This window comes from Parafrigoribacterium soli (genome assembly GCF_040227235.1).
In the GTDB taxonomy this organism is placed as follows: Bacteria; Actinomycetota; Actinomycetes; order Actinomycetales; family Microbacteriaceae; genus Parafrigoribacterium_A; species Parafrigoribacterium_A soli.
In genome coordinates, this window is sequence record NZ_JBELNZ010000001.1 from 337345 (window position 1) to 394417 (window position 57073).

The window sequence follows — 57073 nt, forward strand, 5'->3', positions numbered from 1 at the left end:
ACGCTGCTGCTCCGCGAGCCACGGCGACTCGAACACGAGCTCGCTCCAGCGCCCCTCGATGGCGCTCCAGATCGCGTCGACTGTGGGATCGGTCGCGGTCTCCATGGCCCAGTGCACGATCGTGCCGAGGCCCATGGCGACGCTCGACTGGGTGCCCGAGACCGACTCGATGAACCAGTCGAGCGCGGACTGCTCGAATGCCTCAAGCTTCGACGGCGAGACCCGAACGCGTTCGTCTTCCCCGTATAGCGGCTCGGTCGTCGACGGATCGAGCAGGCCGTGCCACTGTGCCGGGTGCGCACCGGGCACGCTCTGGGCGGCGAGCAGGGCGAGGGCGGATGCTGCGGCCTCGCGATCGGACACCGTCGCGCGCGGCCGCACGAGTTCCCGCCGCAGCTCGCCCGTGAGCCCCCGCAGCGAGAGCGAGGGCAGGGCGGAGACCTTCACGGGAACCGCCTTCGGTGCGAGCGCGAACAGCACACTCGCGGCCTCGTCTTCGTTCACGACGGCGGCGAGGATGACCTGCCTGCGTGCTCGAGAGACCGCGAGTGCGAACATGCGAAGTTCGTCATCCCGAACCTGCCGGCGCTCGTCGAGCGCGACGTCGCCGAGTTCGCTCATGACCCGCACGAGCTGTTGCGGGTAGAGGAGGGAGCCGCGCAGTCGCAGGTTGGGCCACACGCCCTCCTGCAGGGCCGCGACCACGACGACGTCGAATTCGAGCCCGACGGTTCCGGATGGCGTGGTCACGAGCACCGTCTCGGCCTGCGACTGCGGCGACAGCGTGTCTTCCGGCACCTCCGCATCGAGCACCTGCTCCAGGAACACGGTGGCGGCCGTGCCCGGTTGGCGCTCGACGAATCGCTTCGCGGCGGTGAACAGCGCGAGCACGCCGTCGAGGTTGCGGTTCGCCTCGGCCGCGGTGATGCCGGCGCTGAGCGCCTGCTCGCGCCAGGGCTTCGCGAGCCCGCTGCGCTCCCAGACAAGCCACAGCAGTTCCTCGATCGTGTCGCCCTCGGCAAACGCGGTGGCGACGGCGGCGAGAGTGGTGGCCATCCGTTCGGCATGGCGACCGACCCTGGCGTCGATCGTGGCGAAGCGACCGGGTGCCGAGAGCGCCTCGACGAGCAGCTCGTCGCTCGAGCGGGTTCCGCCGCCGGCGATCTCTTCCGCCCGAAGCGCGAGTCGCACCCTGCGAAGGGCGAGTCGGTCGAGGCCGCCGAACGGACCCAGCAGCAAGTCGTTCGCCGTCGCCGCCGTGAGCGGTGCCCGCCCGATGCCCACGTCGACCACGGCGAGCAGGCCTCGCGCCGCGTGGTCGTCACGCAGCGCCTTGCCGCCGACCGCCGTGCGCGTCGGCACCTCGGCGAGCGCGAGCGCCCTGGCGATCACCGGAAGCTGCGCGCCACTGCGCGCGACCACGACCATGCTGCTCCAGGGCACACCCCGCAGCAGGTGCCACTCCCTCAGTTGCGCCGCGATGGCGGACCACTGGCGCGCCGGCGTCGGGGCCTGAATAGAGAGGATGGCCGGGACATCGGGCGCGCTCGCGGGCTCGGCCGCCGTCACGTCGCGATGTCCCACCGCTCCCGCCGTTCCGATGCGCTCCGTGACGCGACTCGTGAAGGCAGTGAGTCCCTCGCCCGCACGATGGTTGTGGTGCAGGGTGAGGTGAACCAGGTCGGGGAGGTCGAGCACGGTGCCGAGGCGCGCGAGCGCCTCCGGTTCGCCGCCGCGGAACGCGTTGGCCGCGACATCCGGATTGCCGAAGGCAACCACACGGATGCCGCGAGCCGCAAGCGCACGTAAGAGCTGCAGGGTCGACCGCGGCGCCTCCTGCAGGTCATCGATGACGACGAGCTTCAGCCTGTCGACGGTGGCGCCGGGGTCGTCGCCAGCAACGGCGGCGATGGCGAATTGCACGAGCTCGGACGAGTCGAGCTGGTGTGGACGGGAGCTGCTGATCACCGCGAGGTACTCGGCAATAAACTCGGCCGCGGCGACCCACTCGGGGCGATCCCGCTGCTCACCGAGCTGCCGAAGCCGCTGCGGCGTGACGTCGAATTCTGTCGACCTGGCCATGAGTTCGCGCAATTCGGTGCGGAAGCCGCGCAACCGTCGCACCTGGGGCCCGAGGTGTTCGGGCCAGGCCGGCCCGGTGCCGTCTTCGAGCTGGCCAGCGAGCAGCTGGCTCAGGTCGCTGTCTTGCTCGCCGCCCGTCACGAGCTGGGGTGGCTCGGTGCCGGCGCTGCGCGCCGCATGCCCGACAATGTCGAAGGCCAGCGAATTGACCGTGCGGGCGAGCGGCCCGTTGGTGGGCACCCCGAGGCGCAGGGCGAGCCGATCGCGCAGCCTCGTCGCGGTGCCGCGCGAGGAGGTGAGCACGAGCACCTGCTCCGGCGCGAATCCGAGGCGGTGAACCCGGTCGGCCACCAGCTCGATCAGAGCCGTGGTCTTTCCGGTGCCCGGCGCTCCAAGAACGACCGCGGATGCGGCATCCGGCAGCCGCAGGACGGCCTGCTGCGCGTCGTCGAGCACCACCGGTGTGCCGGATGCGACGCCGCGCGGCGTGCGCAGGAACCCGGATGCCGACATGCTTCAAAACTACCGGCAACCACCGACAGCGCCGGGGCCACGTACCGCCCAGAGCGAACGCGCCCGAACGGCACCGCCCCGTGTCGTAATCTGGGCTCGTGGACATTCGCATTGGCATCATCAACAGCCCCCGTGAGATCAGCTTCGAGTCGGCGCAGCCCGCCAGCGAGATCGAGAAGGTCGTCTCAGACGCCCTCGAGTCGTCGGCGAAGTTCTTCAAGCTGAACGACGACAAGGGCAGCGTTTATCTCGTTCCGCTCGAATCGTTCGGCTACATCGAGATCGGTTCGGAGTCCACCAGGCGCGTCGGCTTCGTGGCGTGACCATGGAACTCCTGTTCGCGGTGCTGGGAGGCATCGCGATTGCGGGCGGCCTGCGCTACCTGCTGCCGCATCGGCACAGCTACGGAGTGCTCCTGCTGCCCGCCATGGGAGGCGCAGTTTCCGCGGCGGTGTGGGCAGCACTCACCTGGCTCGGCTGGCCATTCGATGGCGGCTGGATCTGGGTCATGAGCCTGCTGTCGGCGGGCGTCGCCGGCATCCTCGTGGCCCTGCTGCTTTCACGACACCGCGTCGCGACCGACGAACGGATGCTGCAGACACTGAGCAGAGCGTAAGCACTGAATAAGACTTCTCTCATTCGATTCTCGTTGTGTCCTCATTTTTCTCGCGCAGGGTAGTCGCATAAGGTCCAGCGGGGTCACAACGGGGGAACAACAGTGAAACACGGCGTAAAGGTGTTGGTCGCGGGGGCGGCCGGCCTGTTCGGCGCCGTGATCGTCGCAGGCGGCGCCTTCGCCACGACAGGTTCACGCCTCGTGGCGGATGCCCCTGGACAAGTCCTACAGATGCAGGGCGTCGGCTCGGGTGCCGACGCCGTGCAGGACAGCGCCGAAGCCCGCCTGAAGCTGCTTGAAGCAGGCCAGGCCGGGGGCGTCCACCTCGTCGCGCAGGCCGCGGCCGTCTCGCTGTTCGGGTCAGCAGACGGCGCGGCCAGCGCGCGAGCGGGTCTTGACGATCAACTAAACGCGGACGACAGCCACTCTCCCAGGGTGACAGACGCTCCCAACCCGGGCTTCAATGCGGCCGAGGGCAATGACGGGAACGCCGGAACGGGCAACCAGGGCGAGGGTGGCGGCAACACCGAGCTCCACGGCAACGGGAACGGCGTGATCGGGAGCAACGGAAACTCCGGGAACAATGACTCCGGCACCAGCAACTCCGGCACCAGCAACTCCGGCACCAGCAACTCCGGCAACGCCAACTCCGGCAACTCCGGCAACTCCGGTAACGCCAACTCCGGCCACGCCAACTCGGGCAACAGCAACAGCAACTCCGGCAACAGCAACTCCGGCCACGCCAACTCGGGCAACAGCAACTCCGGCCACGCCAACTCGGGCAACGGCAGCAGCAACTCCGTTAACTCCGGCAACGGGAAGCCCGCCAACCCTGCGAACGGCGAGGCGACCGACGCCGGCAGTGGCAAGTCCGGCAACGGGTCGAAGAAATAACTCCATAGACTCTGTCGGCACACAGCGCCGACAGCCGGTCCGGGATTCCTCTTCGGGTGAGGTGTCCCAGACCATGATCCGGCTGGTAACCGGTGGCAGGTCGTGGGGCGCCTATTCGGGTTAGGCGCCCCCGGACCCCTGCCTCAGGCGGTATCCCATCCCTCGCACATTCTCGATCCGATCCGATCCGATCTTGCCGCGCAGGTAACGCACGTATACCTCGACCACGTTGGATGCCGGGTCGAAATCGAATCCCCACACGCGGCTGAGCAACTGCTCGCGACTGAGTACCTGTTCGGGATGGCGCAGAAACTCCTCGGCGAGCGCGAATTCGCGCGAGGAGAGGTCGTGCTGTCGCCCGCCCGCAGTGATCCTTCTGGTCCGCAAATCGAGTTGCAGACCGAGCGCCTCGATCGTGTCGACGGGTCCCGCCTGAGCGCCCTTCAGCCGCAGTCGGATGCGAGCGAGCAGTTCGTCGAATCCGAACGGCTTGGCCAGGTAGTCGCTCGCACCGCTCTCCAGTCCGCGCACGGTGTCTGCAACCGAGTCGCGCGCGGTCAGCATGATGACGACGGTGGAATCACCGGCCGCCTGGAGCGCTTCGAGCACCTCGAACCCGTCCATGGTGGGCAATCCGGCGTCGAGGATCATGAGGTCAAACGCGCCCGACCGGGCCTCCGCCAACGCCTCCGCGCCGTCAGAGACCGCGTGCACGGCGAAGCCTGCGGCCTTGAGACCGCGCTCGACGAAGGCCGAAATTCGTGCTTCGTCCTCGGCGATCAGTATCCGGGTCATGGTCTATCTTTACGCCAGTCCGGCGGTGTCCGCCTGCCCATTCAGCGGCACCCTGATCGTGAACGTCGACCCCTGGCCCAGTTCGCTGGACAGCGTGACCGTTCCACCGTGTGCCTCTGCGATCGCCAGCACGATGGTGAGCCCGAGTCCCGAGCCGGCCGTGCCGCGGTTCGACTCCAGGCGACCGAACCGTTCGAAGATGCGCGCGTGAGAGTGTGCCGGGATGCCGGGCCCGCTGTCGCGCACCCAGAGGTAAAGCCACTCGACACCGCCATCCAGGCCGATGTCACTCCCGATCGAAATGGGCGTGTTCTTCGTCGCATACTTCGCGGCGTTGTCTGCCAGTTGCAACCACGCCTGGGTGAGACGCTGCGCATCCACCATCGCGGTTCCACTGGATCCGACAAAGACCGGCCACGTCCTGAGCGGGTCGAGGGCGCGCACCTTGATGGCCACCGCGGCGGTGAAATCGTTCACATCCATCGGCGCGAGCTCGACGAAGTCGGGGCGACGGGCCTCGGCGAGGAGCGACAGCTCCGAGACGAGCGAGCTCATCCGGCCGAGTTCATCCAGCGCGACAGCGCGAACCGCGTCGACATCCGCCTGGTCTGAGGAGTCGAGCAATTCGAGGTTTCCCCGCACGATCGTGATCGGTGTCTTCAGCTCGTGTCTCACGTCGTCGATGAGCCGCCGCTGGCTCGCGAACGAGTCTTCGAGCCGGTCGAACATCCCGTTGATCGTGACGGCGAGTTCGGAGATGTCGTCGTTGCCGGTGACCGGGATGCGCGCGGAGAGGTCCGCGGCCGAGTGCGCTGCCGCGGCATCCCGCAGCAGCCGGATCGGTCGCAACAGTCGCCCGGCAACGAACCACGCGACGAGGCCGATGAGCACCAGCGCGAAAAGCGCGACCACCAAGAAGCCCTGGAACGACTGCGCGACGTCCGCGAGGACGGCATCCAGGTTCACGGCGGCCACGTAGAGACCGAGCCGCTTGTCACCGCTCACATTCACGGGCACGATCACGTAGCGAACGGTGCCGATCGAGCTCTTCGCCGTGCCGCGCACGACGCTCGAGGAACTCGCCTCGACGACAACTCGCTTCAGCAGCTCTGGATCATCCTGAATCTGAAACGCCCGCTTGGTCGACGGAGCGTAGGCCGGCGCGAAATTGACGAGCCCGATCACGGCCTGGTTCTCCGGTGGCACGAGGCGTTGCATCGCCGCGCGCAGCACCGCATCCACCGAAGTGTGAGAAGTATCCGCGCCCACCTGCTGAGCAACCGCTTTCAGCGCAACGACAGAGCGGGACAGTTGTGCGTCGACAGCGGTGAGTGCACGCTGCCGTTGCACGAGATACGAGGCCGCACCGGTGACGGCGAGACCGACCGCGGAGACGAGTAGGATCGCGACGAGGATGCGGAATCTGACCGAGACAGATCGACGCTCTGACCGGGCGGGACGCCCGGCTGGAAGTGCCTCGTGCGATCCGGTCATCATTGATTATTACCCGAAAACAACGGATTACGGGCACCCAAGCGTGCCCCCAAAACGGGTTCGCCTACCGCGAAGCGGCGGGCCGGGGGCGCCATCGCGGCCTCCAGATGCCCGCGGGAACGCCGCGAGAGTGCAAGCGCTTACGCGGTGAGACCGATCGCGTCCATGCGGCGGGTGTGGGCGGCGATCACCTCGGTGACGACTGGCTCGAGCTTCTCCTCGTCCTTCGCACTGGCCGGGGGCATAGCGAGTGCCGACCGCGCGACGAGCAGCGTGTCTCCGACGAGACGGCGACCCCACATCGCGAGCCTCGAAGCGAGGCGCGGGTCGGCGTTGATCGCCGACTGAAGCTCGTGCGCGAGGATGTCGCCCCCCGCATCCGAGGTCAGCACACGTTCGATGCGCTCGGCCGCCGCTCGCGGAAGACCGGACGCGAGGCTGAGGAAGAAGTCGTCGAGGATGCCCGCGGTGAGGTAACAGGCCGTGACGAGTTCGTACCAGTCGTCTCCGCGCGTGATGCGGCGATAGTGGTCGATGCGCTCCGTATACGGCGCCATTGCCTCCCCGGCGTTCGTGCCCTGTCGTTCGAGCTCGGCAACGAGGCCGTGATGCTTGGTCAGGGACGTCGCCGCGACCCGGCTGACCGCGAGCTTGGCGCTGGCCGTGGGCGCCGACGTGATCGCGTGCGTCAGCGCCTCGAAGATCGAGAGCTGGATGTATGCGGCCTGCCCGAGGAATGGGACGAGTTCGGGCGTGAGCTCGCCGAGCGCGACGCGGTTGACGTTCACCGGAGCGTCGGAACGCGAGCGCAATCGCGGCACTTCGACACGCTTTCTGCGCCGTCCGAACCAGGTAACCACGTGCTTAGCCTAGCCGTGGGGCTCCCGCTGGCACGCCGCATCCACCCGGGAAACCGGGCTCCACAGCCGAAGACCGCTAAACTGGCGCAATCGCCTCCCACTCTGACGGGGGCCCTACGCCCCAGGACAAAGCGGGCGTATCCGCTTGACGCAAACAAGGGCATTGAACTTTTGACTTTTTCTGAACTCAATATCGACCAGGACATCGTGGAGGCGCTCGCCGCGCACGGCATCCTCGAACCGTTCCCCATCCAGTCGCAGACGATCCCCATGGGGCTGGCCGGGCAGGACATCATCGGCCAGGCGAAGACCGGAACCGGTAAGACGCTCGGCTTCGGCCTGCCGCTGCTGCAACACCTGGGCACCAACCCCGAACCCGGAGTCAAGGCGCTCGTCGTGGTGCCGACCCGCGAACTGTGCGTGCAGGTGGCCGAAGACCTCGTGATGGCGTCGGCCAACCGTGGCACCCAGGTGGCCGCGATCTATGGCGGCAAGGCGTATGAAGGCCAGGTGGAGCAGCTCAAGGCAGGCGCACAGGTCGTCGTCGGAACGCCCGGCCGCCTCCTCGACCTCGCGAGCCAGCGGATGCTGTCGCTCAAGAACGTCGAGGTGATGGTGCTCGACGAGGCAGACAAGATGCTCGACCTCGGCTTCCTCTCCGACATCGAGAAGCTGTTCGCCCAGACGCCGCCGACGCGTCACACCATGCTGTTCTCCGCCACGATGCCGGGGCCGATCGTGGCCCTCGCGCGCCGCTTCATGAACAAGCCCATCCACATCCGGGCCACCGATCCCAACGAGGGACTCACCCAGGCGAACATCAAGCATGTCGTCTACCGGGCGCACGCGCTCGACAAGGACGAGGTCATCTCCCGCATCCTGCAGGCCGAGGGTCGCGGCAAGACCGTGATCTTCACGCGTACCAAGCGCGCGGCGGCCAAGCTCGTCGAAGAACTCAACGACCGCGGATTCAACGCTGCCGCAGTGCACGGCGACCTCAACCAGGAGCAGCGCGAGCGTGCCATGGCCGCGTTCAAGGCCGGCAAGAAAGACATCCTCATCGCCACGGATGTCGCGGCTCGTGGCATTGACGTCGACGACGTCACGCACGTGATCAACCACACCATTCCCGAGGACCACGACGCCTACCTGCACCGCGTCGGCCGCACCGGGCGCGCGGGCAAGACCGGCATCGCGGTGACCTTCGTCGACTGGGACGACATGCACAAGTGGTCGCACATCAACAAGGCGCTGGACATGGGTCAACCCGAGCCGCAGGAGACCTATTCCTCGTCGCCGCACCTCTACACCGACCTCGACATCCCCGCGGATGCGAAGGGTCGCCTGGCAACAGCGGGTCCCGCCCGCGAGCGCGAGCCCCGTTCCGCGAACGCCTCGGCGTCCGGACGCGGTGGTTCCGGTCGTGGCCCTGATCGCGGTGGTTCCGGTCGTGGCGGTTCCGGTCGTGGCGGTTCTGGTCAGGGCGACGGTCGTTCACGCGATGGCGCGCCGCGCCAGCGCACCCGCGGTGGCGCATCCGGTCGCTCGGATGAGGCGCACTCGAGCTCACCCCGCGCCGACTCGACCCGCTCTGAGACGCACCAGACCGCCGAGGGCGCGGGAACGCACGACGGGACCGGTCCAACGCGCCGCCGCCGCAACCGCACGCGTCGCCCGAGCACCGGCAGCAGCACGCCGCCGCCCGCCGCGTAGCAGCACTCGGTCGCTGAGCCTGTCGAAGCGCAGAACACACGGTCGCTGAGCTTGTCGAAGCGCACTTCCCTTCGACAAGCTCAGGGAACGTGAAGCTCAAGCTCCCTTCGACAAGCTCAGGGGACGAGAGAGCCCGTGAACGGCACGCTACCGGTGGCCTCGGCCACGATGCGGTCGAGCACCTCGGGCGCCGTCGTGTTCTCGGCGAGCCGGTTCGGCTTGCCTTCGCCGTGGTAGTCGCTTGAGCCGGTGATCACGAGTCCGTAGCGCTCGGCCAGCTCGTAGAGCCTCGCGCGACCTGAGTCCGTGTTCTCCCGATGGTCGATCTCGAGGCCGAATAGTCCGGCGTCGACGAGCTGCGAGAAGCGATCCTCCGGGATGACCCCTGAGCGATCCCTCGTGCCCGGGTGCGCGAGAACCGGCACTCCCCCGGCCGCACGCACGAGCTTCACCGCGGCGAGAGGGTCGGGAGCGTAGTGGGGCTGGTAGTACCCGGTGCGCGGATGCAGGATGCTCGCGAAGGCCGCGCTGCGGTTCGGCACATGTCCCTTCGCCACGAGCGCGTCGGCGATGTGGGGGCGACCGACGGTGGCTCCCTCCGTCGTCTGGGCCACGACATCCGCCCAGTCGATGTCGTAGTCGACCGAGAGGCGCTCAACGATGCTTTCGGCGCGCAGCAGCCTCGCCTGCCGGATTCGCGCGGTCTCCGCGATGATGCCACCGTTGCTCGGGTCGAAGAGGTACGCGAGCAGGTGCACGCTCTTCCACTCGTAGCGCGTCGACAGTTCCATGCCGGGGATCACCGTGAGGCCGGTTCCGGATGCCGCACCGAAGGCCTCCTGCCAGCCCGCGGTCGAGTCGTGGTCGGTCAGCGCCGCGGTGTCGAGCCCGGCGGCCACGGCGGCGCGGATCAGCTGGGCGGGAGTCTCCGTGCCATCCGAGACGCTGCTGTGAGTGTGCAGATCGATCGGCCCAGGCATGGTGCCATGCTAAGCCTCCTTCCAGCCCCGGTCGTGACCGAGCGGTTAGGGTGAGGGGCCATGCTCCGTCGAATCCTCGCCTCCGCCGCGCTGCTTGCGCTTGCCGCGGCCCTTCTCGTGGTGGCGTGGCCGGAGCTCTTTCGGCTGCAGCGCACAGCGATCATCGCCCAACTCGTCTCGTTCCGCGGTGCGATAGCGATGGCGGCGCTCGTCATCGTGGTGCTGCTCCTGCTGCTCGTGCTGGTGAACGGCTCCTTCCGACGGTTCGGCTCGGCGCTCGCCCTGCTCGTGCTCGCGTTCGGCCTCGTGAACGTCGCGGTGCTCGCGACGCGCGGCGTCGGCAATCCCGCCTTCACGACCAAGTCGAGTTCCGACATCACCGTGCTGTCATGGAACACCCTCGGCGACGCTCCCGGCGCGAAGGCCATCGCGAGCCTCGCGCTCGATGCGGGCGCGGATGTGGTGGTGCTGCCCGAAACGACGCGAGCGACCGCGGATGCCGTGGCCGGTCTCATGCAGGCGGGCGGGCATCCGATGACCCTGCATTCCATCGCGTTCGACCAGGTCTCGAAGGCGAGATCCACCTCGATGCTCATCAGCGCGAGGCTCGGCGACTATCGGGTGGACGGCAGCGCCGGTTCCACCTCGACCCTGCCCACGATCGTCGCGCAGCCAGCCGACGGTTCGGGGCCCACGATCGTCGCGGTACACGCGGTCTCGCCCGTGCCGGGCGAACTGCCCCACTGGAGGTCGGACCTCGAGTGGCTGTCGAAGCACTGCACGGGCAACACGATCATGGCCGGCGACTTCAACGCCACACTCGATCACATGGTCGGGCTCGCGACACCGGGCAAGAGCTTCGGAAACTGCACGGATGCGGCGAGCAGCACGCGGAACGCGGGTATCGGAACCTGGCCAACCGCGCTTCCGGCGCTCCTCGGAGCGCCGATCGACCACGTCATGGTCACCGACGGCTGGCGCGTCACGGGAATGCGCGTGATCGAAGACCAAGACAAGGCGGGCAGCGACCACCGGCCGGTCGTGGCGCAACTGCAGCACGCCGGCTGAGACGCGGCGCAGCCTCGCGAGAGACAATGGAGCATGGCCGAATCGAAAGCTGACGCTCCGCGCGCTACCTCCAACCGCTCGACGGTGCCGGGCTCCGACACGTTCAAGAGCTACATCTCGAGCAATTGGGCCGAACGAACGGATGCCCTCCCCGCTCCCCGGGAGCAGGCCGCCTTCGCCGCGGCACGCCGCGAGCGCATCTCCGCATTACATCCGGGCAAGCGACTCATCGTGCCGGCGGGTGCCGCCAAGGTGCGCTCGAACGACACCGACTTCCCCTATCGCGCGCACTCCGCGTTCGCGCACCTCACCGGCTGGGGCTCCGACAGCGAACCCGACTCCGTGCTCGTGATGGAGCCGATGGCGAACGGACACGAGGCGACGCTGTACTTCCGCGAGCGTGCCGGCCGCGACTCAGACGAGTTCTACGCGAACCCCGAGATCGGCGAGTTCTGGATCGGCGCGCGCCCCTCTCTCGCCCAGGTTGCCGCCGACCTCGGCCTCGCGACCGCGGGCATCGCGGACTTCGCCGGCGTGCTCGACTCGGTCGACGCCGACACGCTCCTGGTGCGGGATGCCGACCGGGGCATCACAGACCAGGTTGACGGTCGCAGGCTGCTGGCCGCCAATCTCGACGAGCTCGAGCCGAACGATGACGACGCCGTGCTCGCCCGCGATCTCTCCGAACTCCGCTTGGTCAAGGACGCTTACGAGATCGAACAGATGCGCCTCGCGGTAGCGGCAACGAAGCAGGGATTCGACGACGTGATCGCCGACCTCCCCTCGATCACGGCACATCCGCGGGGCGAGCGGCTCGTTGAGGGAACCTTCAACCGCCGCGCCCGCGCAGACGGCAACACCGTGGGCTACGACACGATCGCGGCCTCTGGCTCGCACGCCTGCATCCTCCATTGGACCCGCAACGACGGACCGGTGAGGCCGGGCGAGCTCATCCTGCTCGACGCCGGCATCGAACTCGACAGCTACTACACGGCAGACATCACCCGCACGCTGCCGATCGGCCGCACCTTCACCGAGACGCAGCGCCTCGTCTACGAGGCCGTGCGCGAGGCCGCGGATACCGCGTTCGCGATCGTGCGGCCCGGCATCCGGTTCCGCGAGATCCACGCGGCCGCGATGGCCGTGATCGCCCGGAAGACCGCCGAGTGGGGCATGCTGCCCGTGAGCGCCGAGGAGTCGATCAAGCCCGAGAACCAGTACCACCGCAGGTACATGGTGCACGGCACCTCACACCACCTCGGCATCGACGTGCACGACTGCGCACAGGCGCGGCGCGACCTCTACCTCGACGGTGTGCTCGAGGCGGGCATGGTCTTCACGATCGAACCTGGGCTCTACTTCCAGCCCGACGATCTCACCGTGCCCGACGCGTTCCGCGGCATCGGCGTGCGCATCGAAGACAACATCCTGGTGACCGGCGACGGCGCCGAGAACCTGTCCATCGGCATCCCTCGCACGGCGGATGACGTGGAGGCCTGGCTGCGCCGCTAACGGTTAGGAGCTCGGAACCGGGCGGTCGAGCAGCTCCTGAGCCCGGATGAGCAGGTTCGGCTCGACGATGATCTCGTAGCGACTCGCGAGCACCTGGTGGGTCGAGGTGAAGTCGCGGCGGCTGCGGCCGAGCGCGTAGCTGACGATGCCGAACAGCATGCCGAAGCCGGCCCCGATGAGCGCCGCGGCGCCCACGTAGACGAGTGCGTTGGCGATGGGCGAGAAGATGAACAGCACGAGTCCGATGAAGAGACCGAACCAGGCGCCGCTGGCCGCTCCCGCTCCCGCGGCACGGCCGTAGCTGAGCTTGCCGGTGACGCGTTCGACGGTCTTCAGGTCGCTGCCGACGATCGAGAGCTGCTTCACCGGGAACTCGGCCTTGGCGAGGCGATCGACGACCGCCTGGGCCTCGAGATACGTGTCGTAGCTACCCAGCACATCCCCCTTCGGCAGGGTCGGGAACACGGGTCCACGACGAAGGAAGGGGTTTTGACCTGTCATGCGACTCATTATCCCCGGTGAAGCTCTGAAACGCCCCGGCAGGGCTGGGAAGGCGGCACGCTGGACCCGCTCGATCCGGCCGAGATTCAGGGCTGAAGGTCTAAGTTAGAGACTGTGAGCGCCACGAGAGTCTTCGTCGCCCGTTTGGTCGGGTGCGCCGTTTTCGACCCCGCGGGCGACAAGGTCGGCAGGGTGCGCGATGTGCTCGTCGTCTACCGCAACACGTCCTCGCCTCGAGTCGTCGGACTCATCGTCGAAGTTCCCGGCAGGCGCCAGGTCTTCCTCTCCATTGGTCGGGTCACGAGTATCGGCTCGGGCCAGATCATCACCACCGGGCTCATCAACATGCGGCGCTTCGAACAGCGCGGCGGCGAGGTGCGCGTCATCGCCGAACTGCTCGGCCGCAAGATCACCCTGGTGGACGGTTCGGGCACGGCCACCATCGAAGACGTGGCGATCGAAGAAGGCGACGACGCCGAGTGGTCGATCACCGACCTCTTTGTGCGCCGTCCGAAGCCCAGCGGCAGCCCCTTCGCCAAGGGCCAAACGCTCTTCGCCAAGTGGGCCGACGTTCGCGAGAGCAGCGGCAGGCGTGAGGCGCAGTCCGCGACGCAGCTGCTCGCGACCTACGAAGACCTACTCCCCGCCGACCTCGCCAACGCCCTCCTCGACCTGCCAGAGCAGCGGATGCTCGAGGTCGCCGAGGAGATGTCGGACGAGCGCCTCGCCGACGTGCTCGAGGAGATGCCCGAGAGCGAGCAGGTCGGCATCCTCAACCAGCTCGAAGACAATCGTGCGGCCGACGTTCTCGACCAGATGCAGCCGGATGACGCGGCCGACCTCATCGCGCAGCTCACCGAGGAGCGCGGCGAGGCCCTCCTCGAGCTCATGCAGCCGGAGGAGGCGGAGGACGTGCGCATGCTCCTCGCCTATGCGCCCGACACCGCCGGTGGACTCATGACTACCGACCCGATCATCGTGCCCGCCGACGCGACCGTCGCTGAGGGCCTGGCGCTCATCCGTCGTCACGAGCTCGCGCCCGCACTCGGCGCTGCGGTATGCGTGACCCTGCCGCCGTACGAGCCTCCCACCGGCCGCCTTCTCGGCATGGTGCACTTCCAGCGGATGCTGCGCTACCCACCCAACGAACGCCTCGGCACTCTCATCGACCAGAAGCTCGACCCGGTCCGTTCGGATGCCTCGGCCGCCGAGGTCGCGCGCATCCTGGCCAGCTACAACCTGGTTTCGGTGCCGGTGGTGGACGAGAACCAGCGACTCGTCGGGGTGGTGACCATTGACGATGTCCTCGACTATCTGCTGCCGGACGACTGGCGAAGTCACGACGAAGACCAGGCGCTGCCGCCTCGCGCGCGAGCCAGGCAGTCCGCCGTCTCGACCGCGACGGCTCCCATAGCGATACAGCAGGTGCAGAGAACGACCAACCGGGCAAGGAGGACAGGCAATGGCCAGGGCTAACCGCGACGACCTCCCGCTCGACTCCCCCAAGGGCCTCCGCACGAGCTTCGTGCCGCGCTTCACCAGCGGAGGACCCGGCAGCAGCGACCGGATGGGTCGCATGTCCGAGACATTCGCTCGCGCCATGGGAACGCCGTGGTTCCTCGTGGGGCTCTCGCTGCTCTGCGTCGCGTGGCTCGCTTACAACGTCCTCGCGCCCGTGCAGTGGCGCTTTGACTCTGCGGCCAACGGCTTCACCGCGCTCACGCTCATCCTCTCGCTGCAGGCCTCCTACGCGGCCCCGCTCATCCTGCTCGCGCAGAACCGACAGGATGACCGCGACCGCGTGCAGATCGTGCAGGATCGCCAGCGTGCGGAGCGCAACCTCAACGACACCGAGTACCTCGCCCGCGAGGTGGTTGCGCTGCGACTGGCCATGAAAGACATGGCCACCAAGGACTTCATCAGGGCCGAACTGCGCTCCCTGCTGGCCGAACTCGATGAACAGCACCGTGACGATAACGAGAAGACAGACGAGGTGACCGCGGAGTGAGCCGTTCGACGACTCCGCAATCATGACCGACCCCACTCCCGTCACGGAGGAGCCGACGAGCTCCCAACCAACCACCGACTCCCCGGCCCTGGTGCACGATCCGAACCCCCTCGAAGAGAAGGTGTTCCGCGCGCTGACCCAGGTGATCGACCCGGAGATCCGCAAGCCGATCACCGAACTCGACATGGTCAGCTGGATCACCGTGACGGATGCCGGCGAGGCCAGCGCGGAGATCAAGCTGACGATCGTTGGCTGCCCCGCCGCGCGCACGATCGAGAACAACGTTCGCGCGGCGATCACGGCTGTGCCGGGCGTAACCTCGGTGGACCTCGTGATGACGTCGATGACCACGCAGGAGCGCAATAAGCTCACCTACAAGCTGCGCAACGGCCGCTCGAAGGCGCTGCAGTTCGGACCGGACACCCCCACGCGCGTGTACGCGGTGACGAGCGGCAAGGGCGGCGTCGGCAAGTCCACCGTCACCGCGAACCTCGGCGTGGCGCTCGCTGCGCGAGGGCTGCGGGTGGGCATCGTGGACGCCGACGTGTTCGGGTTCTCGATCCCCGGCATCCTCGGTATCGCGGGCGAGAAGCCGACGCGCGTGCAGGACATGATCCTGCCGCCCATCGCCTTCGACGTGAAGGTGATCTCGATCGGCATGTTCGTCGAGTCGGGCACCGCCGTCTCCTGGCGCGGGCCGATGCTGCATCGCACCGTGCAGCAGTTCCTGACCGACGTGTACTTCGATGAGCTCGACGTGCTGCTGCTCGACCTGCCGCCCGGTACCGGCGACGTGGCGATCTCGATCGGCCAGCTGCTGCCGTTCGCGGAGGTGCTCGTGGTGACCACGCCGCAGCGCGCCGCCGCCGAGGTCGCCGAACGCAGCGCCCTCGTCGCGCGGCAGACCGGCCAGAGCGTCATCGGCGTCATCGAGAACATGGCGGGGATCGTGCAGCAGGACGGCACGGTGCTCGAGCTCTTCGGCAGCGGCGGTGGGGCGGATGCCGCGGCGCGGCTCTCCACGGACGAGCAGCAGGTGCCGCTGCTGGCCTCCATTCCGCTCAGCGTTGGCCTGCGCGTGGGAGGCGACACCGGCACGCCGATCGTGCTGAGCACCCCGGATGACCCCGCCGCTGTCGCGATCGCGGGCGTCGCCGAACTGCTGGCCGCGCGCGGCCCGCGACCGGTCGCCGAGCCTCCGGTGGCTGAGACACAGGGTCACTGAGCCTGTCGAAGCGCCGGCGGGTAGAGTCGTCACATGAAGGCAGGACTCACCGTGTTGGCGATCGGTGCCGTCGTGCTCGTGGGAGCCTGGCTGCTCGCGTCGAACCTGCCGCCCGCATCCGCCGCTCTGGTCTTTCCGATCGTCGGTCCGATCGTCATCATCGGCGGAGGGCTCAGCACTGTCTGGCTCAAGAACGCGCGCGAGCGGCGCGAGTTCAAGGAGTAGGCGGCTCGACCAGCCGCGCCAGCAGCTCCGTGAGCAGCCGCTCGGTGAGCGGCGCGGGCAGGGCCTCGATGAGCGCGATGAACGGCGCCATTCGCTCGGGCAGCTGTGACGATACATCCCCCGGCGTGATCAGCCCGATCTGCGCGAGCAGGCCGTATGCCGACTCCGAGGTCAGCGGGGCGGCATCCGGAGCCGACAGGCCAGCCACGATCTCCGGGGGCAGACCGCCGAGCACGTCAGACGCGGTCACCGGCGGCAGCCCGCGCACCTCGTCGGCGGCGAGAACGACCGCCGCGCCGAGCTCGTCGAGCACTCCCTCGGTGACGGGCGTGACCGTGATGTGCGTGGTGTGCGGCAGGTGGCTCCCGTCGGACTGCACGAGCCCGGGCTGCAGCTGGAGCAACCAGCCGTGACCTCGCGCCTGATCCGCCCAGTGGTGCGGGTCAACCCGTTCGTCGGCCGGAACCGACTCGTCCGTGGCGACCGCGAGCAGCGGACCCACAGGTTTGCCGACGACGCGCAGCCCCGGAATGCTGCCGACGAGCGCGACGAGCGCATGCGTCGACCGCTCGCACGACTCGGCGAGCGCCGCAAAGCCCGGCGTCCCGAGCGCGTGGATGATCGCCCATGCCGCGGCGAGCGCCCCTGCGGACTTCGATCCGAGCATCGTCGGGTTGACCACCGGATACCCAGGCCATCGCGTGGTCGCGAAATACTGGGCGCGCTGCCTGTCCCGCCCGCGCTGCAGCAGAACGGATGCACCCTTCGGCGCGTAGCCGAACTTGTGCAGGTCTGCGCTCACGCTCGTGACGCCCGGCAGCCGGAAGTCCCACGGCGGCAGGTCCGACCAGAACGGCAGCACCCACCCGCCGATGCACGCGTCGACGTGACAGTCAATGCCCGCCGCGAGGCACGCGGCCGCGACCTCCTCGATCGGGTCGAGCACCGCGAAGGGGTAGGAGGGTGCGGAGACCACGACGAGCGCGACGTCGTCGCCGAGCCGCTCGAGGATCCGCGCGGCGGGCAGCGTGCCGTCCTGGTCCACCGGCACGAGGTCGAGGTCGAGCCCGAAGTAGTGCGCCGCCTTCTGGAAGGCCGCGTGCGCCGTGACCGGGGCGAGCAGCCTCGGCGTTCCGGCGTGGGTCGCCCGCCAGGTGTCCCGCGCCGTCTTCACGGCGAGCAGGCAACTCTCGGTGCCGCCGGTCGTGACCGTTCCGACGACATCCGCGTTGCCGTGCAGCATCGCGCGGGCGAAGCCGATCACCTCGCACTCCATCACCGCGACCGAGGTGAACGTGGTCGGGTCGAGTCCGTTCACCGGCTGCACCATGCGAATCGCGGCGGCGGCGAGCTCGTCGAGCTCGGCGAGGCCGGAGTCGTAGACGTAGGAGAGCACGTGACCGCCGTGCGTGGGCGCATCCGCCTCTCGCAGGGAGGCCAGTCGCTCCAGAATGTCGGAAGGCTGCTCGACGAACGAGGTCACGCCGTCACCTCGATGTCGGCCTTGCGCAGCGGATACCGCGCGAACGACCACAGGCTCAGCGCGATGATCACGGCGGGCACGATGCTGAAGCTCAGCACGATGCCCGCGACCGCCGAGTCCGGCTGCTCCTTCACCGCGCCGGCGACGCCCGCGACGTATCCGGATGCCGCCAGCACCACCGTGAGCACGCTCGCTCCCAGCGCCATCCCCGCGGTCTCCCCCGCCGTCCACACTCCCCCGAACGCGCCGGCCTGGCCCTCCCCGTGCGTGAGCGCGTCGTGCGAGATCACGTCGGGCAGCATCGCCATCGGCAGCGACTGCATACCGGCGTAGCCTGCGCCGGCGAGCGCGACGGGCAGGTACACCCAGTCGCCCGGGAACCAGAGCAGCACAAGCATGCTGAGCGCCGCGATGCCGAACAGGATGCTCGCCCACACGAAGCCGCGCTCCTTGCCCACGCGCTTCGCGAGCACACCCCACAGGGGCGCGGCGCCGAGTGCCGGTGCGATAAGCGCGATGAACAGTAGCGTCACGGCGCTCTCGCTGTTGAGCACCCACGTGGCCACGTACTGAGCGCCGGCGAGCATGAGCCCCGTGGCGAGTCCCTGCAGCAGGAAGGTGAGCAACAGGGCGCGGAACGCCGGGCTGCGGCGCAGAGTGCGGATGCCCGCCGCGTAGTTCTCGCGCACCGAGACCCTGGGCGCATCCGAGAACCCGGTGTTGCGCGGCGCGACGAAGCTCGAGACGAGCATCCCGAACCCGATGACGAGTCCCGCGACGACCGCCATGATGAAGTACTTGAAGAACCCCTCGCCGAGGTCGCGCAGCGCGGGACCGCCCGCACCGAACAGCAGGATGGCGAAGGTCAACACCACGACCCGCCACGACAGCAGCCGCGTGCGTTCGTCGTAATCGGCCACCAGCTCCGCCGGCAGGGCGATGTACGGCACCTGAAACAGGCTGAACGCGGTGGCGGTGAGAATGAATGCCACGAGCACCCACAGCCCGGAGACGATGGGCGGCAGCCCCGTGGGCACGGCGAAGGTGAGGATGAAGAACACCGGCAGGGCGAGCGAGCCGAGCACCATGAGCCGCCGCCTCGATGCGGTCAGCGCGAGACTGCGATCACTGCGAGCACCGATGACCGGGTCGATGATCACGTCCCAGATCTTCGCCATCGTCACGAGGAGCCCGGCGAGAATGGCCGCCACTCCCAGCGTGTCGGTCAGGTAGTAGACCAGCACGAGCCCCGGCAGGGTGGCGAAACCTCCCGTGCCGAGCGATCCGATGGCATAACCGGCGACGGTTCTGCGGGGCAGGGTTGAGCGAGGCGATGTGCGCTCCAGTGCGACCATTTCGAGAGTGTAGCGCGGCCGCCACACGCTGGCGGCCCGCCTCAGCACCGGGCGGAGAAGCGCGGCTTACAATAAGCCATGCCCGGCGCCCCTCTCGAACGATCGGTTATCGACGAGCTCGATCGCGATCTTCACTCTTCACGCGCGTCGAGCACCGCAGTGTTCGCACCGTTCAGCGGTGAAGTCTTGCACGAGCTGCCGATGAGCACGGTCACCGACGTGCAGGATGCCGCCGCGCGAGCGCAGCTCGCACAACTCCTCTGGCAGGAGGGTGGTTGGGCCTATCGCCGCAGGATCCTGCTGCGCGCGCACGACCTCTTGCTGGAGCGGCGCGAGCTCCTCCTCGATGCCGTGCAGACCGAGACCGGCAAGACCCGTGGCCAGGCATTCGAAGAGGTGTTCATGGGCGCGGGGGTCACGCGCTACTACGCGCTCTCCGCGCGATCGATGCTGCGCACCCGCCGCCATCGCGCCGGCATCCCGCTCGTGCTCATCACGCGCGTCGAATACCGCCCCAAGGGCGTCGTCGGCGTCATCACGCCGTGGAACTACCCGTTGAGCCTCAGCCTCATGGATGTGGTTCCCGCGCTCGCCGCAGGCAACGCCGTCGTGCAGAAGGCCGACAACCAGGGCGCGCTCAGCATCCTCGCCGCGAGGCGCGCGTTCATCGACGCAGGATTACCCGCGGAGCTGTGGCCGGTCGTCGCGGGCGACGGCGCCGAGATCGGCGGCGCGGTCATCGACGCCTGCGACTACGTGTGCTTCACCGGCTCCACCGCCACCGGGCGCGTCGTCGGTGTGCAGGCGGCCACCAATCTGATCGGTGCCTCTCTCGAACTCGGCGGCAAGAATCCCCTCATCGTGCTCGACGACGTGAACCCCAAGAAGGCCGCCGCGAGCGCGGTGTACGCGTGCTTCGCCTCGCTCGGGCAACTCTGCGTCTCGATCGAGCGTCTCTACGTGCATCGGGCGGTCGCGGAGGAGTTCACGAGGGAATTCGTCGCGAGAACGCAGGCACTCGTGCAGGGCGCCGCGTTCGACTACTCGAGCGATGTGGGTTCGCTCACGCTCCCGTCGCAGCTCGAGCGGGTGCAGGCCCACGTCGATGACGCGGTCGCCAAGGGCGCGACCGTTCTCACCGGCGGCAGGGCGAGGCCCGACCTTGGGCCGCTGTTCTACGAACCGACGGTGCTCAGCAACGTGACGGATGACATGGCCTGCGTCATCGGGGAGACCTTCGGCCCCGTCGTGTCCATCACCGTCGTCGACTCGGAGGACGAGGCGATCATCGCGGCCAACGACTCGCCCTACGGGCTCAACGCATCCATTTTCACCGGCTCGGTGCGTCGCGGTCGCGAACTCGCAAGCGCCATCGACGCGGGAAGCGTGAACATCAACGAGGGCTACCGCGCGAGCTTCTCCTCGGTCGACGCCCCGATGGGCGGCATGAAGCAGTCAGGCCTCGGGCGCCGCAACGGCCGCGTCGGGCTGCTGCGCTTCGTCGAGGCCCGCACGGTCGCCGAGTCGACCGGGCTACTCACGCTCCCCCGTACCGGCGCAGAGTTCGCTCGGATGACCGGGCTCATGCTCACGCTACTTCGCGCGCTGAAGGCGCTCCGCCGCCGCTAGTGCGGGCCGCGACCGAACGTCGGCTCAGGTGGCCTCGTCATCGAACGGCGCTGGACCGTCGCCGAGGGTGCTCTTGCGCTCTGCCGACGCGGATGCCTGAACGGGCCTCGCCGTGACCGACTCGAACTCGTCGGCGAGAGCCTCGCGGATGATGCGGCGCGGGTCGTACTGCCGAGGGTCGAGCTTCTGCCAGTCGACGTCGTCGAAGTCGGGGCCCATCTCGTCGCGCAGACGATCCTTCGCGCCATCCGCCATCCTGCGCACGCTCTTGACGAATCGGGCCAGCTGAGCCGCGTAACCGGGCAGGCGCTCCGGGCCAAGCAGGAAGACCGCGATCACCGCGATCACCAGCAGCTTGTCGAAGGTCAGCCCGAACATTGGTCCAGACTAACCGGTTCCGAGCGCTCCGCGGTGCACTCACAGCCCGCCGTGACGCGGCGCGCCAACGGAGCGCGCAACCTCCGCGGCCCTACGCTGATGGGCGAGGAGAACCACTGTGTCTGACAAAGATTCCAACTGGAGATTTGCCGAGGAATTCGGCACCGAGCGCGAGGACATCGCGCAGCTTCGCCGGCATGCGCTGGAGCTCGGTCTCGAGCCCGTGACGCCCGCGATCGGCGCCCAGCTCGCGGTGGTTGCGGCCGCCACCTCCGCCACGAACATCATCGAGATCGGCACCGGCGTTGGCGTCAGTGGCCTCTGGATGCTGTGCGGCGCGCCCGCGGCGACCCTCACCTCGATCGACATCGAGACCGACTACCAGCAAACCGCGAGGAAGGCGTTCCTCGACGCGGGATTGCCGGCCAACCACATCCGGCTCATCACCGGTCGCGCACGCGAGGTTCTGCCGCGCATGAACGAGCAGTCCTACGACATCGTGCTCGTGGATGGCGACCCGCAGTCCGTGATCGAGTACGTCGAACACGCCCTGCGCCTGGTGCGCCCAGGCGGTTCGGTGCTCGTGCCCCACGCTCTCTGGCGTGGACGCGTTGCCGACCCCGCCCAGCGCGACGATATCGTCACGGGCTTCCGCACGCTGCTGAAGGAGATCGGCGACTCCGAAGCCGTGATCAGCGCACTGTCACCCGTGGGCGACGGACTGCTTCACATCACGCGGCTCGCCTGAGCCAGCCGGCGCGCTGCTGCGTGCAATGAGCGTCAGGCGCCCGTCGCTGCTACTACTTCGCTGCCGCGACGACTCCCGCGAGCGCGTCGTGCAGTTCCTTCGCCTCTGCGTCGTTCACTGAAACGACGAGGCGGCCACCGCCCTCGAGCGGCACACGCACGATGATGAGACGACCCTCCTTAACAGCCTCCATTGGCCCGTCGCCGGTCCGCGGTTTCATGGCTGCCATGAGTTGTCCCCTTTCGTGGAATGTATTCCATTATCCCGTACTTTTGTCCTATCCCGAAAACGGGGGCGTCACGCGGGGGCGCGAGACAGGCGATTCGGTCAGGGTGGCGTCCAGTCGTAGCCGTCCGCCCACCAGCAGATGTATAGCCATCCCCATTGCCCGGCGATGAACAACACGACGAGGCAGGCCCGGTAGATTCGCGATCGCGGCTGGGCGATCGCGCCGAGCAGCGGGTTCAGCGGCATGAGCAGACGGAACGTGCTGGACTGCGGAAAGAACACGGCCAGCAGGTATAGCGAGTAGCTCACGATCCAGCTCACCAGATCGCTGCCGAGCCTGCGCACCGCGGGCAGGAACAGCAGCGTCGCGAACAGCGCCACGATGAGCACGAGCGCGACGATACCGAGCGGACCGGGCATCCAGAATCCGGCCCCCTGGATCCACGCGCTGAATGGCACGAGCTCCTGGTAGCCGACGTATGGCGCGCGCCAGGCGAGTTCGGTGTCGGCGTAGGCGGAGGGCGAGCCCGTTGCCAGCCAGGCGATCGTCGGCCAGGCCAGCCCCATCATCCCGGTGAAGGCGACGGCGATGATCGAGGTCACGCGCTCGCGCACGGGATACGGGTCGTTCCCACGGCCCACCCAGCGGAACACGACGTGCAGCGCGAGCGCCAGGGCCAGCGCGAGCCCGGTCGGCCTCGTCAGCGCCAGGACGGCGATCGCGGGGAGCATGACCAGGTAGCGCCGGCGCAGAAGCAGGTAGAGCGTGACAGTGAGCAGAAACCCGGCCATCGACTCGGCGTACGACACCTGCAGAATCGGCGACAGCGGTGCGACGCAGAACAGCACGACAGAGAAGAGAGCGACCGATGGCGGCAGCACCAGCCGCATCAGCCGGTAGAACGCGAGCGCGCCCCCGAGAGAGAACGCGAGCGAGACGAACACCGACACCGGCTCCCACGGCAGGGCGGTCACCTCCATGAGCGTGCGCACGAGGAAGGGATAGCCGGGCATGAACGCCCAGGCGTTCGCGGCGACGTGGCCGTCGATGAGCGGAAGTACCGCCGGATAGCCGGTGGTCGCGATGGTGTGGTACCAGCCACTGTCCCAGAACTGGGCGAACTGCAGGTAGTCCGGATGCGCGCCGGTCCACTGGTTCGGACCCTGCCACGCCGCGAACACCAGCATCATCCAGGTGGTGATCACGCGCGACAGCGCCCAGATGACCACGACCCGCAGCCACCACGGAGTGAGCCGGTAGCGCACGAGCAGCCACAGTCGCAGCGGCCGGAAGCCGGGTCTCACCGCCGTGCCCGGGTTGCTCGCCACGACATGACAGTATCCTGTGCAGATGATCGGACGGTGGCTGCGCTCGCGCGTGGCAACCTGGCCCGCCCTTCTCATCTCCGCGCTCAGCTTCGCCGCCTACACGCTCTACGGATGCCTGCAGTGGCGACGCATGTCCGTTCCGTCGTGGGATCTCGGCATCTTCACCCAGCTTCTGCGCGACTATGCCACGCTGCAGGCACCGATCGTGCCCATCAAGGGAGCCGGGTTCAATCTGCTCGGCGACCACTTTCATCCGCTGCTCGTCGTGCTGGCCCCGTTCTACGCGGCGTTCCCCTCCGGGCTGACGCTGCTCGTGCTGCAGGCGGCACTCGTCGCGATCTCCGCGTTCGTCGTGACGCGACTGGCGGTCGAAAGACTCGGGCGGATGCCTGGCCTCGCCATCGGATTCGCTTACGCGGTCAGCTGGGGGCTTCAGAATGCCGTCGCGGCGCAGTTTCACGAGATCGCGCTCGCGCTGCCGCTGCTGGCCCTCTCGCTGGCTGCGGTGGTGCGCCAGCGCTGGCTGGCCGCCGCGCTGTGGGCAGCACCGCTCGTGTTCGTTAAGGAAGATCTCGGACTCACCGTGCTGGTCATCGGCGTTGTGCTGTTCCTGCGGGGCGCCAGGCGGCTCGGAGCCGCGCTGTGCGCCTGGGGAGTCTTCTGGTTTGCGGCGACGACCCTCGTCATCCTGCCCCTACTGAACCCACACGGCACTTGGGACTACGGCGGCAGCTCGAACGTCGGCGGCTCGCTGCTGCACCTCGGAGACACGCTCGCTTCGCTGGTGACGACGCCGAAGCTGCAGACGATCGTCATGCTCACGCTCGCCACTGCGGTGCTCGCCTTCCGCTCCCCCATCTCGCTCGCGGTGCTGCCGACGCTCGCCTGGCGGTTCCTCTCCGACAACGACGCCTACTGGGGGCCGAGCTGGCACTACAGCGCGGTGCTCATGCCGATCGTGTTCGTCGCGTTCATCGACGCGCTGCTGCTCGCGAGGCGCTCCCGCCACAACTGGCTGCGCGTCTATGGCCGAGCCGCGATGCCGATGTCCCTCGCGTTCGCGCTCGTCATGCTGCCGCAGCTACCGCTCGCCGAGCTCGTGCGGCCGTCGTCGTATGCGCCCTCACCGGCGGGGGCTGTCGCCGCGATGGCCAAAATTCCGGATGACGCCACTGTCGTGAGCGACCTGACCTATCTCGCCTACCTGTCGAGCCGCGACACCGCCTACTGGATCGGAAACTCGGACAACCCCGCCGCGGACTACCTCATCCTCGACCAGAACAGCGGCGCGTGGGGCGCGAACCCACCGACGGACGCCGCGGCCTACGCCGAGCAGAGCTTCGAGGGCAGCGCCTACAGCCTGATCTACTCGCAAGGCGGCTACCAGGTAGCGAAGCGCACCTCCGGTCCCTGAGTCGCCGAAGGGCCACACCGCGCCTCCACAAGCTCAGCGAACGAGTCGGTGCCTGAGCCTGTCGAAGGGCCGCGGGAGGCCGTGCCTCAGCTCAGCCAGGCGCGCAGCCCGCGCTCGCACTCCGTGATCTGCGCGAGCGGCACCCGCTCGTCATCGGCGTGCGCCTTGAGCGGATCCCCGGGCCCATAGTTCACCGCGGGCACGCCGAGCGCGGAGAATCGCGCGACATCCGTCCACCCATATTTCGGCGCAGCGACTCCGCCGACCGCCGCGAGGAAGTCCTTCGCGATGGGCGCATCGAGCCCGGGCCGAGCTCCCTCGGACAGGTCGGTGACGGTCAGCTCGAAGCCCACGAACACCTCGCGCAGGTGCGCAATTGCGTCCTCGCCCGAGCTGCTCGGCGCAAAGCGGTAGTTGACGGTCACGACGCACTCGTCGGGGATGACGTTGCCCGCGACCCCGCCCGTGATCGCCACGGCGTTGAGTCCCTCGCGGTAGACCAGCCCATCCACCTCGACCTCCCGCGGAACGTACGCGGCCAGGGTCGCGAGAATGGGCGCGGCGTCGTGGATGGCGTTGTGGCCGACCCAGGCGCGCGCGGAGTGGGCGCGCACACCGGTCGTGCGCAACTCGACGCGTGCCGTGCCGTTGCAGCCGCCCTCGATCGTCGCGTTCGTGGGTTCGCCGAGGATGGCGAAGTCGCCGACCAGAAGTTCCGGATGCGTCGCCGCGAGTCGACCGAGCCCGTTCAGTTCCGAGGCCACCTCTTCGTGGTCGTACCAGATCCAGGTCACGTCACACCGCGGCTCGGTGAGCTCGACCGCGAGCTTCAGCTGCACAGCGACACCGGCCTTCATGTCCACTGTGCCGCGGCCCCAGAGGTATTCCTCGCCGTCGATCGTTTCGCGTCGCGTCGGCAGGTTCCCGTTCACCGGCACCGTGTCGATGTGACCGGCGATGACGACGCGGCGCTCGCGTCCGAGGGTGGTGCGCGCAACGATCGCGTCGCCGTCTCGAAGTACCTCCAGGTGATCGTGCGGTGCGAGCGCTGCCTGGATGGCATCCGCCATGTTCTGTTCATTGCCTGACACCGACTCGATGTCGCACAGCTGCCGGGTGAGGTCGATCGCGGACGCGGTGAAGTCGAGCGCTGGGGCAGGCATGGGCGCAAGTTTATCGGCGGCCGGGGCCGACCCGGGCAGTCGCTAATCTGGGCGTATGACTGAACGCGCAGCCTGGGGCTACGGCCTCGCGACCATCGCCGCCGACGGAACCGTGCTCGACACCTGGTTCCCCTCCCCCGCGCTTGGCGCGATGCCGGCCGGACGCGACCCCTACATCGCCCCGCGCGAGCTCGAGGTGCTGCTCGGCGAGGATGAGCGCCGCAACGTGCGCGTCGACTTCGTCACGACCGCGATCGACCTGGATGCGGCGCCGGAATCGACCTCGGACGTCTACCTCCGCCTGCACCTGCTCAGCCACCTGCTGGTGCGGCCGAACGACGTGAACCTCGACGGCATCTTCGCGCACCTGCCGATCGTCGCGTGGACGACCGCGGGGCCCGTGCTTCCAGCCGACTACGCGCGCCTGCGGCCCTCGCTGCAGCGCGCCGGCATCTCGGCCCACGGCATCGACAAGTTCCCGCGGCTGGTCGACTACGTCGTGCCCGATCGCGTGCGCATCGCCGACGCGTCGCGGGTTCGACTCGGCGCGCACCTCGCGCCCGGAACGACCGTCATGCACGAGGGCTTCGTGAACTACAACGCCGGAACGCTCGGTGCGTCGATGGTCGAGGGGCGCATCTCGCAGGGTGTCGTGGTCGGCGACGGCTCGGACATCGGCGGCGGCGCATCCATCATGGGCACGCTCAGCGGCGGCGGAAAGCAGCGCATCGCGATCGGCGAACGCGCGCTGCTCGGCGCGAACTCCGGCATCGGCATCTCGATCGGCGACGACTCGGTCGTGGAGGCGGGCCTGTACGTCACCGCGGGCACCAAGGTCGTCGTGCTCGGCACCGTGACAGCGGATGGCGCCCCGCGCGCCGTCAAGGCAGAGCAGCTTTCCGGCGTGCCCGGCCTCCTGTTCCGGCGCAACTCACTCACCGGAACCGTCGAGGTACTCCCGCGCTCCGGTGGAATCGAGCTCAACGCGGCCCTGCACGCCTGACCACGCGATCGGAAACGGGGCCAATTCGTCCGGAATGGGTCGACGCGCTGGCCCACTGCGGACGCTTTGGCCCATTTCGCGGGCGAGCGGGCGGAGCGCGCGGTAGGGCTAGCGGGGCCAGGTGCGGGCCGGCGAGCCCACGTAGAGCTGCTGCGGGCGCCCGATGCGCGTGGTCGGGTCACCGTTCATCTCGCGCCAGTGGGCGATCCATCCGGGCAGGCGGCCGATCGCGAACAGCACCGTGAACATCCGGGCGGGGAAACCCATCGCCTTGTAGATGACGCCGGTGTAGAAGTCCACGTTCGGGTACAGCTTGCGCTCGATGAAGTAGTCGTCGGCGAGAGCGACGGCCTCGAGCTCCTTGGCGATATCGAGCAGATCGTCCTGCACGCCCAGCGCCTTCAGCACCTCGTCCGCGCTCTCCTTGACCAGCTTGGCGCGAGGATCGAAGTTCTTGTAGACGCGATGACCGAAGCCCATCAGCCGAACGCCGTCTTCCTTGTTCTTCACGCGCTCAACGAACTTCTCCACGGATTCGCCGGATGCCTTGATCTCGCTCAGCATCTTGAGCACGGCCTCGTTCGCGCCACCGTGCAGCGGACCGTAGAGGGCGTTGATGCCGGCCGAGATCGAGGCAAACATGTTGGCCTCGGTGGAACCGACGAGCCGCACCGTGGAGGTGGACGCGTTCTGTTCGTGATCTTCGTGCAGGATGAGAAGTCGCTCGAGCGCGGTGGAGAGCACCGGGTTCACCTCGTAGGGTTCCGCCATCGTGCCGAAGTTCAGCTTGAGGAAGTTGTCGACGAAGCTGAGGTTGTTGTCCGGATAGAGGAAGGCCTGCCCGAGGCTCTTCTTGTGCGCGTACGCAGCGATCACCGGCAGCTTCGCCAGCAGACGGATGGTGGAGAGCTCGATCTGCTCCGGGTCGTGCACGCTGAGCGAGTCTTCGTAGAACGTAGACAGCGCGGAGACGGCGCTCGAGAGCACAGACATCGGATGCGCGTCGTGCGGCAGCGCGTCGAAGAAGCGCCGCAGGTCCTCGTGCAGCAGCGTGTGCCTGCGCACCCGCTCCTCAAAGTTCGCGAGCTCGTTCGGGCTGGGAAGCTCGCCGTAGATCAGGAGCCAGGCCACCTCGAGGTAGGTCGAGTTCGCGGCGATGTCTTCAATCGCATAGCCGCGATAGCGCAGGATGCCCTGGTCGCCGTCGATGTAGGTGATCGCGCTGCGGGTCGGCGCGGTGTTCACGAACCCGAGGTCGAGAGTGGTGTATCCGGTCTGCTTGGTGAAGCCCGAGATGTCGATGCTGGACGCACCGTCCACGCTCTTGAGGATCGGGAAATCGGCGGTCCCGCCGGGGAAGTGGAGGGTCGCCTTGTCAGCGTTGGCAGCGTCGTTCACGCCTACAGCCTAATTGCCACGACAGTCGACCGTCACATCCACCAATAGCGGAACGAATTACTTGGAGAGAGTAGCCAAACGCCGCGCGGCCTCGGCGATGCGCTCATCCGTCGCCGTCAGCGCGAAACGCACGTGATCGGATGCCGCATCGCCGTAGAAGGAACCCGGCGCCACGAGGATGCCGACATCCGCGAGCGCGCCGACCGTGACCCATGGATCTCCGTCGCCCCGACTCGCCCACAGGTAGAGGCCGGCCTCGCTGCGATCGATGCGGAATCCGGCTGCCTCGACCGCGCCGCGCAGAATCTCACGCCGGGCGCGATACAGCTCCCGCTGAGCCGCCACGTGCTCGTCATCGCCGAGGGCCGCCACCATCGCTGCCTGCACCGGAGCCGGCGGGATGAGCCCGGCATGCTTGCGCACCTCGAGCAGTCGACCGATGACTGTCGAGCACCCCGCGACGAAACCCGCGCGATAGCCGGCAAGATTCGACTGCTTGCTCAGCGAATAGACGGAGAGCACCCCGCTGCGGTCATCTCCGATGACGCGCGGGTCGAGAATCGAGGGCGTCGGTTCACCGTCGGCGCTCGACCAGTTGAGCTCGGCGTAGCACTCATCGTTCGCAATGACCGCCCCGAGTTCGCGAGCCCTCGTGACGGCGGCTGCCAGCTGCTCGACCGACAGCACCGCGCCATCCGGATTGCCGGGGCTGTTGAGCCAGACGAGTCTCGTGCTCTCGGGCCACTCGGCCGGGTCGTCGCTCGCCACGACAGACGCGTGGGCGAGCGCCGCGCCGATCGCGTACGTGGGGTATGCGACGGACGGATGCACCACGGTGTCGCCCTCGCCGAGCCCGAGCATGAACGGCAGCCAGGCGACGAGTTCCTTCGATCCGATCGTGGGTAGCACGTTCGCAACGCCGAGGGTCACTCCCCTGCGACGCGCGTACCACTCCACGATGGCCTCGCGAAGGGCGGGCGAACCGGCGGTGAGCGGGTAGGAGTGTGCATCCGTCGCGGCGACGAGTGCCTCGCGGATGGGTGCCGGCGTCGGATCGACGGGCGACCCGACGGAGAGATCCACGATGCCGCCGGAGTGAGCACGTGCGCGTTCGGCGAAGGGGACGAGCGAGTCCCAGGGGAACTCGGGAAGCTGGAAGGCCATGCTCGATTACGCCTGGGGCGGCAGTGCTGCGACGAGCGGGTGATCCTTGGGGATGACGCCGATCTTCGCGGCGCCGCCGGGAGAACCGAGGTCGTCGAAGAACTCGACGTTCGCCTTGTAGTAGTCGGCCCACTGCGCGGGGGTGTCGTCCTCGTAGAAGATCGCCTCGACCGGGCAGACCGGCTCGCACGCGCCGCAGTCCACGCACTCGTCGGGGTGGATGTACAGCATCCGGTCGCCCTCGTAGATGCAGTCGACCGGGCATTCGTCGACGCAGGCACGGTCCTTCACGTCGACGCAGGGAAGGGCGATGATGTAGGTCACTGCGCGGTCGTTCCCCTCGTGGTGTGGCTGGCTTCCATCGTATCCCGCGGCGATGTGTCGACCGTGCGCGCGGCCGGCACCACGATGCGCGGCCACACCAGCACGAGCACCACGATGGCCGCCGCTCCGTAGGTCCAGGCATACCCCGCAGCGTTGGCCGGCACGAGCACCGAACCACCTGGACCACCGATGGTGAGGATGCCCATGGCCGCCAGGATGCCCAGCCCGGAGACGAGCGGGATGACACGGGTTCGGAACACGAGCCGCAGGCCGAGCATGAGAGCGAGCACCAGCAGTAGGGCGACGGTCACGCCGCCCGGGAGCCGCAGCCCTGCGACGCCCAGCACGAGCTGGTGGTTCACGGTGCCGATGCCGCCGAGCGCGAGGCCCACGACGAATGCGAGGACGCCCGCGACGACGCGCCCCGTAACACCCAGGTCGCTCCACGTCGCGGTGCCCTCCGAGCGGGGCTCGGGGCGAACGATGCGGCGAAAACTTTCCTGTGCGACGATGGGGCGGAACGGTCCGCTCGAGAGCGCGAAGCTGCCCCGCTCGACCGTGACCTGCGTGCGGTGGGCGCGCAGCGCATCCGTCTTTCTGGCGAGTGCCGCGCTGACATCGACGACGATGTCGTCGCTCAAGGCTTCCGCCCCTTCGGCGACCACGGCGTAGAACGGCACTCCCATAACGTCCGCGGCGCGCCTGGCAGCGTCATGCGCGCGGATGTGGTCCGGGTGCCCGTAGCCGCCGTGCGCGTCGTAGCTGACCACGCGCGTGGCCGACACCTGCTGGATGACCGTGGCGACGTCCGCGGCCACCTCGCCGAGCTGCGCGGCGCAGAGCGATTGGGGGTCGAGTTGCTTGGGCGCCTCCGCGCCGGACACGCCCCAGCGCATGCCGGAGTCGACGTAGCGGCGGGGCAGCGACCCGTCGACGCGCGCTTCTGGTGCGCCGAGAAAGCGCTGGTCGGTGACTCCCAGGATGCCCATCGCCGCCCGGAGTTCGCCTTCGCGGTAGGCGGCGAGCGCCGGCAGGTCGCCCTCGAGAGAGTGCAGCTCCGGCGGGATGACCTCGCCGCGCTCCCCGCGCGTGCAATGGAGCACGGTGACGCCGGCGCCTCGCTCGATGAGCGTCGCGATCGTGCCGCCGGTCGTGATCGTCTCGTCGTCGGGATGCGCGTGGACGAAGAGCACGTGCTCGCCCCCAGTAGCAGTGCGCTCGCTCCGGACATCCACAGTGGACAGGATAATGCGCTGCCCAGTAGAGTCGTGATGTAAGGTAAGCCTTACCAATAAAAGCCAAGCCTTACCTGGCCCGATCGAAAGAACATCGTGCTCGCAAACCTGCTGATCGGCCTGCGCGAAGGCCTCGAGGCGGCACTCGTCGTGGGCATCCTCATCGCCTACGTCGTGAAGATCGACCGGCGCGACGTGCTTCGCCGCATCTGGCTCGGTGTGGCGCTCGCGGTGCTGGTCTCGCTCGCGCTCGGCGCCGTGCTCACCTTCGGCGCCTACGGCCTCAGCTTCGAGGCGCAGGAACTCATCGGCGGCGGCCTTTCCATTGCCGCGGCGGCCTTCGTCACTTGGATGATCTTCTGGATGCTGCGTACCTCGCGCTCGCTGAGCGCACACCTCCGGGGGGATGTCGACCGTCACCTCAGCACAGCCGGGTGGGGTCTCGTGCTGGTCGCGTTTCTCGCGGTGGGGCGCGAGGGAATCGAGACCGCACTGTTCATCTGGGCCGCGGTGCAGGCGACGGGCGCGAGCACACTCCCCCTCATCGGAGCTGCAATCGGCATCGTCATCGCCGTGCTGCTCGGATGGCTGATCTTCCGCGGCGTCATCCGCATCAACCTCTCGAAATTCTTCGGCTACACGGGCATCTTCCTGATCGTGCTCGCCGGTGGCGTGCTCGCCTATGGCGTGCACGACCTGCAGGAGGGAGGCCTGCTTCCCGGCCTCAACTCCCTCGCCTTCGACGTGAGCGCCGTCATCCCGCCTGACAGCTGGTACGGCACGCTGCTCAAGGGCACGGTCAATTTCTCACCGGCCACCACCTGGCTGCAGGCCATCGTGTGGTGTGCCTACGTCATCCCGGTCATGACGATCTTTGTGCGTGCACTCGGTCGCCAGCACCAGAGCACTGTTCCCGCCCCCGCGCCGAGCGAAACGCTCGCCGCAGAAGGAGTTCGATGATCAAGCGCACCACTCGCCTCGGCCTCCTGGCCGTCGCGGGCGCCGCCACCCTGCTCGCGCTCACGGCCTGTGTGCCCAACGCGGGAACGGAATCGAAGACATCCGCCTCGACGCGGGTGAGCGTTGACAGCAGCGCGACCGCCTGCACGGTGTCGGCGAATACGGCACCGAGCGGTCCCGTCGTGTTCAGCGTGACGAACTCCGCCGACAAGGTCACGGAGTTCTACGTGCTCGGTGAGGACGGCCTGCGCATCGTCGGCGAGCTGGAGAACATCACCCCCGGCGTCAAGCGAAGCCTCACCGTGCGACTGCAGCCGGGCACCTACTTCACCGAGTGCAAGCCGGGCATGGCGGGCAGCGGCGTCGGTCGTTCGAAGTTCACCGTGACCGAGTCGGGCAAGGCGATGCAGCTCAGCGGCGACATCCACACCCAAACCTCGCGCGCGGCCCAGAACTACGTTGCTTACGTGCAGGGGCAGGTCGAAGACCTCGTGCCAGCGACCGCGGCGTTCCTCACGGCATATCGTGCCGGTGACGACGAGCGCGCCCGCGCCCTGTATGCGACGACGAGAGCCTTCTACGAGCGAATCGAGCCCGTCGCCGAGTCGTTCGGTGATCTCGACCCCGAGATCGACTTCCGCGAGGCGGATGTGCCGCAGGGCGAGGAATGGACCGGCTTCCACCGCATCGAGAAGGACCTCTGGCCGCCGGCAAACGCCGGGTACGTGGCCCTCACAGCGGCACAGCGCGGCTACTACTCCGACAAGCTCTCGGAGAACATCGCTGAGCTCAGCACGAAGGTGAACGCGGAGGACTACTCCGTCTCGATCGAGACGATCAGCAACGGCGCGATCGGGCTGCTCGACGAGGTCGCCACGGGCAAGATCACCGGAGAAGAGGAAATCTGGTCGCACACCGACCTGTGGGACTTCCAGGCGAACCTCGACGGGGCCCGCGTCGCCTACGAAGGCGTGCGCGACATCGTGAGGGGCAAGAACTCAGCGCTCGTGAAGAACATCGACGAGAAGTTCGGCGCGCTCGAGCAGCAGCTTGCGGGGTATGGCAGCCTGGATGCCGGATTCACCTACTACGACGAGCTCACGCCCACGCAGGTGAAGGCTCTGGCCAACGGCGTGAACGCGCTCAGTGAGCCGCTCAGCAGGCTCACCGCCGCTCTCGTCAAGTAGCGTGTGCTCGTGACAGACTCCCCCTCAGAGCACGCGCCTGCGCCTTCGGAGCCTGCGCCTTCGGAGCCCACGCACGGCATCTCGCGGCGCGGCCTGCTGGGTCTCGCCGGAGCGGGCGTGGTCGGTATCGGCGCAGGCGTCGGTATTGATCGGTTCGCGCTGCCGCACAGTGCGCCCTCCACGTCCGGCGCATCCGATAGCTATGCGTTCTACGGCGAGCACCAGGCCGGCATCACAACCGCGGCCCAAGACCGCCTGCATTTCGCCAGCTTCGACGTCGCCGACATCTCCCGCGCCGAGCTCATCGGGTTGCTCAAGGACTGGACCACCGCGGCCGCCCGCATGACGCAGGGCCGCGACGTGGGCCCAGACGGCGCGGTGGGCGGTGCACTCGATGCGCCACCCGACGACACCGGCGAAGCGCTCGATTTGCCCGCATCCGGCCTCACGATCACCTTCGGCTTCGGCCCCACCCTCTTCCGAAACACGGATGGGCAAGACCGCTTCGGCTTGGCAGACAAGCGCCCCGAAGCGCTCATCGACCTTCCGCACTTCGCAGGCGACGCCCTGCAGGACGAACTCGTCGGCGGCGACCTCTGCATCCAGGCCTGCAGCGACGACCCCCAGGTGGCCGTGCACGCCATTCGCAACCTCTCGCGCATCGCGTTCGGTCGTGCATCCATTCGCTGGTCGCAGCTGGGCTTTGGTCGCACCTCGTCGACGAGCCGCTCACAGGTCACACCGCGCAATCTCTTCGGCTTCAAGGACGGGACCGCCAACGTGAAGTCCGAGGATGCCACAATCGTCGACGAGCACGTCTGGGTGCCATCAGCGGACTCCGCGGCCTGGATGACCGGAGGCTCGTACCTCGTCGCGCGCAAGATTCGGATGACGATCGAGACCTGGGATCGCGCGTCACTGCGCGAACAGGAGCGCATCTTCGGCCGCGACAAGGGCGAGGGCGCTCCGCTTTCGGGCGGCACCGAGTTCACCGAGCCCGACTTCTCCACTCGGAGCGGCGGCAAGCCCGCCATCGATCCGCACTCGCACGTGCGGCTCGCGCACCCCAAGCAGAATGACGGAGCGGTCATCCTGCGTCGTGGCTACAACTTCGTCGACGGAAATGATGCGCTCGGGCGCCTGAACGCCGGGCTGTTCTTCATCGCGTTCCAGCGTGACCCACGCACGCAGTTCGTGAAGATCCAGGATGCGCTCTCACGCAACGACGCCATGAACGAGTACACGAAACACATCGGCTCTGCGATCTTTGCCGTGCCGCCCGGCGTGAAGCGCGGCAGCTACGTGGGCGCGACGCTCTTCGCGTCGTAGCGCGAGATATGCGGGTTGCCTAGGCCGCCCGCGGCCGTCAACCCGCCCTATGTTTGCCGAACGCACAAGGGCGCGACCCGCAGGTCGCGCCCTTGTGTACTCGTTTCGACTAGGCCTGCTGCGCCACCATCCGACGACGGGTGATCAACAGCCCGGCGCCCAGCAGCAGCAGCAGCGACGCGACGGTCAGCGGCACTGCGGGGCTCTCCGCACCCGTGGCCGCGAGGCCCAGGGCGACAACGAAGCTCTGCACCGTACCGGACGACTGGCCGGTGAGGACGAGCGTGTGCGTTCCTGTGGAAAGCGTGGCCAGAACGGCCTTGCTCAGCGTGACCTGCGCGACGCCGTTGACGACGGGGAAAGTGCCCACCAGAGTCGGTGTCGAGTAGATGTACACGTCGACGTAGGAGTCGGCAGCCGACCAGTTAACCTTCGCGGTGTAATTGGCAGCGGGGTCGAGCGGTCCCGCAGGAAGGCCGGCCGAGGTCTGCGCAGCCGGCGTCGACCCGTGTGCCGCGAGGTAGCCTGCGAGGTCCGTGGTTCCAGCAGCAGTCGGCTTCTGGGGGGCAGATACGGTCGCATCCGTGAGTGTGGTGACCTTCGCGTCCGCGAATCCCGCCTTGGTTCCGGTGACGATGACGCCGATCCGGTCGCCGATGTAGTTGTCTGTCACCGTGTAGCTGGAAGCCGTCTGACCATCGATCGAGCCGCCGCACTCGCCGCAGTTATAGAACCACTCGTACGTGAAGGTCGTACCTGCCGGCCAGCCGGCCGTCGTCGCCGTTAGCGCGTTTCCGACGAGCGGCGTGCCCGTAATTGCGACGGTTCCCGCCGCGAGGTTCGGCGACATGACCGCCGTTTGAGCCACGACGTCAGCGCCGGCAACCGTCACGGGAACACTCGTGTCACCGTACCCGGCGAGGGTGAAGTTGATGGTGTAATCGCCGTCGGGGAACGTCTGGTCCGCCGCGAAGGCGTACGCACCGGTGGCATCCGACGTCGTCTCATAACGACTGTTGGTGGTGTCGGTCGTATCCAGGAAGGTGATCGACACGGCGACGTCCGCCAAGGGCGTCCCGTTCGCTGCGTTCACGGCGCCCGTGATCGAATACCGCGCGTCAACTGCCTGCGCCGTGGTTGCGCTGAAGAGCGACGCCCCCGCGACCAATGCCGCAGCTAAGCCGAGCGCTGCCGCCCTGGCGAATCGGGATGTTGTGATGGATGATCTCACGCGCTACTACCTCACTCTGCTGGAAAATGGACACAGGCGAAGCGCGACCGCGCCGTGTTTTCCACACGCGACAACACTGAACCCCAGAAACCCAAAGCCCCCTGCGGACAAGACACTACAGCATTAAGCGTTTCTCACTCCACGGAAACGGGCGTATTGCTGAGAAATTACTCGTTCTGCTTCTTGAGGCGCGAGACCTTGCGAGCGCGAGCATTCGCATCCAGTTCGACCTTGCGGATGCGCACGAACTCCGGCGTCACCTCGACGCACTCGTCTTCGCGGGCGAACTCGAGGCACTCCTCGAGCGTCAGCTTGCGCGACGGGGTCATGCGCTCGAAGGTGTCCGAGGTGGACTGGCGCATGTTGGTGAGCTGCTTCTCCTTGGTGATGTTCACGTCCATGTCATCGGCGCGCGAGTTCTCACCGACGACCATGCCCTCGTAGACCTCCTGGGTCGGCTCGACGAAGAACGACATGCGCTCCTGCAGCGCCACCATGGCGAATGGGGTGGCGACACCGGCACGATCGGCGACGATCGAGCCGTTGGTGCGTGTGGTGATCTCCCCCGCCCAGGCCTCGTAGCCGTGCGAGACGGCGTTGGCGATGCCTGCACCGCGAGTGATGGTGAGGAACTCGGTGCGGAATCCGATCAGACCACGCGACGGCACGACGAACTCCATGCGCACCCAGCCGGTGCCGTGGTTGCTCATGCCCTCCATGCGGCCCTTGCGTGCTGCGAGCAGCTGCGTGATGGCGCCCAGGTACTCCTCCGGCGCATCCACGGTCAGGTGCTCGAAGGGCTCGTGCACCTTGCCGTTGACCTGCTTGACGACCACCTGCGGCTTGCCGACGGTGAGTTCGAAGCCCTCGCGACGCATCTGCTCAACGAGGATGGCGAGGGCGAGTTCTCCACGCCCCTGCACCTCCCAGGCATCCGGGCGCCCGATGTCGACCAGCTTGATCGAAACGTTACCGACGAGTTCGCGGTCGAGGCGGTCCTTCACCATGCGAGCGGTGAGCTTGTGACCCTTGATCTTGCCGATCAACGGGCTCGTGTTGGTGCCGATCGTCATCGAGATGGCCGGGTCGTCTACCGTGATGGTGGGCAGCGGGCGCACATCGTTCGGGTCTGCGAGGGTCTCGCCGATCGTGATGTCTTCGAAGCCGGCGACCGCGACAATGTCGCCGGGACCCGCGCTGTCGGTCGGGAAACGATCGAGCGCCTTCGTGATGAGCAGCTCCGTGACGCGCACGTTGTGAACCGAGCCGTCGTGCTTGACCCAGGCGACGGTCTGGCCCTTCTTGATGTGGCCGTTGAAAATGCGCAGGAGGGCGAGACGACCGAGGAACGGCGAGGCGTCGAGGTTCGTGACGTGAGCCTGCAGCGGGTGCTCGTCGTCGTAAGTCGGCGCGGGAATGTGCTTGATGATCGCGTCGAACAGCGGCTCAAGGTCGTCGTTGTCGGGCAGTTCGCCGTTCGCGGGCTTGTTCCAGCTCGCGGCGCCGTTGCGACCGGAAGCGTAGACGACGGGCACGTCGAGGATCGCGTCTAGGTCGAGATCCGGGTGCTCGTCGGCCATGTCGCTCGCGAGGCCGAGGAGCAGATCCTGGCTCTCGGCGACGACCTCGTCGATTCGGGCATCCGGTCGGTCGGTCTTGTTGACCAGCAGGATGACGGGGAGCTTTGCCTCGAGTGCCTTGCGCAGCACGAAGCGCGTCTGCGGCAGCGGGCCCTCGCTCGCGTCAACGAGCAGCACGACGCCATCCACCATGCTGAGGCCTCGCTCGACCTCGCCACCGAAGTCGGCGTGGCCGGGGGTGTCGATCACGTTGATGGTGATCGGGCCGCCATTTCCGTGCTCTCCGGCGTGGATGCCGGAGTAGGAGACCGCGGTGTTCTTCGCGAGGATGGTGATGCCCTTTTCGCGCTCGAGGTCGTTCGAGTCCATGGCGCGCTCCTCGAGGTGCGCGTGCGCTGCGAAGGAGTTGGTCTGGCGGAGCATGGCGTCGACGAGCGTCGTCTTGCCGTGGTCGACGTGCGCGACAATCGCCACATTACGCAGGTCTGTGCGGGTGGCAATTGCCATAGCTGTACATCCTTGAAAGTGAGAGTCTCTGAAAAGAGAGAGGGAAGGCGAGGTTGCAATCGTGAAACCCGCGCCGACAAGTCTACCGCTATACCACGGTTGCGACTTTTCTACCCCTTCTCAACCGGCTTCCAGGCCCAGATATTCCAGAGCACGCCGGGTGCGAGCGGCGAGGGCGAGACGCCGGAGACGCTGCGTCGATAGGCGCTGATCGCGGGGAATTGGTAGAGCGGCACGCCGTAGGCATCGGCCCACAGCAGCGTGTCCACCTGGGTGAGCAGTTCCCGCTGCTTCGAGTGATCCGAGGTGGAATCGAGCTGATCGAGGAGCGCGTCCACCTTCGGATTCGAGTAATAACTGTGATTGGTCGCTTTCGCCTTGGAGCGGAACAACGACGCCGTTCCCGTGACCGCGAGGGTGGACGGGCGCAGCGCGTAGAGGGCGGCGTCGTAGGCGCCTGGCGTACCAAGCAGCGCGCGCCAGTCGGGGCTGGAGCAGTCGGTCACGACGAATCCGGCGAGCGCGGCGGACTTCTGGATGAGACCGAATTCGGCTACCCTGCGCGGATTGGAGGGGTCGAACAGGATGCAGACGTGCGGGTCTGTCACCCCGGCTTGCGAGAGCAGCGTCTTGGCCCGGGCAACGTCCACGCGCGCGTAGGCCTTCGATCCATTCGCCTTGACCGCCTCTGCATAGCCGTCGGAGCCGGGCAGGAACACCTGCGAGGAACGCAGCACGGCGTCTTCCTGCAGCGGAAGCACGAGCTTGTCGAGAATCTGCTGTCTCGGAACCACGCTGAGGAAGGCCTGGCGCACGCGGAGGTCTGCGAACGCGCCACTCCTGCCGTGGGCGAACTGCAGGTCGAGATGCTCGTAGGCGCCGTCGAAGCCGCTGCGCACGGTCACGTCGCTGGCCGAGACGAGCGCCTTGGCGACGTCCTCGGTGGACTGCGGCGCGATCACGTCGACGTCGCCTGCCTTCAGGGCACGCACCGCGGCGAGCGGGTCTGAGATGAACTTGATCGTGACCTTCTCGAACCGGGGCTGGTGATCGCCGACGTAGTGCTTGTTCGCCGTGAGGGTGGCGTGGTCGTTCGCCTTCAGACCGGTGAGCACGTACGGGCCGGTGCCCACGACGAGCTCCGGATCCTTCGGCATGCTCGTGAAGTTGAAGCCCGAGTTCCAGAACCGCGAGATCTTCGCCAGCGCTGCGTGGTCGCGGCTAGTCACGGCCTTGACCAGGGCATCCTTCGCCTTCTGGTGATCTCGGATGCCGAGGGCCTTGCCTGCAACAACGTGTGCGGGCAGGCCCACGCCGAAGACCAGTCGCCAGTCGACGAAGTAGTGGCCGTAACTGAGCGTGATCGAGTTGCCGCCGTCACCGATCACGGGCTCCTTGGTCACGAGCTGCAGGCCGTTGCCGCTGAATCCATCGAAGTAGACGACATCTTTCGGAAACGTGCTCGTGAAGGCGCCCGTCTCTCGATTGACGTAGCGGGAGGGATCGAAGCCCTTGCTGTTGAGGGCGCCAGAATTGGCCGCCCACGCCAGCAACAGGTCGGCGGCGTCGACGGGCGTGCCGTCCGACCAACTCACGCCATCCCGGATCGTGTACTTCACCTTAAAGGGATCGCGCGAGACGATCTGGTAGCTGCCGAAGGAATGGTCTTCGACGAGCTGCGGAACGTTATCGTAGTAGTTGAACTGCGAATTGGTCGCCGCGACGATGCTGCTGTTCGCCGTCGAATTGCCGTACGACGTCTTCGCGTTGTACGAGAAGAACGACTGGCTCGCCGCCACGGTGACCGAGGTGCCCTCCACGAGCACCGGCGCTGTGCAGCCCGAGAGCACCAGCGCGACGGTCGCCACGGACGCCAGCAGCGCCCCGATCCTTCTGGCTCTCATGCGGTAACTTCCCCTTCGTGGAGTCGCTAGAAGCCTAACGAGAGTGAATGGGAACGCTGTCAGTTCTCGTCCGCCCCAGAGGCGAGAATCCTCGCCCTCATCTCGCGCCGTTCGCGCTGCACGTCGGGATCTGGAAGAGGAACGGCGGCGATGAGCCTCTGTGTGTACGGGTGCTTCGGGTGGCGGAGAATCTCGTCCCTGGTACCCACTTCGACGAGTTTGCCGAGGTGCATCACCGCGATGCGGTCAGCAAGAACATCGATCACCGCCAGGTCGTGGGTGATGAACAGGCACGCGAAGTTCATTTCGTGCTGGAGCGTTTTGAGCAGTTCCAGGACGGTGGCCTGCACCGAAACATCCAGTGCGGATGTCGGCTCATCCGCGATGAGCAGGGTCGGCTTCAGCGCCAGAGCACGTGCGATGCCTACTCGCTGCTTCTGCCCGCCGGAGAGTTCGTGCGGGTATCGAGTGCGATAGTTTCTGGGCAACTCGACGGAGTCGAGCAACCCCTCGACAGCACGAACCAGTGCCTGGCCCTTCGCCTGTTTGGCCAGCAACAGTGGCTCGCCGATGCTCTGGCCGATCGTCATTCGGGGATTCAGCGACGACGACGGGTCCTGAAAGACGATGCCGGCCTTTTTATGCACCTCGCGAACGCTTCGTCTGGTCGGCTGCGCAAGATCGGTTCCGACCACGGTCAGCGACCCCGACGTGATCGGCAGCAGGCCGACGGCGGCGCGGCCGAGCGTCGTCTTTCCCGATCCCGACTCACCGACCAGGCCAACCACCTCGCCCTCGTGAATCTGCAGGTCGATCTGATCGACCGCGCGGAACGCCTTGACGCGCCCGCGACCCGGATACTCGACCACCGCGTTCCTGAAGTCCAGCACCGTGGGTAGCGCAGCCAACTCGCTCTCGGCGACACGCTTGGCCTCGTCAGCGAGACGCTCGTTCTCGGCCGCTCGCTCCCGCAGTTCCTCGTCTACTCCCCCGCTCGCGGTGACCACCGCGAGCGTCGCGGTCAAGTCGATATCGGCACCCTCTGAACTCTGTCCGAGGTGAGGCACGGCATCCAGAAGCGCCTTCGTGTACTCGTGCTGAGGGTTGTTGAATATCTCGTGGGTCGTGCCGGCTTCGACGATGACGCCGCGCCGCATGACTGCGATGTGGTCGGCCAGGTCTGCGACGACTCCCATGTCATGGGTGATCAGCAGGATGGCGCTGTCGAGCCGGTCACGGAGGCTGCGCAACAGGTCGAGAATTTCGGCCTGCACCGTAACGTCCAGCGCTGTGGTCGGCTCATCCGCAATCAACAACCCCGGGTCGCACGAAATCGATTGGGCGATCATGGCGCGCTGTCGCTGCCCGCCGGATAACTGGTGCGGATAGGAGTTGAAGGCCTTCAGCGGGTCGGGCAACTCGACCATCCGCAGCAGTTCGAGAGCGCGGTCCTTGCCTTCGCTCGGCGACATTCCGTAGTGCACTCGAAGTGTCTCGACGATCTGGAAACCCACCGTGAACACGGGGTTCAACGCCGTCATCGGCTCCTGAAAGATCAGGGCGACGTCTTTGCCTCGCACCGCACGCATGCGCGCTGCAGAAATGCCACGCAGTTCCTTGCCGTTGAGCTTGATGCTGCCGCTAACCCGGCTGTTCTTCGGCAGCAGGTCGAGAATCGACATCGAACTCACGCTCTTGCCCGAGCCGGATTCGCCGACGAGCGCCATGACCTCGCCGCGCTTGATCGAATAGTTGAGTTTGATCGCGGCGGGAACCCACAGGTTGTCGACACCAAAGTCGACGCTCAGATCGGTGACCTGCAGTACCGGAGTCTCGGCGGTTGTCTCAGCAGCCATCAGCGAATGATCCTTTCCGCGAGAGAAATTACGCGCGTTGCTTGGGTGCGGTCTGCGGCCGCCGCAGATGCTGACACCATGGAGCCATGGAACCTACCGCGGCAGACTCCGACACCGTCTTCAGTTCTCGGTTCAACCGCGTACTCGCGATCGTGATCTGGGCGCTGGCACTTGTCATGGTGACCACCACGGTGCTTGCGGGCGGCGCATCCGGCGCGTTTGCTCTGGTTCCAGGAGCGTTCTTCGCCGTGTTCGCCTGGACCGCGCTGTGGCGCCCTCACGTTCGAGTGAGCGACGCGGGAGTCCGCATCTGCAATGTCTTCCGCACCATCGATATTCCGTGGGCAGCGCTCATCCAGGTGGATACCCGCTATGCACTGACGCTCTACACGCCCGGCCACCAGTTTGCGGCGTGGGCCGCACCCGCCCCCGGCCGCACCGGCACAAACATTGCCAGGCGAGCGCAACAGAGCGGTCGAGTAGGCGGCGGCCCGACGGTCGATGGTGCAGTGCGCCCCGGCGATCTGCTGGCCAGCGAGTCCGGGCAGGCAGCCCACCTCGTGCGCGAGCGTTGGCATGCGCTGCTCGAATCCGGAGCTGTCGAGGTCGGTGCTGCCGAGGATACGCCGGTGCACGTTCACTGGCACGGGTACACGATCGTCGCCCTGCTGGCGCTGGGAGCGGGAGCCCTGGTCGCGCTCGTCGCCCTGTGACAGCGCACGGCTCCTGGTGGTCGACGTCGTCATGACCGCTCGACCGGCTTCGCGGGCTGCTCTTTGGTTCTGCGGATGCTGAAGCGGCGCTGGCGAGGGTCGAAAGCATCGCGCAGACCATCGCCGACGAAGTTCACCATCAGCGCGAGGATCACGATGAAGGATCCAGGCCACCAGAACAACCAGGGACGCGTCTGCAGTGCCGACTGGTTCTGGCTGACGAGCAGGCCGAGCGAGGAGTCTGGCGCCTTGATACCGAAACCCAGGTAGCTCAAGGCTGTCTCGAGCAGGATCGCCGACGCGATCAACAGTGTGGACGACACGATGATGACGCCGACCGCGTTCGGCAGGATGTGCTTGAAGATGATCCGAGCGTCGGACGCACCGGCCACTCTGGCTGCTTCGACGAACTCGCGTTCGCGCAGCGAGAGAAACTCGCTTCGCACCAGACGCGCAATGACCATCCAGGAGACCGCACCCAACAACACCGCGAGCCCGAAGGCTCCGAGCCCGTTTGCCGTGCGCCCGACGATGGCACCGATGACAATCGCGGGGATGACGATGAAGACGTCGGTGATGCGCATGAGGAGGGCATCCACCCATCCGCGGAAGTAGCCCGCAACGGCGCCGACAACAACGCCGACCGCGGTCGCAAAGAGGCCGAGCACGAGCATGACGAGCACCGAGTTCTGAATCCCGCGCATCGTGAGCGCGAAGTAGTCCCTGCCGATGGTGTCCTGGCCGAACGGATGCTTTCCGAAATGGATGCCATCGCCGCCGAGCCACTGCGGAATCACTGAGAGGGTCGGTGCGCCGTGATTCAGCTGGTCGTTGAGCTGGGTGTAGGAATACTGCCACCAGCCGTGGATCGGGCCGAAGCCGAGCGCCGTGACGGAGAAGATCACGATGGCCAGGTAGATGAAGATCGATGCAACAGCAACCTTGTTGCCCATGAATCGACGGAAGATGAGCCGACCCTGGCTCACACCTCGCCCATCTTCGCCGACGACGGGAACCACGTCGGGCTCGGGCGACATACTCGGCTCCATCGGGTTGCCCTGAACTGTGCTCATAGCATTCCCCTTTCAGTCCTGCCGGATTCGTCGCCGGCCGCAACTACTGCGAGTGTCCACATCGTTCGCATCATCAGTGAGTCCTCACGCGGGGGTCGAGCGCCGCATAGGCGAGGTCGGCCAGGAAGTTGAACACGATTGCCGTGATGGCGATCACAAGGAAGTAGCCCATGATCGGATTCACGTCGACGCGCTCGAGGCCGGCGACGAAAAGGTGACCCATCCCGCTGATCGCGAAGACCGTTTCTGTGATCACCGCGCCACCAAGTAGCGCGCCGATGTCGGTCGCAACCAGGGTCGCAAGAGGAATCAGCATGTTGCGGAACGCGTGCCGCACGATGACCGTGCGCTCCGGAAGCCCCTTGGCGCGAGCCGTGCGCACGTAGTCCTGATTCAGGACATCCAGCATTCCCGAGCGCGAGTATCGCGTGTAGCCGGCGAAGCTGATGAGCAACAGGCTGATCGTCGGCAACAACAGGTGGGTGAACGTGTCTGTGCCCTGAATCCAGACGCTGCCGACCAGGTCGGGCGTCTGGGCGCCGACGGTGGCAATCGGTCGTTCGTTGACCTGGTCGAGATTCATATATTGCGGCCAGGTGCGCATGAAGCGGTCGAGGAGCACGAGCCCGCCAGTGAGCAGCGCAACAACGCCGCCCACACGCATCGACAGTGACCGGTCATATCCGCCAAGCAGGAACCCGACCAGCACGCCGACCGCAATAGCGATGACGGCCAGGAAGACGAGCGTGCCGAGCGACGAGATGTTGAAAAGCCACTGGAGACCGAAGTAACAGACGAAGGCAATCGCACCGGTGATGCCCGCGGTGAGGAGAGCCTTGCGGTTGTGGATTCCTGCCATGATCGCCGTTACGCCCACGACCACTCCCGCGATCAGGAGCGCGATAACGATCGGTCCAAGCGACGGCTTCAAGAACCAGTTCGTCGCGGACATGTACCAGAGCACGAGCGACGTGACCGTGCCTGCGACCCCGAAGGTCACGAGGCGGCGCTGCCACGTACCTCCGAGTAGTAGTTGCAGGACGCCACCAACCACAATCCCGATGACGATCAGCGCCGCAGGACCAATGACCGGTTCGGCGAGGAAATTGTTGAACCCCAGCGCGATGAAGGCCTTGAGCATGACGGCCATAAGGAACGAGGGCAGCGAGAAGAGAAAGAAGCTCACGAACGTGACGCTGTAGTCAAAAACGCTGTACTGACGAAGCGCAGTGACTATACCGAGCGCGATGCCCAGCACCACGGCGAGCACGAAAGCCAGGGTGACCAGCTGGAGCGTGGAGCCCATGGCCTGCGGTAGAAGATCGGTCACGGCCTGGTTGGAGAAGGTCTTTCCAAGGTCGCACTGAGCCGCGAAGGGGATCGCGCACTTGGCGACACCACCGAGCCAGAGCACCCACCGCAACGGTGAGGGAAGGTCGAGATGGTTTGTGTGGACCCTGGCCTGAATCAGCGCTTGGCGGTTCGGCGCGCTGCTGCCGGTCAGATCGGCGAGCGGGTCGCCCGCGTTTGCCGCGAGCACGTACATGATGAACGACGCTGCGATCAGGATTAAGACGGAGACGACTATGCGTCTCGCGATGAAACTCACCATAGTTTCGGTTTACCTTTGCGGAACGTGAGGAGGCACCGCTGTGGCGGTGCCGCTGAACTGCCGCAGCGGATGGCAGCGGTTTCCTCTTTCGGACCCGCCTCAGCACTGAGGCGCTGGACTCCTGTGGGAGCCCAGCGCCTCAGACTAACTCAGACGTGCTGAGGGCGGACGTGCGGACTGGCTACTTCTTGGTCCAATCCCAGACGTTCCACGTGATTCCGTTCTGTCCACCGAACCACTTCACGCCGTCGAGCTTCTTGCTTGCCGCAAACAAGCCAGGCAGCTGGAACAGCGGAAGACCGTAGCCATCAGCGAACGTCAGCTTGTCGATCTTCAGCTTCAAAGCGTCAAGCTTCTTCGGGTCGAGAGTCGACTGCGTCTCCACAGCCATGTCACTCGCGTCCTTGTCGAGGTAGTTGTTGTAGTTTCCACTGTTGCCCGTCTGGAACAACTGCGGAATCTGCGCGTTACCAGCTCCGGGGTTGATCCAACCGAAGATGGACGCGTCGTAGTCGCCACCGGTGAGGAGACTGCTCCACTGCGGCGAACCACCGTCGGTGACGTTGAATCCCGCCAGCTTGGCCGAGGCCTGAATCGCCTGGAACGAGTTCACCCGGTTGGGGTTGTTCGTGTTGTACAGGATCTTCACTGTCGGCGTCTTGCCCGCGAGCAACGACTTTGCCTTCTCGATGTCGACCTTGTTGTACTCGCTTGAGCCGTTCTCCTTGACCGCTTCCGCGTACTGCGGCTGGTCCGGGAGCCAGATCTGCGAGTCGAGCACCTTGGCATCGGGGATGATCGGCGTGACGATCGCCTTCAGGATCTGCTCGCGAGGAATCGTGAGCAAGAACGCCTTGCGAACGGTCGGATCGCTGAACACGCCCGACTTGAAGTTCAAGTCAAGGTGGTCATAGGCCGCCTGGTTGCCCTGAATGACCTTGGCGCCCGAGATCTTCTTGAGCGCTTCGACCGTGTCGGCGGATGCCTGCGGCTGGATTGCGTCGACTTCACCGTTCTGCAGTGCCGTGACCTGAGCGTTCGCATCACCGATGAAGCGCATGATGAGCTTGCCGAACTTCACTTCGTGCGAGCCGACATAATCGGTGTTCTTGGTGAACGTCATCGACTGCTTCGGCGTCCATCCGGTGACCTCGAGGGGGCCGCCCGAAACGACCAACGCCTTGTCTTTCGGCATTCCGGTGGCGTCATACCCCGTGTTAATGAAGCTCGAGGCCTTCTTCAACGTCTCGTTGACGGGGCCCGGGTTGCTCGGGTCGCCAGCGGGAGTGTCCTTGATCGCCTTCATCAGCGCGGCCTCGCTCACGCCCGCCTGCTTCGCGACGACGTGCGCCGGGAACTGGATCGGGTTCACAAGCTGCCAGTCCACGTATGGCTTGGTGTACTTGATCGTGATCGAGAGGTTGTCTGAACTCGGAGTCGGCTTCGCAGACGACCACGGGTAACCCGCAGCGCTCGCGAAGTACTGCGTGCCCGCGGTGACGTCGCCGTCGTCGTTGAGCGTCGCGGACTCGTAGTAGCCCGAGGCCTGCGCCCATCCGAGCATCAGGTCGTCGGCGTTCATCGGCTTGCCGTCAGACCACTTGAGACCCGACTTCAGCGTGTACTTGACGGTCAGCGGGCTGTCGCTGATCTTCTTATACGTGCCCAGGTCCTTGTTCGGGACGACGTTGTACTGCTGATCGAGCGTGAAGAACTGGGGCTGCGTCATCTGCCAGATGAGCCCGTTCGTGTCCAGATTGCCCTGCGGGGTGTTGTAGTTGAACGAGGTCGCCTCGTTCACCTGCGCAATAGTCACCGTCCTGCCCGTATTCGACGACGTCGTCGTATCGGCTGTGGTGGTGCATGCGGCGAGGGGAAGGCTTGCCGCACCTGCTATTGCGATTGCGGAAAGCAATCGCTTGCGTGTCATTTTCAATTTTCCTCCTGTGCAAGATGAACTCACGACAGCCGATTCCTAGGTCGTGCTGTCGCTGGTGATACAAGGACCCTAAAGGGGGGCCGCCCGCATTCCAAAACTGTAAGCGGAAACGAGTTCCTGCGCGAACCGTTGTTGGAAATATCTGCGTCGAATAGCGGATCATTGCGTGCAAAAGCGCGAGTTCGCACAAATAGCCCGCCTCACGCGGTATGAAAGCCATCTATGGGGGCGGCCGCCGCGTAGCATCGACTCATGCGCTTCGGGTCTCCGTCACCCTCTGCCGAGCGGGGAGCGAACACACCGCCGGCGCAGAACGGGCCGCGGGATTCTCGCCCTGACCACCGCCGCATCCGCACAGAAGTGCTGCTCGTGCTGGGGCTGTCGCTCGGCGCGTCCGCCGTGTACTCGATCGTCACGATCGTCGACCGTTCGACGCGCGCCACCTCGCTGTCGAGCCAGAAGGCCACGCTCAACGGAGCGCTGAGCGACCGGGAAGCGTTCGATCTGATCTACCAATTCCTCGGGATCTTCTTCGACCTCGTGCCCGTGATGCTCGTCGCGTTCCTGCTCTGGAACGCGGCCACACCGCACCTCTCGCGGCTCGGCATCGACTTCCGCCGGCCGTGGCACGACGCGCTCTCGGGCATCGGGCTCGCGCTCCTGATCGGAATTCCAGGCATCGCGCTCTACCTCGTGGGGCGCGCGATCGGAGTCACGGTCGCGGTGAACCCGAGCGGCCTCGACAGCTACTGGTGGACCGTTCCGATCCTGCTGCTCTCGGCCCTGCGCTCCGCGCTGCAGGAGGAGGTCATCGTGATCGGCTACCTGTTCGCCCGGCTGCGCGATCTCGGCTGGGGCAGGTGGCCGATCATCATCGCGGCGGCGGTGCTGCGCGGCAGCTACCACCTGTACCAGGGCTATGGATCGTTCGTGGGCAACCTCGCGATGGGGCTGCTGTTCGGCTGGCTGTACACGCGCACCCGGCGGGTTCTGCCGCTCGTGATCGCGCACTTCGTGATCGATGCAGCCGTTTTCGTCGGGTACCCGTGGGCGGCATCCGCGTTTCCTGGGCTGTTTGGGGGTTGAGCTTGTCGAAACCTCCCACAGAGTTACTCGCGGGCGGATTTCGACAAGCTCAATCACCGAGGGAGCGTTACGCGAAGGCCTCGGGCGGCGGGCAGGCGCAGAACAGGTTGCGGTCGCCCCAGGCCTGGTCGACCCGGCGCACCGGCGGCCAGTATTTATTGCGCAGCAGCGAACGGACCGGATAGACAGCGGTCTCGCGCGAGTAGGCGTGCGTCCACTCGCCCTCGATCACCGATCGCGCGGTGTGCGGAGCTCCTTGCAGGGGGTTGTCGTCGACCGGCCACTCGCCAGCCGCCACGGCATCCGCCTCTGCCTTGATCGCGATCATCGCCTCGATGAAGCGGTCGATCTCGACCAGATCCTCGCTCTCGGTGGGCTCGACCATGAGCGTGCCGGGCACCGGGAACGACATCGTGGGCGCGTGGAAGCCGTAGTCGATGAGGCGCTTGGCCACGTCATCCACGCTCACCCCGGTCGCCTCGGTGAGCGGACGCACATCGAGGATGCACTCGTGGGCAACGAGGCCGTGCTCACCCGAGTAGAGCACCGGGTAGTAATCACGCAGGCGCACGGCGACATAGTTCGCGGCCAGCACGGCGGCCCCCGTCGCGCGCTTGAGCCCGTCTGCACCCATCATGCGGATGTAGGCCCAGCTGATCGGCAGGATGCTGGGACTCCCGTAGGGGGCCGAACTGACGGCGTTCGCGCTGCCGGGGCCTGAGCCGCCAGCGCGCGCCTCGCTGGGCACCTGCTCGGCGATGAGATCGCGCTGCGCCATCGGGTGCCCGGGCAGGTACGGCGTGAGGTGCGCCTTGGCCGCGACGGGTCCGACGCCCGGTCCGCCACCACCGTGCGGGATGCAGAACGTCTTATGCAGGTTGAGGTGTGAGACGTCGCCCCCGAAGTCGCCGAAGCGGGCAAAGCCGAGCAGCGCGTTGAGGTTGGCTCCGTCGACGTAGACCTGGCCGCCCGCGTCGTGCACGGCTTTGCAGATGTCGCCGACCTCGTGCTCGTACACACCGTGCGTGGAGGGGTAGGTGATCATGAGGGCGGCGAGCTCGTCACGATGCTCGTCGATCTTCGCCCTTAGGTCGTCGAGATCGACGTTGCCGAGCTCGTTCGTCGCGACGACCACGACGCGCATTCCGGCGAGCACCGCGGAGGCGGCGTTCGTACCGTGCGCACTCGACGGAATGAGGCATACCGTGCGCTGGTCGTTGCCCGCGGCGCGGTGGTAGCCACGAATCGCGAGAAGACCCGCGAGCTCGCCCTGGCTGCCCGCGTTGGGCTGCAGCGACACCGCGTCGTACCCGGTGACCTCGGCCAGCCAGCGCTGCAACTGCTGGATGAGTTCGAGGTAACCCTCGACATCCGCCTCGGGTGCGAAGGGGTGCAACCCCGCGAACTCCGGCCAGCTGATCGCCTCCATCTCGGTGGCCGCATTGAGCTTCATGGTGCACGAGCCGAGCGGGATCATCCCGCGGTCTAGCGCGTAGTCCTTGTCGGCGAGGTACTTGAGGTAGCGCATCATGCTCGTCTCCGAGCGGTGCGTGTTGAACACCGGATGCGTCAGGTAGTCGTCCGCACGGCGCAGGTCCGCCGGGATCCAGCCCTCGACCTCGGTGCGTGCAAGCCCCGCGCCTTCGAGTAACGGCCGCTCGGCCCCGAGGATCCTCGCGACGGCGAGGAGGTCCTCGTCGCTCGTGGTCTCGTCGACAGAGAACTGCACGTGGTCGTCGTCCACCCGGTGGAAGAGATACCCGGCGTCGTAAGCAGCCTCGACGAGGCGATCAGCGCTGCGATCGGTCTCGAGGGTGATGGTGTCGAAGTAGTTGCCCGAGACGACCGTGTGGCCGCCGTCGCTCGCCGCCTCGGCGAGGTAGCGCGCGCCGCGGGTCACGGTCTCGGCGATCCGCTTCAGCCCGGCCGGCCCGTGGTACACCGCGTACATCGAGGCCATGACCGCGAGCAGCACCTGCGCGGTGCAGATGTTGCTCGTCGCCTTCTCGCGACGGATGTGTTGCTCGCGCGCCTGCAGGGACAGGCGGTACGCGGAGTGGCCGGCCGCGTCCTGCGAGACTCCCACGAGCCGACCGGGAAGCTGCCGCTCGAGCCCGCCGCGCACCGCCATGTAGCCCGCGTGCGGACCACCGAATCCCATCGGAACACCGAAGCGCTGGCTGGAGCCGACGGCGACATCCGCCCCCAGCTCGCCGGGGCTGGTGATGAGGGTGAGCGCGAGCAGGTCTGCCGCGACGACCGCGATGGCGCCCCGGGCGCGTGCTGCTTCGATGACCGCGGAGGGGTTCCACAGCTGGCCGGATGCGCCCGGGTACTGCACGAAGATGCCGAACGCCTCGGGAAGCTCCGAGGGCGCGGTGGTGGCGAGCGGCAGCTCCGCGAGCGCGATGCCGACCGCGGCCGCGCGGTTCTGCAGGAGGGCGCGGGTCTGGGGCAGAACATCCGAATCGACGATGAAGGTCGCCGAGCCCGACTTCGAGGCGCGGCGCGCGAGCAGCATCCCCTCGACCACTGCGGTGCCCTCGTCGAGCATCGACGCGTTGGCGGTTTTCAGCCCGGTGAGGTCGGAGATCATCGTCTGGAAATTGATGAGCGCCTCGAGGCGACCCTGCGAGATCTCGGGCTGATACGGCGTGTATGCCGTGTACCAGCTCGGGTTCTCGAGCACATTGCGCTTGATCACGGCGGGCGTGATCGTGTCGTAGTAGCCGAGGCCGATCATCGAGCGGTTCACGCGGTTGCGAGCGGCGAGGCCGCGCAACTCTGCGAGCGCCTCACGTTCGGTTGCCGCCGGAGGAAGGGCCGTCTCTGCCGCGTGTTCGAAGGCCTCGACGGCGATCGACTTCGGCACGGCCGCGGCCACGAGCGCATCGACCGAGGCGAAGCCGAGCGCGTCGAGCATGACCCGCTGGGCCTCGGCATCGGTTCCGATGTGGCGCTCGACGAATCCGTCTGCCGCCTGCTCCTTCTGATCCGCGCGCTGGAGCGTGGCCATCACTCCCCTACCAGAGCGTTGTACTCTTCGGCGCTCAGCATCGCGGGAAGCTCCGTGAAGGTGACCTTGATCATCCAGCCCTCGCCGAATGGGTCGCTGTTGACGAGTTCGGGTGAGTCGACGACCGCGGCGTTGGTCTCCGACACCGTTCCGTTGACCGGGGCGAAGAGCTCACCGACCGACTTGGTCGATTCGATCTCGCCGATCACCTTGCCCTCCGCGACCGCGTCGCCCACCGTTGGGAGCTCGACGAAGACGACGTCACCGAGCTTGTCCGCCGCGTAGGAGGTGATGCCGATCGTCGCGGTGTCGCCCTCCACCAGCACCCATTCGTGCTCCGCCGTGTATTTGAGCGCTGCGAGATCTGTCATTCTTCCGTTCTCTTTTCTGTGGACTCACGATGTGCGGTCGGCCGCTTGTAGAACGGCAGAGCAACGACGGATGCCGCCACTCGCGTGCCACGCACGTCGATGAAGATGCCGCCGGGCTCGGCGAGGGCGACCGGGTCGAGGTAGGCCATCGCAATCGGATAGCCGAGAGTCGGCGACAGCGCGCCGCTCGTGACCACGCCGATCTCGCGGTCGTCGGCCGAATACACGGCGTAGCCGGCCCGGCCGGCGCGCTTGCCCTCCGAGACGAGGCCGACGAGCACTCGCGCTCCCTCCGGAAGCGCAACCTCAGACGCCTCGCGACCGACGAAGTCATCCGGTTTCGTGAGATTCACGACGCGAGAGAGCCCGGCCTGCGCTGGCATGATGTCGGTGCTCAACTCGTGCCCGTAGAGAGGCATGCCCGCCTCGAGGCGCAGCGTGTCGCGGCTCGCGAGCCCTGCCGGGACGATGCCATACTCGGCGCCAGCCGTCATGAGTTCCCGCCAGAGTTGCTCGACGTTCTCCACCCGCACGTACAGTTCGAAGCCGTCTTCGCCCGTGTACCCGGTGCGCCCGACCATGATCTCGTTGCCGTGGTAAGTGCCCATCGTGCTCCAGTAGTAGCCGACCTCACCCACGGGCTTCACCGTCTCGAGTCCGTCGAGCCGCTCGAGCACGGCGAGCGCGTTGGGCCCCTGCACCGCGACGAGCGCGAGACCGTCGCTCTCGTCGAAGACCGTCACGTCGAAGTCGGCGGCGCGAGCGGCCAGGGCGCCAGCCACCGCGAAGCGGTTGGACGCATTCGCAACCACGCCGTAGCGGTTCTTGTGGGTGCGGTAGATGACGACGTCGTCGACGATTCCCCCGTCGCGAGTCAGCAGCAGCGAGTACTTGACCTGGCCGACCGCAATGTCGGAGATCTTGCTGGCGAGCGCGTAATCGAGGGCGCGGCCCGCATCCGGCCCTGTGACCAGGATCTCGGCCATGTGCGAGAGGTCGAACAGTGCTACGGAATTGCGCACGGCGTGATGCTCGGCGAGGTCGCTCGAGTACCGCACAGGCATCTGCCAGCCGGCGAAGTCGGTGAAGCTGGCACCGGCATCCACATGGATCTGGTGCAGTGGAGACAGCCGCTGTCCGTCTGACCCGGGGTCTGACGATTCGGGGCGCTGAGGATCTGGCACGAGTTCTCCTGGCGTAATGGCTGCGGGAACTCCCCCTCTGTCATAGGCCTGAGAGCTTCACCGGCGGATGCCGACTTTCACCATGGGCGGAATTGCTCGGGAGTTCGGATGGGCCGCGAGGGATCTTTGGGATCTCGACAGGCTCGATCCGAATTCGCTTTGCGAATTCGCTTTTCAGAGTGGCCAGTTCGATGCGGTACTGGACCTGAGAGATTAGCGGGGAGGCTTGCTCCTTCGGTGTTCGCTCAACTGAGCGAACTCTCCCGCATCGCGTTGCGGCCGTGTATGTGGTTGTTCGCCCAGCTTAGCAACGGCTGAGCCTCCGCGCGCCCGACGGGCTCAGGCGCTGGTCTCGGCGTGCGGTGTCGCGACGGGCTTGGATTCGGCCGAACCGCGCTGGCGGAGAAAGACGGATGCGCCGACCATGAGCGCGATCACCATGAACTCGCTCTGCCAGTTCTGGAACGATTCGAACCAGAACTGCGAGGTCGTCACGTATTCGAGCGCCGACACGGCCTGTTGACCGTGCTGAAGCTGTTCCTCGCCGTACGCCGCGGCCCCGGTCACGGCGTGCAGGACGACCGATGCGATGAACAGCCCGAAGAACAGGATGGCGAGCGAGTTTTCGTAGAGCACGAGCACGAAACCACCGCGCTTGACAGGCCACGGCACGTTCGGTTCGTTCCTCGATTCCCGCGGATCCTTATCCTGCGCCGCAGCTTCGCCGATCGGCTTGGATTCGGATGAGCCGCGCTGGTAGAGGAAGACGGTGAGCACCACGTACATCCCCATCTGCAGGAACTCGCTCTCCCAGTTTTCGAAGGTGGCCTCGCCGAAAGCGCCGGTACCGAGATAGGCCGTGAAGCTGACGGCGCTTTGGCCGTGGTCGAGCTGGTCCTGGTTGTAGGTGTTGAACCCGGTGATCGCCATGCCGCAGAAGAAGATGACGAACAGCGCAAGGTTTGCGAAGAGCAGGCTGTGGTTACGCATCCATTCACGCATGCCTTCAGCTTGACACGCGTCGATGTGGCTCGGCCCGGGCTTGACCCCACTCAGGCGCTCCGTTATGGGCGCCGAGCGCGCTCGGTCGCGTGTCCTACTCCGCAGTGCCGCGCTCGCCGACCGGGACCAGGGCGGCGAGGTCGTCGGCGACCAGCCGCATCCGCTTGCTCCTGTGCCGCTCGTAGTCGGCATCCGTCGCGATGTTGGAGCGGTCGAGCCAGTCTTCGACCGCTCGCGCGATGTCGAGCCAGGCGTCCTGCCGGGCACTCTCGATCAGCTCGAGCAGGTAGTCCCCGTTGGCGCGGCGTTCGCGCAGCGTCTCGGTGACGACCGCGAGCACCTCCTCGCGAAGCTCCAGGTTGTGTGCGTCGCCGGAGCGGTAGTCGTGAGCGTGCGAGGCCTTGCCCGGTATCGACCTGGCGACGCGCACTTGCTTCGCGATGCGGATGCCCTCGAGGTCGAACTCGTCGATGAGCACGTCGATGGCCTCGCGTGCCTCGTCGAGGTACTGCGCCGGATCGAACGCACGATCGGCCGTGAGCACGCCCACGATGACGCGGTTCTTGAGTCGCAGTCGCGAGGAGTATTCCGCGAGCATGAGGCCCTCGGAGACCGAGTCCTCAAGAGAGAACGGCGGCGGAGGCGGCAGCGCGGATTCGTCGAATGGCCGCGACCAGCGGCGTCGCCTGCGGCGAAACCATTTCACTCGTGGTTCTCAATCTCGTGCGCACTGCCCTGGACTCAAGCCTAACGGGTGGCTGTGTCGCCGCGTCTGCTCAGGCGCACGAGCGGGATCTCCGGGTCGCTCTCTCCCGTCGCGGCGACGATCGCGGCATGGAGCTCGGCCCAGGCCTTCGGATGCTGTGCGCTGTAGTAGGCGAGCGCCGCATCCGCTTCTTTCGTCTCCAGCACGCTCGCGCTCATGGGGATGTTGCGGCGACGACCGATGCTGACGCGGCAGTCAGGATGCGCGAGGAGGTTACGGAACCACTGCGACTTGCGCCCGAATCCCGAGGCGATGATGACCGAATCCGGGCTCTCTCGCGCGACGGTCTCGAGCACGACGTAGCGTTTCTCACCCGAGACGCGACCGACGTGTTCCAGAAGCAGGAGCTTGCCGCCGAAGAGAAATCCGAGCCCCGCGCGGAACAGGTGGATGGGTGCGCGAACCAGCCAGCGCGTCGTGAGGACGCTTGCCGCGAGGTTTCGCTTCATGCGCCGATGGTACGCCCGAGGTGTTCATTCGACGCCGCGTCAGTCGGCGGCGTTCGGTGCGAGAGACAGCGCCACTCCGTCGAGGATGTCGTGCTCGCTCGTGATGACGGTTTCGAGCGGGCGCCCTGCCGCGGTCGAGGCCTCGGCGATCCGCTGCACGACGGCCGACCAGATCAACGCGCCGGTGACGATGACGTCGACCCGCCCCGAGTGCAGGTAGGGCAGTGCGGCCCGCTCGGCCCTGGGCATTCGGCTGAGTTCGTCGCACGCCTTGAGCACCGTGGCCGCGGGCAACCGTGCGCCGTTGATGGCGTCGGGGATGTATGAGGGCAGGCGAAGCGCGTGCGCCGTGATGGTGGTGACGGTGCCGGCGACTCCGATCACCTCGGCCGCCTGGCCGAGATCGACGGTCTCGGATGCGAGGTCCAGCGCCGCATCGACGGCCGCGCGCACGCCGTCGCGATCGGACCGCGAGGGCGGGTCGGTGCTCACGTTGCGTTCCGTCAGTCGGACCGAGCCGACATCCATGGAATAGGCGGCGTGCGGGGTGCGCCCACCCAGCACCAGCTCGGTGGACCCGCCGCCGATGTCGATAACGAGGCGCTCGACCGTGTCGTCGAGCAGGTCGGAGGGACCGAGAGCGGTGAGTGCGCCACGAAAGGACAGCGCGGCCTCCTCCGTGCCGGCGATGACCTCCGCGGGAACGCCGAGCAGCGCCTCGACGGCGTCGGTGAACTCCGCCCGGTTGGCGGCATCCCGGGTCGCCGACGTTGCGACGAAACGGATGCGCTCCACGCCGTGCTCGCGGCACAGCTCGGCGTAGCGGCGGGTTGCCTCGAGCGTGCGTTCCAGGGCGCCCTCGCTGAATCTGCCGGTGCGATCGACCCCCTCGCCGAGGCGCACCAGGTCGAGCTTGCGCACCACATCGCGAAGGCCTCCACGCTCATCAAGATCGGCGATGAGCAGTCGGATCGAATTCGTTCCGCAGTCGAAGGCGGCAACTCGGGTCATGCGCGGGTCCTCACGGTGCGCTCGTGCTTCTCACTCTGCGCTCGTCTACGAGGCTATCTGCGGGATTCGTACGCGGTGATCTCGTCGAGCTTGGGCGCATAGCTGCCCGCCGGGTCGTGGCGCAGATCGAGCCAGAGGTCGACCAGAGCGGTCGCGGCAGCGGGGGCGATGACGTTTTGGCCCATGCAGAGGATCTGCGCGTTGTAGTTCTCGACCGCGCCGCGCGCGGTGACGAGATCGTGGGCGGTCGCGGCACGCACCCCGTCCACCTTGCTTGCGGCGATCGCGGTGCCGACTCCCGTGCCGCAGACGAGGATGCCGCGGTCCGCTCGGCGATCGACGATGGCCTCCGCCGCCGCGAACGAGACGGCAGGGTAGGTGATCTCCGGCGTCGAGAGGTCGATGACTTCGGCGACCCGGTCATCCGCTTCGAGCCAGGACTTGATGGCGTCTTTCAGTGCCGAGCCGTTGCTGGGAGCTCCGATGACTATGCGCATGAGTGGTCCAATCCGGCGAGCGCTGACTGCGTCTCGTCATGGTCGCGTATCGGCCGTGAATCCAGCCTAGCTTTGGGGCGTCGAGCGCGTGCCGCTCGACGCGCGACTCATGGTGTTACTGGCGCCTCGCTCGTCTCCGTCGGAACAACTGGTGAGAATTCGATGCCGAGTTGTCGCGCCGCGGCTTGTAGTTTCTTGTCCCGCGTCCATAACAACGCGCCCTCAGTCAGCAGCACTGATGCAAGTAGGTAGGCACCCACGAGGCTGAGGCCGTCGCCGTATAACTGTCTGCTCTCGATGAGGTGCATGACCTCGGCGTGAGTGGCGCGTTCGGCCGACGGCAACCCCGCCAGTGAGCCGACCAGTTCTGCGCGGTTCCGCAGACCTCCGAGGGCGAGTTCGCCCAGAACCATCGGGTGGTGGAGCACGGAGGAGCCATCGAGGAGCCCGACGAGCACGGGAT

General features: G+C 66.8%; 51 protein-coding genes and 1 riboswitch (2 of these 52 running past the window's edge). Of the genes, 19 read left to right on the forward strand and 32 right to left on the reverse strand.

Features of this window, described 5'->3' with window-relative positions:
* A protein-coding gene (locus tag ABUA37_RS01675; protein ID WP_349897378.1) for an ATP-dependent DNA helicase crosses the window boundary here: on the reverse strand, positions 1-2595 show its 5' portion. 540 nt of this gene lie to the left of the window's left edge; only the first 2595 of its 3135 coding nucleotides appear in the window; it begins with the start codon at positions 2593-2595; its stop codon lies off the left edge, out of view.
* Between the two features lie 98 nt (positions 2596-2693).
* Here ABUA37_RS01675 and ABUA37_RS01680 point away from each other — a divergent pair, with 98 nt between their 5' ends.
* The 3 genes from ABUA37_RS01680 (at position 2694) to ABUA37_RS01690 (ending at position 4105) form a co-directional block, all read left to right on the forward strand.
* Positions 2694-2918: a DUF3107 domain-containing protein gene (locus ABUA37_RS01680; RefSeq protein WP_325516160.1), complete on the forward strand. Its 225-nt coding sequence runs from the start codon at positions 2694-2696 to the stop codon at positions 2916-2918.
* Positions 2915-3211, forward strand: a complete 297-nt coding sequence (locus tag ABUA37_RS01685) for a hypothetical protein (RefSeq protein ID WP_349897379.1) — start codon at positions 2915-2917, stop codon at positions 3209-3211. Before ABUA37_RS01680 ends, ABUA37_RS01685 begins: the two co-directional genes overlap by 4 nt.
* Before the next feature lie 102 nt (positions 3212-3313).
* Positions 3314-4105 carry a hypothetical protein gene (locus ABUA37_RS01690; RefSeq protein ID WP_349897380.1) on the forward strand — a complete coding sequence of 264 codons (792 nt, stop codon included), beginning with the start codon at positions 3314-3316 and terminating at the stop codon, positions 4103-4105.
* A gap of 120 nt (positions 4106-4225) precedes the next feature.
* Here the strand turns inward: ABUA37_RS01690 and ABUA37_RS01695 are convergent, their stop codons facing one another.
* The 3 genes from ABUA37_RS01695 to ABUA37_RS01705 all read right to left on the reverse strand — a co-directional run bounded on the left by ABUA37_RS01695 (position 4226) and on the right by ABUA37_RS01705 (position 7215).
* Complete coding sequence (locus ABUA37_RS01695) at positions 4226-4900, reverse strand: response regulator transcription factor (RefSeq protein ID WP_349897381.1); 675 nt, start codon at positions 4898-4900, stop codon at positions 4226-4228.
* Positions 4901-4909: 9 nt separating this feature from the next.
* Positions 4910-6394, reverse strand: coding sequence for a sensor histidine kinase (locus ABUA37_RS01700; protein WP_349897382.1), 1485 nt, complete (start codon positions 6392-6394; stop codon positions 4910-4912).
* 140 nt (positions 6395-6534) lie between these two features.
* Positions 6535-7215 (reverse strand): ferritin-like fold-containing protein, encoded by a 681-nt coding sequence (locus ABUA37_RS01705; protein ID WP_349897383.1) that lies wholly within the window; start codon positions 7213-7215, stop codon positions 6535-6537.
* Positions 7216-7425: 210 nt separating this feature from the next.
* Between ABUA37_RS01705 and ABUA37_RS01710 the strand changes: the two genes are divergently transcribed.
* Complete coding sequence (locus tag ABUA37_RS01710; protein WP_349897384.1) at positions 7426-8967, forward strand: DEAD/DEAH box helicase; 1542 nt, start codon at positions 7426-7428, stop codon at positions 8965-8967.
* A gap of 116 nt (positions 8968-9083) precedes the next feature.
* Here the strand turns inward: ABUA37_RS01710 and ABUA37_RS01715 are convergent, their stop codons facing one another.
* Positions 9084-9947: a PHP domain-containing protein gene (locus ABUA37_RS01715; protein WP_349897385.1), complete on the reverse strand. Its 864-nt coding sequence runs from the start codon at positions 9945-9947 to the stop codon at positions 9084-9086.
* Between the two features lie 60 nt (positions 9948-10007).
* On the opposite strand from ABUA37_RS01715, the gene ABUA37_RS01720 reads away from it, so the two are divergent.
* Both ABUA37_RS01720 and ABUA37_RS01725 read left to right on the forward strand, forming a co-directional pair.
* Positions 10008-11015, forward strand: coding sequence for an endonuclease/exonuclease/phosphatase family protein (locus ABUA37_RS01720; protein WP_349897386.1), 1008 nt, complete (start codon positions 10008-10010; stop codon positions 11013-11015).
* A gap of 33 nt (positions 11016-11048) precedes the next feature.
* The gene (locus tag ABUA37_RS01725) at positions 11049-12527 is read left to right on the forward strand and encodes an aminopeptidase P family protein (protein ID WP_349897387.1); all 1479 of its coding nucleotides are present in this window, start codon (positions 11049-11051) and stop codon (positions 12525-12527) included.
* A gap of 3 nt (positions 12528-12530) precedes the next feature.
* On the opposite strand, the gene ABUA37_RS01730 is transcribed toward ABUA37_RS01725, so the two are convergent.
* Positions 12531-13028 (reverse strand): general stress protein, encoded by a 498-nt coding sequence (locus tag ABUA37_RS01730; RefSeq protein WP_349897388.1) that lies wholly within the window; start codon positions 13026-13028, stop codon positions 12531-12533.
* A 114-nt stretch (positions 13029-13142) separates the two neighbouring features.
* Between ABUA37_RS01730 and ABUA37_RS01735 the strand changes: the two genes are divergently transcribed.
* The 4 genes from ABUA37_RS01735 to ABUA37_RS01750 are packed head-to-tail and all read left to right on the forward strand — an operon-like array spanning position 13143 to position 16486.
* Positions 13143-14504, forward strand: coding sequence for a magnesium transporter MgtE N-terminal domain-containing protein (locus ABUA37_RS01735; protein WP_349897389.1), 1362 nt, complete (start codon positions 13143-13145; stop codon positions 14502-14504).
* Entirely contained in the window at positions 14491-15036 is a 546-nt protein-coding gene (locus ABUA37_RS01740; RefSeq protein ID WP_349897390.1) for a DUF1003 domain-containing protein, read from the forward strand. Before ABUA37_RS01735 ends, ABUA37_RS01740 begins: the two co-directional genes overlap by 14 nt.
* A gap of 22 nt (positions 15037-15058) precedes the next feature.
* The gene (locus ABUA37_RS01745) at positions 15059-16261 is read left to right on the forward strand and encodes a P-loop NTPase (protein WP_349897391.1); all 1203 of its coding nucleotides are present in this window, start codon (positions 15059-15061) and stop codon (positions 16259-16261) included.
* Between the two features lie 33 nt (positions 16262-16294).
* Positions 16295-16486: a hypothetical protein gene (locus tag ABUA37_RS01750; RefSeq protein ID WP_349897392.1), complete on the forward strand. Its 192-nt coding sequence runs from the start codon at positions 16295-16297 to the stop codon at positions 16484-16486.
* Here ABUA37_RS01750 and ABUA37_RS01755 read toward each other — a convergent pair.
* Together ABUA37_RS01755 and ABUA37_RS01760 are read right to left on the reverse strand one after the other, a co-directional pair.
* A complete protein-coding gene (locus ABUA37_RS01755; protein ID WP_349897393.1) occupies positions 16476-17969 on the reverse strand; it encodes a pyridoxal phosphate-dependent decarboxylase family protein in 1494 nt (497 codons plus the stop codon). The two genes, ABUA37_RS01750 and ABUA37_RS01755, sit on opposite strands and share 11 nt — an antisense overlap.
* Positions 17966-19324, reverse strand: coding sequence for an MFS transporter (locus ABUA37_RS01760; protein WP_349897394.1), 1359 nt, complete (start codon positions 19322-19324; stop codon positions 17966-17968). The genes ABUA37_RS01755 and ABUA37_RS01760 overlap by 4 nt, the downstream gene beginning before the upstream one ends.
* A gap of 78 nt (positions 19325-19402) precedes the next feature.
* Here ABUA37_RS01760 and ABUA37_RS01765 point away from each other — a divergent pair, with 78 nt between their 5' ends.
* On the forward strand, positions 19403-20953 hold the full coding sequence (locus ABUA37_RS01765; protein ID WP_349897395.1) for a succinic semialdehyde dehydrogenase: 1551 nt from the start codon (positions 19403-19405) through the stop codon (positions 20951-20953).
* 24 nt (positions 20954-20977) lie between these two features.
* On the opposite strand, the gene ABUA37_RS01770 is transcribed toward ABUA37_RS01765, so the two are convergent.
* Positions 20978-21331, reverse strand: a complete 354-nt coding sequence (locus tag ABUA37_RS01770; protein ID WP_349897396.1) for a Sec-independent protein translocase family protein — start codon at positions 21329-21331, stop codon at positions 20978-20980.
* Positions 21332-21449: 118 nt separating this feature from the next.
* Between ABUA37_RS01770 and ABUA37_RS01775 the strand changes: the two genes are divergently transcribed.
* A complete protein-coding gene (locus ABUA37_RS01775; RefSeq protein WP_349897397.1) occupies positions 21450-22079 on the forward strand; it encodes an O-methyltransferase in 630 nt (209 codons plus the stop codon).
* A 52-nt stretch (positions 22080-22131) separates the two neighbouring features.
* Here ABUA37_RS01775 and ABUA37_RS01780 read toward each other — a convergent pair whose 3' ends face one another.
* Together ABUA37_RS01780 and ABUA37_RS01785 are read right to left on the reverse strand one after the other, a co-directional pair.
* A complete protein-coding gene (locus ABUA37_RS01780) occupies positions 22132-22308 on the reverse strand; it encodes a DUF3117 domain-containing protein (RefSeq protein ID WP_092108645.1) in 177 nt (58 codons plus the stop codon).
* Positions 22309-22406: 98 nt separating this feature from the next.
* Positions 22407-23636, reverse strand: a complete 1230-nt coding sequence (locus ABUA37_RS01785) for a hypothetical protein (protein ID WP_349897398.1) — start codon at positions 23634-23636, stop codon at positions 22407-22409.
* Between the two features lie 22 nt (positions 23637-23658).
* On the opposite strand from ABUA37_RS01785, the gene ABUA37_RS01790 reads away from it, so the two are divergent.
* Positions 23659-25050, forward strand: coding sequence for a DUF2079 domain-containing protein (locus ABUA37_RS01790; RefSeq protein WP_349897399.1), 1392 nt, complete (start codon positions 23659-23661; stop codon positions 25048-25050).
* Positions 25051-25136: 86 nt separating this feature from the next.
* Here ABUA37_RS01790 and dapE read toward each other — a convergent pair whose 3' ends face one another.
* Positions 25137-26213, reverse strand: coding sequence for a succinyl-diaminopimelate desuccinylase (dapE, locus tag ABUA37_RS01795; RefSeq protein ID WP_349897400.1), 1077 nt, complete (start codon positions 26211-26213; stop codon positions 25137-25139).
* A 55-nt stretch (positions 26214-26268) separates the two neighbouring features.
* Between dapE and dapD the strand changes: the two genes are divergently transcribed.
* Positions 26269-27216 carry a 2,3,4,5-tetrahydropyridine-2,6-dicarboxylate N-succinyltransferase gene (dapD, locus tag ABUA37_RS01800; protein ID WP_349897401.1) on the forward strand — a complete coding sequence of 316 codons (948 nt, stop codon included), beginning with the start codon at positions 26269-26271 and terminating at the stop codon, positions 27214-27216.
* 108 nt (positions 27217-27324) lie between these two features.
* Here dapD and ABUA37_RS01805 read toward each other — a convergent pair whose 3' ends face one another.
* From ABUA37_RS01805 to ABUA37_RS01820, 4 genes are read right to left on the reverse strand one after another with little or no spacing between them, the layout of a single operon-like run.
* A complete protein-coding gene (locus ABUA37_RS01805) occupies positions 27325-28614 on the reverse strand; it encodes a citrate synthase (protein WP_349897402.1) in 1290 nt (429 codons plus the stop codon).
* Between the two features lie 57 nt (positions 28615-28671).
* Positions 28672-29778 carry a succinyldiaminopimelate transaminase gene (dapC, locus tag ABUA37_RS01810; RefSeq protein WP_349897403.1) on the reverse strand — a complete coding sequence of 369 codons (1107 nt, stop codon included), beginning with the start codon at positions 29776-29778 and terminating at the stop codon, positions 28672-28674.
* A gap of 6 nt (positions 29779-29784) precedes the next feature.
* Positions 29785-30102: a ferredoxin gene (gene fdxA, locus ABUA37_RS01815; protein WP_349897404.1), complete on the reverse strand. Its 318-nt coding sequence runs from the start codon at positions 30100-30102 to the stop codon at positions 29785-29787.
* Positions 30099-31295, reverse strand: coding sequence for a PIG-L family deacetylase (locus ABUA37_RS01820; protein WP_349897405.1), 1197 nt, complete (start codon positions 31293-31295; stop codon positions 30099-30101). The genes fdxA and ABUA37_RS01820 overlap by 4 nt, the downstream gene beginning before the upstream one ends.
* Positions 31296-31433: 138 nt before the next feature.
* Between ABUA37_RS01820 and efeU the strand changes: the two genes are divergently transcribed.
* The 3 genes from efeU to efeB are packed head-to-tail and all read left to right on the forward strand — an operon-like array spanning position 31434 to position 34813.
* A complete protein-coding gene (efeU, locus tag ABUA37_RS01825; RefSeq protein WP_349897406.1) occupies positions 31434-32297 on the forward strand; it encodes an iron uptake transporter permease EfeU in 864 nt (287 codons plus the stop codon).
* Entirely contained in the window at positions 32294-33484 is a 1191-nt protein-coding gene (gene efeO, locus ABUA37_RS01830) for an iron uptake system protein EfeO (RefSeq protein WP_349897407.1), read from the forward strand. The genes efeU and efeO overlap by 4 nt, the downstream gene beginning before the upstream one ends.
* A 9-nt stretch (positions 33485-33493) precedes the next feature.
* Complete coding sequence (gene efeB / locus ABUA37_RS01835; RefSeq protein WP_407075329.1) at positions 33494-34813, forward strand: iron uptake transporter deferrochelatase/peroxidase subunit; 1320 nt, start codon at positions 33494-33496, stop codon at positions 34811-34813.
* A gap of 109 nt (positions 34814-34922) precedes the next feature.
* Here the strand turns inward: efeB and ABUA37_RS01840 are convergent, their stop codons facing one another.
* The 4 genes from ABUA37_RS01840 to ABUA37_RS01855 form a co-directional block, all read right to left on the reverse strand.
* Entirely contained in the window at positions 34923-36044 is a 1122-nt protein-coding gene (locus ABUA37_RS01840) for a carboxypeptidase-like regulatory domain-containing protein (protein ID WP_349897408.1), read from the reverse strand.
* A gap of 167 nt (positions 36045-36211) precedes the next feature.
* Entirely contained in the window at positions 36212-38131 is a 1920-nt protein-coding gene (typA, locus tag ABUA37_RS01845) for a translational GTPase TypA (RefSeq protein WP_349897409.1), read from the reverse strand.
* Between the two features lie 110 nt (positions 38132-38241).
* Complete coding sequence (locus tag ABUA37_RS01850; RefSeq protein WP_349897410.1) at positions 38242-40035, reverse strand: ABC transporter family substrate-binding protein; 1794 nt, start codon at positions 40033-40035, stop codon at positions 38242-38244.
* 59 nt (positions 40036-40094) lie between these two features.
* Entirely contained in the window at positions 40095-41891 is a 1797-nt protein-coding gene (locus ABUA37_RS01855; RefSeq protein ID WP_349897411.1) for an ABC transporter ATP-binding protein, read from the reverse strand.
* 86 nt (positions 41892-41977) lie between these two features.
* On the opposite strand from ABUA37_RS01855, the gene ABUA37_RS01860 reads away from it, so the two are divergent.
* Positions 41978-42604 carry a PH domain-containing protein gene (locus ABUA37_RS01860; RefSeq protein WP_349897412.1) on the forward strand — a complete coding sequence of 209 codons (627 nt, stop codon included), beginning with the start codon at positions 41978-41980 and terminating at the stop codon, positions 42602-42604.
* Between the two features lie 29 nt (positions 42605-42633).
* On the opposite strand, the gene ABUA37_RS01865 is transcribed toward ABUA37_RS01860, so the two are convergent.
* From ABUA37_RS01865 to ABUA37_RS01875, 3 genes are all read right to left on the reverse strand, one after another.
* Complete coding sequence (locus ABUA37_RS01865) at positions 42634-43641, reverse strand: ABC transporter permease (protein ID WP_349897874.1); 1008 nt, start codon at positions 43639-43641, stop codon at positions 42634-42636.
* 109 nt (positions 43642-43750) lie between these two features.
* Positions 43751-45289, reverse strand: coding sequence for an ABC transporter permease (locus tag ABUA37_RS01870; RefSeq protein WP_349897413.1), 1539 nt, complete (start codon positions 45287-45289; stop codon positions 43751-43753).
* A gap of 181 nt (positions 45290-45470) precedes the next feature.
* Positions 45471-47105 (reverse strand): ABC transporter family substrate-binding protein, encoded by a 1635-nt coding sequence (locus ABUA37_RS01875; protein WP_349897414.1) that lies wholly within the window; start codon positions 47103-47105, stop codon positions 45471-45473.
* 375 nt (positions 47106-47480) lie between these two features.
* On the opposite strand from ABUA37_RS01875, the gene ABUA37_RS01880 reads away from it, so the two are divergent.
* Complete coding sequence (locus tag ABUA37_RS01880; protein ID WP_349897415.1) at positions 47481-48314, forward strand: CPBP family intramembrane glutamic endopeptidase; 834 nt, start codon at positions 47481-47483, stop codon at positions 48312-48314.
* 67 nt (positions 48315-48381) lie between these two features.
* Here ABUA37_RS01880 and gcvP read toward each other — a convergent pair whose 3' ends face one another.
* The 9 genes from gcvP to ABUA37_RS01925 all read right to left on the reverse strand — a co-directional run.
* Positions 48382-51330: an aminomethyl-transferring glycine dehydrogenase gene (gcvP, locus tag ABUA37_RS01885; RefSeq protein ID WP_349897416.1), complete on the reverse strand. Its 2949-nt coding sequence runs from the start codon at positions 51328-51330 to the stop codon at positions 48382-48384.
* On the reverse strand, positions 51330-51701 hold the full coding sequence (gene gcvH, locus ABUA37_RS01890; RefSeq protein ID WP_349897417.1) for a glycine cleavage system protein GcvH: 372 nt from the start codon (positions 51699-51701) through the stop codon (positions 51330-51332). Before gcvH ends, gcvP begins: the two co-directional genes overlap by 1 nt.
* Positions 51698-52885, reverse strand: coding sequence for a glycine cleavage system aminomethyltransferase GcvT (gene gcvT / locus ABUA37_RS01895; RefSeq protein ID WP_349897418.1), 1188 nt, complete (start codon positions 52883-52885; stop codon positions 51698-51700). The genes gcvH and gcvT overlap by 4 nt, the downstream gene beginning before the upstream one ends.
* Before the next feature lie 184 nt (positions 52886-53069).
* Positions 53070-53161: riboswitch (glycine riboswitch) on the reverse strand.
* A gap of 63 nt (positions 53162-53224) precedes the next feature.
* A complete protein-coding gene (locus ABUA37_RS01900; protein ID WP_349897419.1) occupies positions 53225-53887 on the reverse strand; it encodes a DUF6766 family protein in 663 nt (220 codons plus the stop codon).
* Positions 53888-53981: 94 nt separating this feature from the next.
* Positions 53982-54593 carry a hypothetical protein gene (locus ABUA37_RS01905; RefSeq protein ID WP_349897420.1) on the reverse strand — a complete coding sequence of 204 codons (612 nt, stop codon included), beginning with the start codon at positions 54591-54593 and terminating at the stop codon, positions 53982-53984.
* A 41-nt stretch (positions 54594-54634) separates the two neighbouring features.
* Complete coding sequence (locus ABUA37_RS01910) at positions 54635-55102, reverse strand: nitroreductase family deazaflavin-dependent oxidoreductase (protein ID WP_349897421.1); 468 nt, start codon at positions 55100-55102, stop codon at positions 54635-54637.
* A 39-nt stretch (positions 55103-55141) separates the two neighbouring features.
* The gene (locus ABUA37_RS01915; protein ID WP_349897422.1) at positions 55142-56113 is read right to left on the reverse strand and encodes a Ppx/GppA phosphatase family protein; all 972 of its coding nucleotides are present in this window, start codon (positions 56111-56113) and stop codon (positions 55142-55144) included.
* A 53-nt stretch (positions 56114-56166) separates the two neighbouring features.
* Positions 56167-56610 carry an RpiB/LacA/LacB family sugar-phosphate isomerase gene (locus tag ABUA37_RS01920; protein ID WP_349897423.1) on the reverse strand — a complete coding sequence of 148 codons (444 nt, stop codon included), beginning with the start codon at positions 56608-56610 and terminating at the stop codon, positions 56167-56169.
* A gap of 107 nt (positions 56611-56717) precedes the next feature.
* Positions 56718-57073: the 3' portion of a type II toxin-antitoxin system VapC family toxin gene (locus ABUA37_RS01925; protein ID WP_349897424.1), read on the reverse strand. The gene runs 49 nt beyond the window's last position; the window shows 356 of its 405 coding nt (coding positions 50-405); its start codon lies beyond the right edge, outside the window — the gene reads right to left on this strand; its stop codon occupies positions 56718-56720.

Bases quoted from the DNA above. Each gene is read 5' to 3' on its own strand.
- ABUA37_RS01695 (WP_349897381.1), bottom strand. From the start codon at position 4,900: ATGACCCGGATACTGATCGCCGAGGACGAAGCACGAATTTCGGCCTTC.
- ABUA37_RS01700 (WP_349897382.1), bottom strand. From the start codon at position 6,394: ATGACCGGATCGCACGAGGCACTTCCAGCCGGGCGTCCCGCCCGGTCA.
- ABUA37_RS01715 (WP_349897385.1), bottom strand. From the start codon at position 9,947: ATGCCTGGGCCGATCGATCTGCACACTCACAGCAGCGTCTCGGATGGC.
- ABUA37_RS01720 (WP_349897386.1), top strand. From the start codon at position 10,008: ATGCTCCGTCGAATCCTCGCCTCCGCCGCGCTGCTTGCGCTTGCCGCG.
- ABUA37_RS01725 (WP_349897387.1), top strand. From the start codon at position 11,049: ATGGCCGAATCGAAAGCTGACGCTCCGCGCGCTACCTCCAACCGCTCG.
- ABUA37_RS01730 (WP_349897388.1), bottom strand. From the start codon at position 13,028: ATGACAGGTCAAAACCCCTTCCTTCGTCGTGGACCCGTGTTCCCGACC.
- ABUA37_RS01740 (WP_349897390.1), top strand. From the start codon at position 14,491: ATGGCCAGGGCTAACCGCGACGACCTCCCGCTCGACTCCCCCAAGGGC.
- ABUA37_RS01745 (WP_349897391.1), top strand. From the start codon at position 15,059: ATGACCGACCCCACTCCCGTCACGGAGGAGCCGACGAGCTCCCAACCA.
- ABUA37_RS01750 (WP_349897392.1), top strand. From the start codon at position 16,295: ATGAAGGCAGGACTCACCGTGTTGGCGATCGGTGCCGTCGTGCTCGTG.
- ABUA37_RS01760 (WP_349897394.1), bottom strand. From the start codon at position 19,324: ATGGTCGCACTGGAGCGCACATCGCCTCGCTCAACCCTGCCCCGCAGA.
- ABUA37_RS01765 (WP_349897395.1), top strand. From the start codon at position 19,403: ATGCCCGGCGCCCCTCTCGAACGATCGGTTATCGACGAGCTCGATCGC.
- ABUA37_RS01770 (WP_349897396.1), bottom strand. From the start codon at position 21,331: ATGTTCGGGCTGACCTTCGACAAGCTGCTGGTGATCGCGGTGATCGCG.
- ABUA37_RS01780 (WP_092108645.1), bottom strand. From the start codon at position 22,308: ATGGCAGCCATGAAACCGCGGACCGGCGACGGGCCAATGGAGGCTGTT.
- ABUA37_RS01790 (WP_349897399.1), top strand. From the start codon at position 23,659: ATGATCGGACGGTGGCTGCGCTCGCGCGTGGCAACCTGGCCCGCCCTT.
- dapE (WP_349897400.1), bottom strand. From the start codon at position 26,213: ATGCCTGCCCCAGCGCTCGACTTCACCGCGTCCGCGATCGACCTCACC.
- dapD (WP_349897401.1), top strand. From the start codon at position 26,269: ATGACTGAACGCGCAGCCTGGGGCTACGGCCTCGCGACCATCGCCGCC.
- dapC (WP_349897403.1), bottom strand. From the start codon at position 29,778: ATGGCCTTCCAGCTTCCCGAGTTCCCCTGGGACTCGCTCGTCCCCTTC.
- efeO (WP_349897407.1), top strand. From the start codon at position 32,294: ATGATCAAGCGCACCACTCGCCTCGGCCTCCTGGCCGTCGCGGGCGCC.
- typA (WP_349897409.1), bottom strand. From the start codon at position 38,131: ATGGCAATTGCCACCCGCACAGACCTGCGTAATGTGGCGATTGTCGCG.
- ABUA37_RS01850 (WP_349897410.1), bottom strand. From the start codon at position 40,035: ATGAGAGCCAGAAGGATCGGGGCGCTGCTGGCGTCCGTGGCGACCGTC.
- ABUA37_RS01855 (WP_349897411.1), bottom strand. From the start codon at position 41,891: ATGGCTGCTGAGACAACCGCCGAGACTCCGGTACTGCAGGTCACCGAT.
- ABUA37_RS01860 (WP_349897412.1), top strand. From the start codon at position 41,978: ATGGAACCTACCGCGGCAGACTCCGACACCGTCTTCAGTTCTCGGTTC.
- ABUA37_RS01865 (WP_349897874.1), bottom strand. From the start codon at position 43,641: ATGTCGCCCGAGCCCGACGTGGTTCCCGTCGTCGGCGAAGATGGGCGA.
- ABUA37_RS01870 (WP_349897413.1), bottom strand. From the start codon at position 45,289: ATGGTGAGTTTCATCGCGAGACGCATAGTCGTCTCCGTCTTAATCCTG.
- ABUA37_RS01880 (WP_349897415.1), top strand. From the start codon at position 47,481: ATGCGCTTCGGGTCTCCGTCACCCTCTGCCGAGCGGGGAGCGAACACA.
- gcvP (WP_349897416.1), bottom strand. From the start codon at position 51,330: ATGGCCACGCTCCAGCGCGCGGATCAGAAGGAGCAGGCGGCAGACGGA.
- gcvH (WP_349897417.1), bottom strand. From the start codon at position 51,701: ATGACAGATCTCGCAGCGCTCAAATACACGGCGGAGCACGAATGGGTG.
- ABUA37_RS01900 (WP_349897419.1), bottom strand. From the start codon at position 53,887: ATGCGTGAATGGATGCGTAACCACAGCCTGCTCTTCGCAAACCTTGCG.
- ABUA37_RS01910 (WP_349897421.1), bottom strand. From the start codon at position 55,102: ATGAAGCGAAACCTCGCGGCAAGCGTCCTCACGACGCGCTGGCTGGTT.
- ABUA37_RS01915 (WP_349897422.1), bottom strand. From the start codon at position 56,113: ATGACCCGAGTTGCCGCCTTCGACTGCGGAACGAATTCGATCCGACTG.
- ABUA37_RS01920 (WP_349897423.1), bottom strand. From the start codon at position 56,610: ATGCGCATAGTCATCGGAGCTCCCAGCAACGGCTCGGCACTGAAAGAC.